Below are 57,216 nucleotides of genomic sequence, written 5' to 3'. Positions count from 1 at the left end.
GGAGACCGGCCCGGACGGTTCACCCCCGCCTGCGCGGGGACCAGGGTCGCCGACGGCATGGCTGTCACATCCAGCTCGGTTCACCCCCGCCTGCGCGGGGACCAGCTGTCCGGCCCCGATGGGCGCGTGGGGCCCGTCGGTTCACCCCCGCCTGCGCGGGGACCAGGCCCTCCCGGACGACTTTCGGGTCTCATCGCTCGGTTCACCCCCGCCTGCGCGGGGACCAGGTCGTGGTCAGTTGGAACGTGTCGGTCGCGAACGGTTCACCCCCGCCTGCGCGGGGACCAGGCTCGACCACGCGCGTGCCCACACCCTGGCGGCGGTTCACCCCCGCCTGCGCGGGGACCAGTCCGGGCATCCGGGTCTCCCGCCGTGGGGGAACGGTTCACCCCCGCCTGCGCGGGGACCAGCCGTCCGCCGTCGGGGAGGTGCAGGCCGACGGCGGTTCACCCCCGCCTGCGCGGGGACCAGGCGATCGTCACGGGCGCCGAGAGGGGCAGCGTCGGTTCACCCCCGCCTGCGCGGGGACCAGGGGTGATCCCGCATGGGCGGTTTGCACCCCGTCGGTTCACCCCCGCCTGCGCGGGGACCAGGCCAAGTTTTCCGTGCCCTGAGAGGGAAGGTTCGGTTCACCCCCGCCTGCGCGGGGACCAGTTCTTGACCGCCCAGTTCATGTCCGCGCTGATCGGTTCACCCCCGCCTGCGCGGGGACCAGCATGAAGGCCGGCATGTTGGTGACTCACGTCACGGTTCACCCCCGCCTGCGCGGGGACCAGGCCGCCCAAGCGGCCTGGGGCCACCAGTGCGGCGGTTCACCCCCGCCTGCGCGGGGACCAGCAGCGGCACCGGCCCGCCGCTGTCGGCGTGGGCGGTTCACCCCCGCCTGCGCGGGGACCAGCGGTCTGGAGTGGGCTCGCCCGCGCGGGTGCCCGGTTCACCCCCGCCTGCGCGGGGACCAGTCCAGGGCCTCCTGCTGGAGGTCGCCGTTGCCCGGTTCACCCCCGCCTGCGCGGGGACCAGCGGTAGGGGTGCCTGCCGGCGCATCCGCCCAACGGTTCACCCCCGCCTGCGCGGGGACCAGCCGCAGAGGTTGCAGGTGAAGCCCGTCGGGGGCGGTTCACCCCCGCCTGCGCGGGGACCAGGACGTGCCGCATCGCCGGACCGCGAAGGACGACGGTTCACCCCCGCCTGCGCGGGGACCAGTTTGCCACCACCGGGAGCCGGGGAAGTCGTGCCGGTTCACCCCCGCCTGCGCGGGGACCAGAGGGTGCCGTCAAGCAGGCCGGAGTTGCGGTCCGGTTCACCCCCGCCTGCGCGGGGACCAGACCGCGTGGTGGTAGCCGAGGAGGTCGAACTGCGGTTCACCCCCGCCTGCGCGGGGACCAGGATTCGCGCCGGAGACGCCGATCGAAAGGGGCAGGTTCACCCCCGCCTGCGCGGGGACCAGGGGCGTGTGCGGAAGTGCACAACCCCGTTGGGCGGTTCACCCCCGCCTGCGCGGGGACCAGAACTACGAGAAGAAGCACAGGATCCGCACCTCCGGTTCACCCCCGCCTGCGCGGGGACCAGGTCTTCCTGATTGTCTCGGCGCTCGTGGTCGCCGGTTCACCCCCGCCTGCGCGGGGACCAGCACATCAGGAAAATCCGGCTGTTCGCGGTCACCGGTTCACCCCCGCCTGCGCGGGGACCAGGGCTCCGGCGGCCTCCAGCTCGATACGGTGGGCGGTTCACCCCCGCCTGCGCGGGGACCAGTCCGGGAGGCAGAACCCGGCGTCGGAGCCGTCCGGTTCACCCCCGCCTGCGCGGGGACCAGCACGCGACACCCATCGGGGTCTGGCGCCCCTGCGGTTCACCCCCGCCTGCGCGGGGACCAGTTCGTCGGTGTCCCGGCCGCCGTCGAGCCCGACGGTTCACCCCCGCCTGCGCGGGGACCAGGCTTCCTGAGCTGCAGCGTCATCAGGGCTTTGCAACTTCTTGATACATTCCAGGTGCCACGATCCGATCCCCCTGATGACCATCGAGCGCGCCAAGACGTCCATATTTTAGACGGACCGTCTTAAGAATTCGACCGCCCTCCACCTCCGGCCAAGGCAAGGCAGGTAAGCACTGCAGCGGTTCGAGGCTGCACCACTCCAGGAACTGTCCACCTGCTGAACATCGCCGTGAGCATCCGCTGGCCTGCATAGACGGAGGCGTTTGCCTCCGGTGCTGCTGACGGGGGGGCGGCTCCTTCCAGCGGCCCGGCTCCTGCGGGCCAGGCAGTGACCGGAGCCGCCGCGGGAGGAGCGGACAGCATGATGCGAGGCGGCGGCGTCACCTCTTCAGGACGCCGCCGAGCAGTCGCGCTGCGGCTGACGATCGGGCAGCCGCGCGGGGGCCCGCAGGCGTCATCTGGCCAGGGGCCGTGCGGCGGCATCTCTGCATCTCTTCGGTGCCGCGGCTCCAGCACCGGCCGCTGTACTGCCTGCGCTTGCTCTGCCGTGTGCAGCGCCAATGTGACCGAGGCGCGTACGGAGACCGGTTGGTGGGAGGCGGGCCGCTCCCGTAGTGCCTGCAGCCCGCCTGGATGTTCCAGCCCTGAGTGCGGCACTCCCCTGCCCGTCCGGGCATGACTGGTGCGCGGTGGAGCGGTCGGCCTGGGCGGCTGCGCATGCTCCGGGCGTGCGAGCCCGGCGGCCGGTGGGGCCGTCGGCTTGGATGCCTGGCAGTCGTGCGGGGCGATTCGTTCGCGGATGCCTGCGCCGTGCGAGTTCTTCTGTTGCCACTGGCCGGCGCCGGGCAGTGCACAGAACGAGCACCCCGCTGTACCAGCGAGCACTCCGCAGCCCGGGGCGGGCCTGGTCTCACCTCGTGGAGCGGTCATTGTTCTGATTGTTCGTGTCACTTTGTGACCGCTTGCAGGAGCGAAATCGGCTGCGCGCGGGGAGCCCGGCAGGCTCGGTGCAAGGGGGGCGCACGGGGCTGGCGATTATGCATCTGTCACAGATGGCGCTGACCCGGGCAGAAGATGTAGCGTTCCGCTCATGCATCAACACCCTCACGCTTACAGGGGTGTTGAACGGCTCTCGTACGCGCGCTCACAAGGCGGGCAGGAGTCGCATCATCCTCCTCTGCGACCAAAGCAGCACATGAGGGGGCCTGACAAAAAACGGTAGCAGCCGCGAACATGCCTGTCAGGTCGGCAGGAACGCGATGCGACGCGGGGTTACCGGTGTCCTGCGCGGCACGCCACCGCATGCGGAGCTGACGCGCCCCGCTCGACTGCGAGGCGTCTGCCCCGCTCATCCGCCGTACTCAGGCCGTTGCCCCGGATGTGACCCGGTGCGGGGCGGTGGGTGACGGGATGCTGATTTCGGTTGCTGTGGTGCTGCATATCAAGCGTCTTGAAGGAATTAATCCACGCGTCGTGACGAGGAGGGGCAGAGCGATGAAGCGGGATGCGGTGAGGCGTTGCGCGCAGTGCGGCCAGGGGCTGCCACAGCAGGCGGGCCCGGGGCGGCCTGCGCGCTACTGCTCTGCCGCGTGCGGTCGCGCGTACCGGGGACGCGCCGCCACCGTCTTGGCTGCACTGCCGCAGGGCATGGGCACCGTGCCCGCGGCGCAGGCGGTGTCGGCATGGGGGGTTCGTCTCCTGCAGGCGCAGCAGGCGCACGCCCCTCTCGCGGAACAGTTCGAGCTCGTGCGGGGCCTGGAGCGGGCCTTGGAGTGCTACCGGGCGGCGGCCGTGTGGCAGGCCCGGATCTGCTCGGGCGCCACCTGGCAGGAGATTGCCGACGCGGCTCGCTGCGGCACGGCTACCGCCCGGGTCCAGTTCAGTCGCAGCGCGCTGGAGCGTCTGTTCGCGCAACGCGCCAACGACCTCGCGCTGCGTGCCGCGCAGGGCGCCACGGGCCAGCCCTCTGCGGTCCGTTCGGTGCCCGTGCCTCTCGCTGCCCGCCACGAGAGCACGCCGGTGTCCCGGCTGGCGTCGGCATTGGCACTGGTGTGCGCAGACAGCGGGCTGACCCACGGTGAGGTTGCCCGCCGGGTCGGGGCCACCCGCTCCTATGTCACCCGGGTTCTTGCCGGTTCCAGCCGCCCGACCTGGCGGGTGACGCGTCAGATCGTGCTGGTCTGCGGTGGCGACCCGGCGAACCTGCGCGCTCTGTGGGAAGCTGCTCGCGGCCTGTCTCCGGCTGCGGGCACCGATCCCCTCCAGGCGCTCAGCGCGCTCCAAGCCGCTCTGCGTGGCCTGTACCTGGCGGCGGCGCGCCCTCCCCTCGAGCACCTGCGCGCGGCGAGCGGGCAGCGGCTCACTGCTGCGGACATCGACGTTCTGCTGGGGGGCCGGGGGTTGCCCGACTGGGAGAAGGCCCGCTGCTTCATCACCACGCTGCGCGGCCGGCCTGATGACTTGCGCCCGCTGTGGGAGCGGGCCCACGAGCGGGCGCCGTCATCCGTACGCCCGCCGCGTGATCTCGGTCCGCAGGCGATGTTCCTCAGCGCGGAGGCATTCGGGTGAGGACACAGACCATCCGAGAGTCAGGGGCCGGCGGGCCCGTGCACCCCGCGCAGGCACACGAGGTGCACGCCCGGGATGCGGCGGGCCCATGCCGGCAAATGCAGGAGGCTCCCCGTCGCATGAGGAGCCTCCTCACCGAGCGCGCCCAGGTCACCGGACTCCACATCGGCCTTCTCCCATTGAACGGTGCACCTGGTTGTTCCGGACCACCACGGGACAGGTACCGAACAACGAAACAACTGCGTACAACCAAACAGCCTGGTGGGCAGGTGATGCCGGGCTGCCGCGCCCTGCAGCGCACCGTGCCAGTACGTGTTGTTCGACGCCCGCTCCCGTCCGCGCACCGCCAGTGCGTCGCCTCGGCCCCGCAGCACCGCCTCATACTCGACGGCCGGCGGGCTGCGTCACGCTGCCGGCCCCCGGTCGAAGCTCCCCGCTGACTTTTACAACGTCCAGAAACAACGCGAAAGGCCCAGGCGTGACAGACAAGGGCGAGGCGCCAGCCCCCGCCGACCGGTGGGCACTGTTCCAGCATGAGGTGGATGACCTGATCCGTCAGGCCAGCCTGGACCGCAAGCGCATAGCCGCCGGGATCGGCTGTGACCCCACCACGGTCGGCCGGTGGCTGAAGAACCAGAGCGCCCTGGAGGACTGGAGCCGGATCGGCAAGATCATCAATCTGTGTCTCCAGCACGCCCAACGCGAGCAGATCTGCCTCGACCCCGCCGATCTCGGGAACCCCGCGTGGTGGAAGCGTCATCACGACGAGCTCACCAGCCCTCTGGCTCCAGCATCGCCGCCCTGTATCACCGTTCCGAGCACCGCATCGGTGACCAGCCCTTCCGCGGCGTGGGTTCCCGTTGCGCCGGCGGTGCTGCTCATCGCCGTCACCGTGCTGCTCCTGCTTCGCGCCTGCCCGAATTCACCGAACGTCCCTCCCCCCACACCTGTGTTGAGTGCCGGTCTGCTCCCTCCAGATCTGGACGGCCGCGGCGAGCCGCACGCCGCAGACCGCAGCGGCCCCCGCGCGAGCCTCGCGCCCGCACCCCGCCCGCACCCCAGCCGGACAGCGCTGCCACTCCCCGCCCGCCCCTGCGTCGCCGCGGTGCCGCCCGCCGAGCCCGGCAGCGCCCCTCAGCGAATCGTCTGCGGCCAGCTCACCATCACGGTGGCCGACTGCCCCGCAGCTCACCCCGAGCCCAGCCACCCCGCGCTCCCCGCGCCACCGGGGCGGCGCTGCCTGCTGATGCACATCCTTTACAGCCAGTGAAGCGGCCTCGGGCAGGCGATCTGAAGGTCCCGTCGTGTCGACGGCCCTGGTTGTTCGCCGTACGCAGGCTGCACAGAGCACGCAACGCACCCGCCCCGCTGGCTGCAGCCGCTGCACGTTCCCAGGCCACGGCCCATGAGTTGTTCACAGTTCCTGCAGTCCCGCCCGTGCTCTTCCAATCGGGCCGCAACCACTCTCAAGCTGCCCCACACTGATCCACAGCTTTAACGACTCCGGGACGGGATGCATGCGTCGCAACATGCGCCCGCCGCTTTCCGGACCATCAGCGCCCAGGTCAACACCTCAACGGACAGCCGCCTTGTGCGGCACGTGCCCGTACCTACCGGATTCCTTGCACCAGCCGAACGGATCGCCATGCGTTGCTGCCCCGCCCTCGCCCACACCCGTCTCACCGCAACCCAGCCCTTGCCCGCCCAACTGCCCGCCTGGCCTGCGCCTGAGTGTCTCAGCGCCGCCATCGCCTGCGCACACAGGGACACCCCGCGGGTGGTGTCATGAGCGACGACCGGCGCCGCCCGCCAGGACGACCGACCAACCCGGTCATCCCAACAGATCCGTCAACCACCGCAGTGATCACGGAGCTGCGCCGGCTGCGCGATGAAGCCGGACTGACCGTTCGCCAGCTCGCCGAGCTCACCTCCTACTCCATCTCCAGCCTGTCCCAGGCCACCTCGGGCAGGACCCTCCCCCGCTGGGAACTCATCAAGACCTACGCCGCCAACTGCGGCGCGAGCGACGAACAGATCGCCCACCTGCACCGCCTGTGGCAGACCGCCAGCAACGCCACGGCCGCCCCGCGCCGGCGTGCGGCGGTCACTCCCGTCCAGGCCCGCATTCCCCGCCCCCGCCCGGGCAGCCACTCATCGTTCGCAGACAGCGTGGCGCCTTCACACCCCCATGCGGGGACACCGTCAGAGGCAGGACCACCCCCCGCACAGCCACCCCATGATGAAGGTGACCAGTTGGCGGCCCTTGTGAGCCACGCCTACTCCCTGGCCCAGGCACACGGCAGAGATCCCTCGGCTCCTTCCACCAACCCCTACACCACCGCCCTCAACCTGTGCACCACCGCCGACCACTTCACCGCCCTCATGCAGCACATGTGGACACACAGCGGCAAGTCCCTGCGCGATCTCGTGCGCTCCATGCGCCAGGCCCAGGTACCCGTGGCCCGGTCCACCCTCCACGCTGTCCTGCAAGGACACCGGCTGCCCAGCACCGAAGTCCTGCACGCCTTCCTGAACGCGTGCAGCTGCCCCAGCACCCACTGGGACCTGTGGCACCAGACAAACACCCGTATCAAGATTGCCCGCCTTCTCGCCCGCCAGGAGAGACCTGTGTCCCGTTTCGCCCGCCTCCGCCTCGACCCCGTCCGCAGGACGGCCCTGACCTACACCACCCTGCTCATCCTCGTCATCACCCAGCTCATCGCCCTCCTCATCCAGACCTCCCGCTAGCCGGCCAGAACACCAACCCGCCACCGCCCACCACCGGTTCACGTGCCAGGGGGTCTGTTGAAAGACCGGGACACCACTCCCCTCGTGCTGTCGCCCGCCCAGCACCAGGCCATCCTCGCCACGCTCATCCTGCCCACCCTCATAACGAACATGGCCAGACAGGACCACCCCCTCGTGGTCTACGTCTCAGGACAGCCCGGCAGCGGAAAGACCGCCCTCGCCGACATGATCCACACGGCCCTGCGGCACCGCGGAGGCGCTGTCCGGATCGGCAGCGACGCCTACAAGACCTTCCACCCCGCCTACCGACTGCTGCTCGCCGAAGACGACCGGACCGCCGGACTGAAGGTACGCCCCGACACCCGCCGCTGGAGGGACGACGTCGAACAGCACGTGCGTCAGCGGCGCCTGGACGCAGTCGTGGAAGCAGCCCTCGAGGACCCGCAAGGATTCCGGGGAGCAGCCGGCGCCTACCGCGCAGCGGGCTACAGGATCGAGGTCGCCGTGCTCGCCACGCCGGAAGCACTCAGCCAGCTCGGCATCACCCATCGCTACGCCAGCGAAGTCCACACCACGGGCGGCGGCCGCTACGTCTCACCGGACAACCACGACACCTGCAGCACCGCCCTGATCGACACTCTCGCGGTCATCGAGGCCGAATACCTGGCCGACCGCGTCACCGTCTTCCGGCGGGGCCACGAATCCCTCTACACCAACACCCTGGCCAACGGCTCCTGGCACCACCCCCCGAACGCCGCCCGGGCAGTCATCCAGGAACGGTCACGCCCCTGGAGCGCGGCGGAAACACACCACTTCCGCAACGAGGTATCGCTGACCGAACAGCAAGCCCAGCCCGGACTGATGCCGGACGAACGGCGCCACGCCGTCACCGGAGGGATCCAGCGGGCCTCCGCCCTGGCACACCCCCTGCGCCGTCTCGAGCAGCTCCCCTCACCCCGCACCGCCCCCGACTATCACCGCCTGTCGCGAAAAGAACACACACGCATCTGGGAAGAACGCATTGTCCCGCTGCTCCTCAACAGCGTCACTGCGCAGGCTCACCCCGTCGTCACATACGTCATGGCCCAGCCCGGCGCCGGCAAGACCTTCGCCGCCGACCTCGTCCAGCGCGCCACTATCACCCGCAGCCCCATCCGCCTCGCCGGCGACCGCTTTAAAATGTTCCACCCCGACTACCTGCAGCTCCTCACCGAGGACCCTCGCACGGCCGGAGCCCGCATCCGCCAGGACTACCGGGCCTGGCACGCCAACGCCGAAAGCCTCCTGCGCTCCCACCGCGCCGACATGCTCATCGAGTGCGCACCAGGCAGCGCACAGGAATTCTGGTCCAGCGCCCAAGCCGCCCAGGAAGCCGACTACCGCATCGAGATCGTGCTCCTGGCCGTACGGGAAGCCGACAGCCGCCAGGGCGCCGCCCACCGGTATGCCCAAGCACAACGCCACGGAGTGCCGGGCCGCTTCACGTCCGCCAGCGGGCACGACCGCTGCTATCACGCCATCACAGAAATCGTTCAAGCCATGGAAACCCACCCGGCGGTGAACTCCGTCATCATCATGCGGCGTGACCTCGAGTCACTGCGCCACACGGTCCGCATGGCCAACAGCTCATGGGCACAAGGATCCGCGCGCTTCGCCGCGGTTTTGACAGCCGAACGAAACCGCCCCTACACCCAGGCCGAGGCACGCCGGTTCATCCGCATCCAGCAGGTGCTGCGCACCGCCCTGCCGCAGTACCGTGTCGAAGTTGAACAGATCGCGAAACTCGCCAGCCCCCTGCTTCCCGACCAGTTCCAGCCCCGCCAGCTCGTATACGCACCAGCTCCCCTGGCCCTGCTGTCACTGCCGGCCCCCCGAGGCGCGGTGCACTAGCGGCTACCGCGTCGGCCAAGTGCGGCAAGAGGCTTCGTTTCTCAGCCGTCCGGACCGTCAGCAAAGGGCGTCTCCTTTCCTTCCAGCTCCGCAAAGCGCACCCGGTAACGGGCCGCGATCCGCTCTGCCTCCTCCGACCACGCCGTACCCAGCGCATTCAGATCCGCCAGACACGCCTGCTGAGCCGACTGCAGCGCGTCCAGCCGTGCCTGATCGGGCACTGCAGCCTTCCATTCCCGGTCAATTTCCCGGCTGTACCAGGCAAAGACCGCCAAGACCGGATCCGCCGCACCCTCCGCCTCATAGCCCGTCTCTCCTGCCGCGGGAGTCATCGGCACGGGCTCACCGGACGGGCCCTCGGCCGTCGGGTCGGACATGGCACAGACCACCTCGATTAGTCTCCGTGAGCCCGTCATTCTCCGGCCGACTGCAGCCGCCCACAAGGCCGTCCAACAGCGGATCCCCCTCCCGGGGGGACTGTCCGGGAAACGCCCACATGCCTCCCTCCCGGTGAGGCACCCTTGCGCGCCGGGCCACCACCGGGCATAGATTGGATGCCACGGATCACCCGGGGGGATGTCGTGGCGGGTCGGGATCTGCGCATGCTGTTCAGCGCCAACCACGCGCACTGGGACGCCAATGAAGCCTTCACCAACCGCCAAGCCCAGTGGCACGAACTGACCATGGCCCTGACACAGCACCTTCAGCGCATCGGCGACCCGCACTTCGACGCCGAAGACATCGAAGCCCCCCGCCGCAACATCCTCGTCTTCCACGGCGTGGGCGGTATCGGGAAAACCACCCTCTCACGCAAAATAGAAGCCTCTCTCCTCAACTCCACACAACGCCCCCCTCAATGGGGTGAGCCGCCCTGGCCCACGCTCCGTATCGTGCCCGTACGCATCAATCTCGCCCGCTCCAGCGGTACCGATTTCGAACGCGTCATCCTGACGATCAGGCTTGCCCTCGCATCCCTCGGCCGCCCCCTCCCCGCCTTCGACCTGGCTCTGCGCCGCTACTGGGAACATGCTCACCCGGGCGAGCCGCTGGAAGACTACTTACGGCGCAACAAGCTCACGACGCGATTCGGAAAAGCACTCCCCCAGCAGATACAGTCCGCGCTCAGCGATGTCGCACAAGCCCTGCTGCTGCCAGGAACAGTAGGCTCCGCCGCCGGCCAGCTCTCGGGTGCACTCGTCAAGGCACTGCGCGAACGCCGCCAGACCGTCCGCGCACTCGCCGCCTGCTCCCGCCTCGCCGACATCCTCCAGGCCGACTGCGACTGGGACGCACTGTCCTACTATCCTCACCTGCTCGCCTGGGAACTCGCCCACCTGCCGCCCAAGCAGCGCGCCCTGCCGGTCATCCTGCTCGACACCTTCGAGGAAATCGGCGACCGAACCCACCGCGAAACCGAACGCCTCATCCAACGGCTGGTATGGCTCCTGCCCAACGCCTTCTTCGTCATCACCGGACGAAACCGACTCCAATGGGCAGACGACCGCCTCCAGGGCCAACTCGACTGGACCGGCCCCACAGCATGGCCAGACCTCGCATCACCTGATCCCGTTTATGGCCCGCTGTCCAGCATCCGGGGCAACCATCAACGCCAGGTGCTGATCGGTGATTTCAGTCATGAAGACTGCCACGACTACCTCACCCACCGGCTCTCCGATAACGGACAGCCCCTCATCAGCTCAACCGTGCGACGCGTCATCGCCGACCGCTCACAGGGCCTGCCGCTCTTTCTCGATATCGCCGTCATGCGGTTCCTGGAAATCCACCGCACCGGCCGCGAACCGCAACCCTCCGACTTCACCGTCGACTTTCCCGCACTCATCACCCGCACCCTTCACGGCCTCACGCCCGACGAACGCCACGTCCTGCGCACGGTAAGCCTCCTTGACGCATTCGACATTCCACTCGCAGCAAAAGCCGCCGGCCTGCGCCACCAGGCAGCCGCCGCCCGCCTGACCGAACGGCCATTCATCCGCGAAAACACCGCCGCCCGCTGGCCCTTCCACCTGCACGCCCTCATCCGCTCCACCATCCGTCACGCAGACGACCAGAGCGACGACCGCTGGACACCCGACGACTGGAAACAGGCCGCACAGCACACATTCGACGCGCTCGGCGAGCAGTGGACCCTCGATCGGTCCCGCGACCGGTCCCTGCTCATCGCCTGCCTCCGCCAAGGGCTCTCCCTGGCCCGCGAATTCAGCCTCGCACTCGGCTGGCTCACGGAAGCTGCCTGGGCATATGTCGCCGACGCCGGGTGGGAACCCCTCACCCCCGCTGGGCCCCCGTCCACGCCGCCCGCACCAAACACGCCTACGGCCGCGGACATGCTGGCTGAAACCCTGCACGCACTGGCACGGCGCCAGCACGAACACCGCACCCACACGGTGGAACGCCTGACCGCCGTCATCAGATCCCACCGCCTGCCCGATGACCTGGAAGAGGCGGCGATCTACTACCTCGCCAAGGCCCACCGCGATCTCGGACATACCCAGGAATCCCGACGCGGCATGCAACGCATCGCCTCCGGCGGTGGCCGCCTGGCGCCTGCCGCCCGCCGCGGCCTGGCGCACCTCTCCCGCCTCGCCGGCGACTTCCCCGCCACCCTGGAAATAGCACAGAGTCTGGGATGGGAAGGACGACACCACCGAATAGCGGGCGACGTATGGTGGGCCCACGGGGACATGCAACGAGCCAGCGAAGCCTTCCAAGCCGCACGCCAGGAAGCCGAAGACCACAACGTGGCCGGCGAAGCAGCCACCTGCCAAGCCATGCGAGCCCTCGCCCTGGCCTTCCTCGACCCCAACCAGGCAGACGACGAACTCCAGCTCGCCCAACACCTCGTGGACCACCTCGACCTGCGCGCCACACAGCTCACCATCGAGATCGCCACACTCGCCCGCGACGCCGGCACCGACCAGGACATCGACGACCGCGCCCGCCTCCTACGCACCGAAATCGACAACGCCGGCCTCATCACCTCACGCGCCACTCTCGAAGTCGCACTCGCCTTCCACCACACCCTCCTCCACAACCACAACCAATACAGCGCAGCCGTAACCCGGATACAACAGCTCATACACAACGGCAACTACCAGTACTTCGCAGACATCGCCCACTTCATGAGCCAAAGCCCCGCACCCACATACAGCACCACACACTGGATCAACAGCCCGCACACCCCCCACCAACGCTGGCAACACCACATCACCACCCGACGCGCCCACCTCAACCTCACACCATGACAGCCAGCACAGCCCCAGCTCGGCAACCACCCACCACCCAACCCACTCATCGCCGCCCCCGCCTGCGCGGGGACCAGGACTCCCGCGGGCCCGGGCCGCCTTCCGTTCAGGTTCACCCCCGCCTGCGCGGGGACCAGAGCAGCATCGCCGCGATACCGCCGCCCATCCACGGTTCACCCCCGCCTGCGCGGGGACCAGGGCCTGGGGAGGTCGTGAGGCGCGCCCCGTCGCGGTTCACCCCCGCCTGCGCGGGGACCAGTCTCCGACGGTGTCCGCGCCCTTCACCCGGGCCGGTTCACCCCCGCCTGCGCGGGGACCAACTGCTCCGGGCCCGTTCCCGGGCGGCCTGCATCGGTTCACCCCCGCCTGCGCGGGGACCAGTCCGGATCGAAGAGGCGGACGATGCGGCCGGCCGGTTCACCCCCGCCTGCGCGGGGACCAGGAGCGCGGCGCGGCGATCCAACTGGGCCGCGATGGTTCACCCCCGCCTGCGCGGGGACCAGAGCTGCTCCGGGTGGACCTGGAGCTGCGGGTACGGTTCACCCCCGCCTGCGCGGGGACCAGGATGGTGTCGGCGACCCGTAGGGCTTCGCCTGCGGTTCACCCCCGCCTGCGCGGGGACCAGACCGCGGGCGAACTCGCCACGACCCTGCTGTCCGGTTCACCCCCGCCTGCGCGGGGACCAGTGCTCGGTGAGCTGCTTCGGGCCGCCGGTCCCCGGTTCACCCCCGCCTGCGCGGGGACCAGAACGCCGCGTCCAAGGCTTTGCCCCGCATCCACGGTTCACCCCCGCCTGCGCGGGGACCAGCCGCTGGCGCCGTCCAGCACCACAGAGCCGGTCGGTTCACCCCCGCCTGCGCGGGGACCAGCCAACCACGCCGGAGGTGGCGACGGACGCGTTCGGTTCACCCCCGCCTGCGCGGGGACCAGGTCAGCTCGGTCACCAGCGCGTCGAACGGCCTCGGTTCACCCCCGCCTGCGCGGGGACCAGCCCTTGGAGGCGTCGACCAGGAAGACGCTCATCGGTTCACCCCCGCCTGCGCGGGGACCAGTTAATAACGGCGCGGTACAAGGTCCAGGGCTTCGGTTCACCCCCGCCTGCGCGGGGACCAGTGCAACAGCTCGTCAGCGCTGGAGCGCCGGAGCGGTTCACCCCCGCCTGCGCGGGGACCAGGGTGAGGGGCGCGGCGGGCTCGGGCAGGGCATCGGTTCACCCCCGCCTGCGCGGGGACCAGCATGAGTGTGCAGATCTCGGCTCGGTTGAGCGCGGTTCACCCCCGCCTGCGCGGGGACCAGCGTGGGCCGCGGCGTCAGCATCTTCGCAGGGGCGGTTCACCCCCGCCTGCGCGGGGACCAGCCCACATGCGGACCGTCACCGACGCCCCCGTTCGGTTCACCCCCGCCTGCGCGGGGACCAGGGCGTCGCGGAGCCTGTCGCGTTCGGCCTCGGCGGTTCACCCCCGCCTGCGCGGGGACCAGTTGATCGCGTTCCAGATCGCTATGCCAGCCGTCGGTTCACCCCCGCCTGCGCGGGGACCAGTCCAGGGCTCCGGATACCGCAGCACCCATCACCGGTTCACCCCCGCCTGCGCGGGGACCAGGTACGCAGGGGGTCGTGCGCTGAGCTCGGCTCCGGTTCACCCCCGCCTGCGCGGGGACCAGCCGCCCGCGGCGATGACCCCGGCGCGGAGCGCCGGTTCACCCCCGCCTGCGCGGGGACCAGGTACGCAGGGGGTCGTGCGCTGAGCTCGGCTCCGGTTCACCCCCGCCTGCGCGGGGACCAGCCGCCCGCGGCGATGACCCCGGCGCGGAGCGCCGGTTCACCCCCGCCTGCGCGGGGACCAGGGCGGCCAGGAGCTGGTGGCGGGTGGCGGTCTCGGTTCACCCCCGCCTGCGCGGGGACCAGAGCGTTCGAGCACCCCAACGACGGAATGGAAACGGTTCACCCCCGCCTGCGCGGGGACCAGACTTCCTGAGCTGCTACGTTAAAGCGGCTTTGCGGTTTCTTGACCCGTCCTGCCGAGCATGACCATGGAGTCCTCGCTCCTTCTTCTGGTGTCGAGATTTCGGCATTCTAGACGCGCACCACCGGCCTCCGCGGCAGGATGCATCAGCAGACTTCATGCATCAGGCATGGCGAAGAAGGCATTCTCCGCCCGAAGGAAACCCGTCCGCGGAGACGGAGGAGCCCGGTCCCCGTTCCCTGACGAGTTCACGCAGGCGCAGGTGCTCGTCCCAACAGGGCATGCTGGAAGGGTGCGGATCCTCTTGGGGGATGGCTGAGCTGGGAAGACGCTGATCGGTGTGTGGCCGCGCCGCTGTGCTTCTACCGTGGCAGGGTGGAGGTGCGGTGCCATGGTGTCTTTGCCGGAGGAGCTTCAGGCGCGGGAGGCCGCGGCTCGGCGTCGAGTGGAGGAACTCCAGGCTGAGGCTGCGGAGTTGGCCCTCCGGCTGGAGAGGGCTCGGGAGGATCTGTCGCGGCTGGAGATCACGCGGGAGACCGTCGCGCAGGTGCTGGCGGAGCTGTCGGCCGCGGAGGCCGAAGGGAACGTTGCGGCGGGGGATACGCCGGAGGCAAAGGAATCGTCGATGCCTCATGGGGTCGGGGCGATGGTGGTGCCGCCGTGGCGGGAGGGTCTGGTCGTGGCGGTGTTGCCGGATGTGTACCGGGACATCGTCGAGGTCATCGCCGATGCGCCAGGGCCGGTCCAGGCCAAGCAGATCGTGCCGCGGATCGGCCTGCCGACGACGACCGGGAAGATCGAGACCACGCGGTCGAAGCTGAAGCGGCTGGTGGAGCGGGGATGGCTGGACGAGGACAGTCCGGGACGGTTCACCCTGGCCCGGCGGGGTCCGGGCCGGGACCGGTCCAACTCCCGGTGACCAAGGGGCTCTTCTCCGTAGATTCGTAGGTGCCAACCAAACGAATCACAAGAAGAGCCGAAGAAGAGCCCCGCATGGAACTCTACGACGCCTTACCTGAGCCTGATCCCTACCTCGCCTCCCGCAATGCCTTCGAATGCCTCATCTCGACGCTGGCCGGCGGCCCGGCGGCGGACCTGGCGCATGACGAACTCGAAGTGCAGCTCGAACGGCTGGGGCGAGAGCTGCTGCGGCAGCTGATGCAGGACCACCTCGATGAGCGTGCCAGGAAGGAGGAGGACACCCTGCGGACGCACGGACGAAAAACGGTGGTCACGGGACCGGAAGGACAGCCCAGGCCCTGGTGGGAAAGCGGCCACCATCGCCTGCTGACCTGCCTGTTCGGAACGGTGCACGTGACCCGGATCGCTCATCGCGGCCGAGGGGTTGCCAACGTGCACCCGGCGGACGCGGCATTGTCGCTGCCCGCCGGCCGACACTCCCGCGGCCTGGCCCGCCTCGCGGTCCTGGAAGCGGTGAGAGGCTCCTTCGACCAGGCCGCCGCCGCGATCGAGCGACGCTGCGGGAAGGTCTTGGGCAAGCGCCGCCTCGAAGAACTGGTGGTCGCCTCCGCCGTCGACATCACCGCCTACTACGCGGCGAAGATCCCCACCCCGTGCACCCGCGAGATGCCCCTGGTCATCCAGGTCGATGGGAAGGGAGTCGTGATGCGGCCCGAGGCGCTGCGCGAGGCCACCCGCAAGGCCGCGGCCAAGAGTGCGGCGGCCGGGCGGCGCGGGCGGCTCGCCCCCGGCGAGAAGCCCAACCGCAAACGGATGGCTACGGTGGCCTGCGTCTTCGACACCGTTCCTGCCCCGCGTCGGCCGCACGACATCATTCATCCGCCCGGCGGCCGCAGCGAAACCCGGCCGGTGCGGCCGGGCCCGAAAGCTCAGCACAAGTGGTGCACCGCCTCGGTGATCCGTCCCCCGGAGCAGGTCGTCGCCGACGCCTTCGCCCAGGCCGCCTCCCGCGACCCCCAGCATTTACGGGACTGGATCGTGCTCGTCGACGGCGCCCGCCACCAACTTGACCTGATCCACGACGAAGCCGCCCGCCGCGGCACATCCATTCACATCCTGCTCGACTTCGTTCACGTCGCCGAATACTGCTGGACGGCCGCGCACGCCTTCCACCCGCCCGGCAGTCGTGAAGCCGAAACCTGGGCCGCGGACAAACTCACCGCGGTCCTCGCTGGACACGCCGACCGCGCCGCCGCCGAGATGACCGCCCAGGCCGCATCCGAACAACTTCCCGCCGCCCGCCGCGAGCAGGTCGCCACCTGCCACCGCTACCTCACCGGACACCTCGACCAACTCCACTACGACACCGCCCTGAACAACGGCTGGCCCATCGCCACCGGCGCCATCGAAGGGGCCTGCCGCCACCTGATCGCCGACCGCCTCGACATCACCGGCGCCCGCTGGGGACTCGACGGCGCCGAAGCCATCCTCCAACTCCGCGCATTGATTACGAACGGCGACTTCGAGGACTACTGGACCTTCCACGCCACCCGCGAACACCGACGCCTCTACCCCAGCCCCGGCCAACAGAACTACAGCCTCACTGCCTGATCCCGACCCATCACTTCAAAGGATCCGCACCCAACGCCGGTTCACCCCCGCCTGCGCGGGGACCAGCGTGCTGTCCTGTCGGACAGCCTGTGGGGCCGCGGTTCACCCCCGCCTGCGCGGGGACCAGGCCTCAGCCGCACGACGAAAACAGGCACACCTCGGTTCACCCCCGCCTGCGCGGGGACCAGCGCGACTATGCGCAGCGCCGCCGCCTGTTTCTCGGTTCACCCCCGCCTGCGCGGGGACCAGGCCTGGCAGCGCAGTTACGCAGCCGCAGTCGGCGGTTCACCCCCGCCTGCGCGGGGACCAGAACCAGGCCGGACTCGACCGTGCGACCGAGGTCGGTTCACCCCCGCCTGCGCGGGGACCAGTTGACCATGCCGGGCCCGGCGTAGATCAGCTCCGGTTCACCCCCGCCTGCGCGGGGACCAGACTTCCTGAGCTGCTACGTTAAAGCGGCTTTGCGGTTTCTTGACCCGTCCTGCTGAGCATGACCATGGAGTCCTCGCTCCCTCTTCTGGTGTCGAGATTTCGGCATTCTAGACGCGCACCACCGGCCTCCGCGGCAGGATGCATCAGCAGACTTCATGCGTCAGGCATGGCGAAGAAGGCATTCTCCGCCCGAAGGAAACCCGTCCACGGACACGGAGGAGCCCGGTCCCCGTTCCCTCACGAGTTCACGCAGGCGCAGGTGCTCGTCCCAACAGGGCATGCTGGAATCCGCGAACCGGGTACGAGTCTGGCCGGTGCCCGCAGGCGGGTGGGGCAATTCGCCGACACGTCAGCCACCGTCAGTCAACGAGATGAGGGGCTGCGTCCGTCCCAGCTGCCGAATGCCACGCTGCCACGGACTTCGCGGCCGGCGGTCGGTGCAGGTCCGGTGCTTATCGGCGGGGGGCCACGTCGCGGGCTGCGCAGGCGAGGAGTTCACCGATGGCAGCCTCACCAGAGTGCGGGGGCCGTTGACGCCATTGCGTGAGCGTCTCCTGCACGGTGTCCACGACGGCGTGTACGTGTTGCGTCAGGTCGTCGTCGAGTGCGGTGATGTGCCCGTCGGTGGTGCGGCCGGTGATCACGAGGGTGCCGGCCAGCGGGTACAGGGCCAGGCCCCGCCAGGCACTCGCCAGCGCCCAGCCGGCCCAGTTGCGTGCAAGGCCCATGGCGCGGCCGCTGCCGTGCAGGTGCAGTACCGCCCGGCGGTGGTACACCGCCTGGTCAACGGCGTCGGGGGACCCGACCTGCATCCGGATCAGGGACAACGCGCCCGTCTGCGGCAGGTCGAGCTCGGTGAGGGTGGTGCCGGGGTGCGCAGGGCGCGCATGGTTCCTCCTGCGTCCGGGCGTGGCTTTACGGCGTGTCCGGGGTGGGGTGGTGGGTGAGGGTGTGCCAGCGGCGTTCGAAGTCCTCGCGCTGCCCGGCGACGAGCTCAGGGGTGACTGGCTTGCCGTACTGGGCGGTGATGCCGAGCCGGCCGCATGCGCGCGCCACCTCTGCGGGCGCGGGCGTGCCGGTGTGTGCCCGGTGCTGGGCCCAGAGGGTGTAGATGCGCCAGCGCACGAAGTGGCGGCGCAGGTTGGCCGGGCTGACGGGCCTGCCGCCGCGCCCCAGCAGTCCCTGCGCGGCCAGGTGGGCCGACAGCTGCCCGTCGCTGGGCTCAGCGCCGTGTTCCTCCTGGTAGTCCCTCCAGGCAAGGTAGTAGCGGTCAGAGGCAGTCAGGCCGTCTCTCCCATGCCCGCCCGGGGGCGAAGGCGGTCTTTCGAGGCGGGCGTTGACCCGCCGTCCACGCTGCCTGGCCGCGCCCCGGGCACCAGCCCCCACAGCCGCCGGCAGTGCAGGATCCGCCGGCCGTGACGGTTCGCCGGTGTCTCCTTCGCGCACCTCGGCCGCGTGACCGGCCGACGCCGCACTGCGTCTGCCGGCATGCGTCGAGGCGCGTCCGGCGATGCGCGCTGCGTCTGCCCCGGTGTCTGCGGCGTGGCCGGCTGCATCGGGTGAGGAGGGGTGTTCCTCCTTGTGCTCATCGCCGTCGCAGACATCGGCGTGATGGCCTGCGACGCAGTCGCCCAGAGGCTGTGGGCCGAAGACCGCCTGGGGATGTGGTGGGGAGCGGTGCTGGTCGGCTTGGAGCAGGGGTTGCAGTTGCTGGGCGGACAGCGGTTCGTCGGGACCTGTGACGCGTGCGGGGGTGCAGCGCGGCCGGACAGCTTCTGGTGCGGCCGACAGGTTGGCCGGAAACCCGGCAGGGAACGGTGCGTCGGCATCGGTCGACCGCCCGCCCACCGCCCGGACTTGGCCGGGCGGCACAGGTATCGGGGCGGGCTGGGCCGCCGGCGGTGACGCTCGGTTCTGCCCGGCGCCCTCCGCCCCGGCATTGGCGCGGCTTTCGTTCACCCAGGACACCGCCTCACCCGCGCCTGCGGCCTGGGTGTCGGGGAGGAGGAGTGGCTCCTTGATGCCGGCTGCGGCGAGTCCGGCCGGGCCGGTGTCGGCGAGCGGGACGCCGAACTTGGCCAGGCGCAGTGGCATCAGCGACTCGACGGGTGCCTTGCGGCGCCAGGCTCGGCCGTAGCGGGCCTGGAGGCGCGCCTGGTAGACGAGGCGGTCCTGTTCGAGCTTGATGACCTGTTCGTAGGAGCGCAGTTCCCACAGCTTCATGCGGCGCCAGAGCTTGAAGGTGGGCACCGGGCAGAGCAGCCAGCGGGCGTAGCGGACGCCCTCCATGTGCTTGTCGGCGGTGATGTCGGCGATGCGGCCCACCGCGTGGCGGGCGGCCTCGACGGCGACGACGAACAGGACGGGGATGACGGCGTGCATGCCGACGCCGAGCGCATCGGGCCAGGCGGCCGCACTGTTGAAGGCGATGGTGGCGGCCGTCAGCAGCCAGGCCGTCTGGCGCAGCAGCGGGAACGGGATCCGGATCCAGGTCAGCAGCAGGTCGAGCGCGAGGAGCACACAGATGCCCGCGTCGATGCCGACCGGGAAGACCAGGGAAAAAGTCCCGAATCCTTGTCTCTCGGCGAGGGCCCGCACCGCCGCGTAAGAACCCGCGAACCCGATCCCGGCAATGATCACCGCGCCCGCGACCACCACCGTGGTCACGACCCGATGTACGCGGCCGAACACCACCGCCCGCCGCTCCTCCCCCGCCGCCACTCCCTATACCCCTCCCCCACCACCATCCACATCGTGAACTCCATTCACACTCCCACAGCACGCAGCGCCATGGACAGGACAGACCAGTCGCATTTGCGCCAAGGTGAAATCCCATGAGCGGTTCCGCCCGGCGCATCCCACGACGTGGTGGCGGCGAGTGCCCTCAGCGGCGGCCGGTTGGCCAGCCCACTGATCAACGGCCCGTCACACGTGATGATTCGGCGACTCGCAACGCGTCGGCAACTGCTTGTACAGCCTCCACCGTCAGCTCCTGCGCCGAGAATCGGGCACCGGGATCCCCCGCACCGCCTCGACCGTCCCCTCGCGGAGCTCCGCCAGAGGCGGCGCACGACGCCATGGCCGCATCGCAGATCCGGCACGCGTCCCGGTGAACTGGCCTTTCATGAAATCGCGGCCAGAACCAAAGCCCGGGTCCTCACCACCCCGCCCGTCCGTTACTCCGGTCTCCCCCCGCCCCCGGTCGGGAAGTCGAGTGGGAAGCGTCTGGTGAACCGTCCACGGCTGGCTTCCTGTTGCCGTGGGTCCCGATGACCGAGCACAGCGCCCATCTCGCCTTCCCCGCCCGGATGCTGGACGTGTGGCGCCCCCAGACGATGACCCTGCTGGCCCTGGCTGGAGTGGCGATCGCCGCACTGGGGGCCGTGATACCGGCGCGTGCGGCAGCACGGCAGACCATTGCCCAGGTCCTGCATACCGAATGACGGCGGCGCAGCATCGCAGGGGACTCATGGCAGGGGGCTCACATGCTGGGCGGGCAAGGCACGTATCAAGCAGCCGACGGACCCGTCCGGGTACCCATTCGCGGCCACCGCCTCACACAGCGCAAGCGCCATCCACGACCGATCGGCATCCACAGGCACGGCCGGTCCCCCAGTTGTCCGCGGACAACCCCGCTTGTCCGGCCCCCGCCCCTGGCCGACCTGCACGCACCGCATCGAGGCCGCGCGGTCAACTCCCTTCCCCGGCAATGTCAGACCACGCAACACCAGCGAGGAGCAGCCCTCCCACAGCGCCACCGAGGCCATGGCCAGCCCCTCGCCTCGACGAGACCAGACAAAGACCGCAAAGAGTTCCACAGCATCCCGAATCAACCCACAACGAAAGGCAGGGACAACAATGAAACCCATCAGACGACTCACCGGCACGCTCAGCGCCGGCGTCACCCTGCTCGCGCTCGCATTCACCGCCGCCCCTGCACACGCGGACTCCGCCACTCCGGCAACACCCGGCTCCGCCCCGGTACGCATTGCGTCCCCCGGCAAGACCACACTCCTTCCCCGCGCTCCTCAGCACCTCACGCCCGCCTCCACCACCTACGGCCCCTACCTGGTCAAGAACGTCGTGACCGGCAAGTGCATCGACATCCCGGGCTACGGCCCTGGCACCGTGAACGGCCCGGTCAACGAGTACACCTGTGACGGCTCTTCCCGCGACAACCAGCTGTTCTACTGGGACTACCTCGGAGACAGCTCCAACGGCTACAGGCTCTACAACCTGCGCAACGTCAAGGACAATCTGTGCCTCGACGTGCCGAACTACGGCAGTGTGAGCGCCGGCACCAAGGTCAGCGAGTTCTACTGCAACCAGACGACCGGCGACAACCAGATCTACGGTCAGGTGCCCCGTTCCGACGGGAGCTTCTGGCTCGTCAACCTCGCCAGCGGACTGTGCCTGGACGTGGACGGCGTGCGCACCGGCGGCAACGACGCCCGGCTCACCCTCTACTACTGCAGCGACAACGACGACCACCACTGGACCATCCCGTAAGCAGACCGGTACGGCTCGTGGTGCGGAGCCCACCCGCCGCACCACGAGCATCCGCAGCAGCGGCGAAACCCCACCCGAGGACACGTCCGTCACGGGTGGGGAGAACGCTCCCACAGATGCCGTGACGGCTGCACTGACCGGCCGGTGCTGCGGGCGGGCCCAGGGCCGCGCCCGCTGGCGTGAGGGCTCACAGAGGGGTGCCGTACAGGGCCCGGCGGTCGCCGGTCATCGCGTAGCGGCGGGCGGCGAGAGCGTGTTCGAGGAGTTCGCCGATCGGCTCGCACACCGGCTCCAAACCTCGGCGGCGTCGATGTCGCCGAGGTAGGCGGCGCGACTTCCAGCATCAGCTCCCCCACCGCACGGGCATCGGCGGCGATCTGGTCGACGGCGTGGTCCAGCGCGGCCATATCCGGATCAAACGGCGGGCCACTGCCCGGGAGCGGTGGCGGCATCGGGGCGGAGGTCCGCCACGCCACTGCCACCAGCGAGCAGGGCCCGCTGGGACAGGGCGCAGTCGAGCGCGGCCAGGCCGCTCTGCCAGCCCGGCAACAGCCCCTGTTCCGACATCAGCCGGATGCGCAGCCGGGCCCGCCTACGCTGTCAGGGCCCCCGCCGCCAGTTCCCTGATCACAGCCGTGGGCACATCCTGTCCGACCAGCACTTCCACGATACGCACACTCGCCTCCGCCCCAAGCTCCTTCTCCCTGTCCCTGGCTACGGACAACAAGTACGACACACCGGACGAGCTGAGCAGTGGGCCGTGGAGCACCGTGAGCGCATCCATCGCTCTTGCCGGGCGTCTGGCAGAGGTTGCCGATCTGCAGGAGCGCGCCGACCGGTCCGCGCACACGCGGGAGACGGGCGGACGCACGGTGTGGGCGGCCAGGCAGGCGGGCCTGGAACCGCCCGCGCCGGCCCGCGCCGCGTGGCCGGCGCAACTGGCCGAGGCACTCATGGCCGAAGAAGCCCACCGCAACGCCCCGCCGGAACGGAGCTGGGAGGAGTCCATGGCCGAGGCCCAGCAGAACACCAGCACCCCGCCGGATCTCCGGGCCCGCCAGGGGGCAGTCCAGCTCACGCCGCCGGAGCAGCTGGCCACGTGTGCCACACGCTCTTCGGGATGATCGGCTACGCGCTGCTCCCGGACCACATCGACTTGAGCGACCACCCGGAGCTGGTGGCCGACATCCGCGATTATCTTGGGTGCCCAGCAGCCGTGAGGCACCTGAGAATTGACCTCCGGCCCGGCGCGTGCCCGGTGGATATCTGATGGTTCGTCAGGCACGTGAGGTACGTCAGTGGCGGGTGGTCCCGGCGCCTTGGACCATGTCGGCGGCAAGGTCTGGGTGCTCCCGGTTCCAGTGCCGAGGTGTGGCCTTCCCGCCGGCCCGGGCTGCTGGTGTGGGTGCGGCTGTGGTCAGGCCCGGGTGGTGAGTCGTGCGAGTGCCGTGTCGTACCGTGCCTGGATCTCGGGGTCCGGTGCTGCGCGCAGGAGGGCGGCGAGGGCGCGGACCGTGCCGTCGTCGTAGCCGGCGGCCTCCGCCTCACGGGCGGCGAGGTCGAGTTGGGTGGTGCCGTCGGTGTGGTGGCCGAGGCCGAGGAGTGCTTCGCCCTTGATGATGAGCAGCAGGATGTGGGGGATGTCGGTGGTGCCGGACCCGTAGCCGGAGTTCAGGGCCTGGTTGGCGGTGGTGAGGGCTTGGTGCCAGTGGCCGGCGTCGGCCTGGTGGCGGGCGAGGTGCTGGGTGGCGAGGCGTTCGATCCTGCGGTCGCCGCTCTGGCGGGCCAGGCCGGCGGCGCGTTCGCAGCTGGTGGCAGCCTGGTCGAGGTCGCCGAGGGCGGCTTGGGCCATGGCGAGGACGATCAGGGCGTTGGCCTCGGCGAACGAATCGCCTGCGCGGGCGGCGAGCGCGTGGGCGGCCTCCAGGTGGACGAGGGCCTCGGGGGTGCGGTCCTCTTCGGTGAGGACCCAGCCGAGCATGTTGAGGACCCGGGCCTCGCCGTGCTCGTCGGCACCGGCCCGGGTGGCGGCGAGGGCGGTCTCCAGCAGCGGCGCCCAGCCGTCGCGCACGCGCCAGACGATGAGTGGCCACATGGTCATGGCGAGGCGCCAGGTCCGCTCGTGCAGGCGGGCGGCGCTGGCGGCAGCGACGGCCTGGGTGAGGTTGTCGCGTTCGGCGGTGAACCAGGCCACAGCGGCGCCCCGGTCGCCGAACTCCCTTACCGCGAGGGGCGCAAGGAAGCCGGTGGGGAGGGGGAAGCAGTCCTCCGAGCCGGGTTCGGCCGCCGCGACGGCGGCGGTGGCGGTGGTGATGTAGTGGTCGAGGACCCGCGTGAGGGTGTCGGGGTGGGCGTCCAGGCCGCGGGCATAGAGCCGCACGAGGTCGTGCATCTGCCACCGGCCCGGCGCCGTCTCGGTGAGCAGGTGCGCGGCGGTGAGGTGCTCCAGGGCGGTGTCGGCGCTGACGGGGTCGGTGGCGGCCAGGGCGGCGGCCGCGTACCGGTCGACGTGGCTGCCGGGGTGACGGCCAAGGGCGGCGAACAAGTGGCGGACCGGCTCGGCAAGCTGGCGCAGGGTGAGGTGCAGTGCGGCGCGCACCCCGGTGTCCTCCAGGTCCAAAAGGCCCAGCCGCCGTGTCTCGTCGGACAGTTCGTCGGCCATCACGGCCAGCGACCAGCCGGGCCGTCCCGCCAGGCGGGCGGCTGCCACGCGCAGCGCGAGGGGCAGGCCGCCGCACAGCCCGGCCAGGCGCAGGGCTGCGGCCGGCTCGGCGTCGATGCGGTCGGTGCCGAGGATGCGGGCCAGGAGCGCGGTGGCGTCCTGGGGGGTGAGGACGTCGACGGCCAGTGGGCGGGCGGTGTCGGTGACGATCAGGGCGGCCAGGCGGTGGCGGCTGGTGACGACGGTGACGCAGCGGTCGCCGCCCGGCAGGAGCGGGCGGACCTGTTCGGCATCGCGCGCGTTGTCGAGAACGACCAGCAGCTGGCGGTCGGCGGCCAGCGAGCGGAACAGGGCGGACGCGGCGTTTTCCGACTCCGGTATCCGTTCGCTCGGCACGCCCAGGGCCGTCAGGAACTCACGCAGTACGTCAAGGGCGGCCGGCTCGCCCATGTCGCTGAAGCCGCGCAGGTCGGCGTAGAGGCGCCCGTCGGTGAGCCCGGCCGGGTCGTGGCGGGCCCAGTGCAGCACCAGGGCGGTCTTGCCGACCCCGGCGGGCCCCACCACCAGGCAGACGGGGGCCTCGCCCGCGCTGGCCCGGGTCAGCGCGGCCAGCTCCCCGGCCCGGCCGTGAAAGCCCCGCGGCGCGCGCGGCAGCAGATCCGGCGCGCTCGCGGGCGGGCTCGCGGTCACGGTGGCCTCCGGTGCGGCGGCGGGCAGCTCGGCGGTGGGCGTCGTGCGGGCGGGGCGGGGCCGGCCCAGGCTGGCGGCCTCCTCCAGCTCCCGGAAGCCGGCCGCATCCAGGCCCAGGGCCTTGGCCAGGGCCTGGACGGTGCGGCGCTGCGGGCCCCGGGAGCGGCCCTGCTCCAGATACGACAGGGTACGCACGCTCACGCCTGCCGCATGCGCCAGGTCCTCCTGGCTCAGCCCCGCCCGACGCCGCAGCCCGTGCAGCAGCACGCCGAAGGAGACGGCGGCCGGTGCGGACGACGTGATGCTGAAGGAACCGGCCGGTGTGGACGAGGCCATGCTGATGATCTTCCCCTGGTTCGACGTGGCCCCGCCGAACGCCGAACCCCACCCGCAAAAGTATGCGGCACACAGTTTTGCGGGGGAAATTGCCTGGCTGGCGCCCGCCCGCCCGGGTTGGATCGAGGTCTGAGGAAGAAGACCCCCGGCAGCTGCCGCGGGAGCCCCACCCCTTGGCCGAACCCCCGCCCTGACCGGGCGCGGCCGGGCAGGGCTGTCGTCTTCTCGCCTCGCTGACCGTCCCCCGCCCACAACCTGCCCCGACGCTGCGGCAGGCGTGCGACGGGGTGTCCTCGCCGTGCGCCCCACATCCGCACGGCAATGCTTCAGGGAGATTCACCCGATGCACCTGCATCCGATACCCACCATGCGCCGAACCGGAAAGCAGCTCACGGTCCTGCTGCTCGCCCTCGTGTCCGCCTGCAGCGTGCTCTTCGGGGCCGCCGCACCCAAGGCCCACGCCGAGACCACCCAGCGGTTCACCACCATCGACTGGCACCTGTACCACTACGAGGCGCCAGACAGAAGCCGAGGGGCGCTTGACAGCTTTAACGACTACAACGCCATGGTGAACGCGCTGCGCAACGCCGCCGGCCACCAGATGGACGGTGTCAGCAACAGCCCGGGGTACATGGACACCACGGCACGCCGCAACACCAACCGGGTCATCCGGGTCCTGGTCTGGACCCACGAGGCGGACGGCAACCGCGCGCACCTCGCGCTGTACTTCAACGTCGACAACCTCTACTTCCTGGGCTTCTCCGCCCGCGGCCAGCACTACCGCATCGTCCCCCGCGCCAACCAGGCCGCGGCCGCGTACACCAACCACCTGCCGGAGGAGCTGCGCCTCGGCCTCGACCCCAACAATGTCCCGCCGACCGCCCCCGCGTTCAACGAGATCACCGGCGACGGCAGCTACGCGCAGATGTCGGCCTCGCCCGAGTGGCGGGGGGCCCAGACCTACGACCGGACGACGATGTACGAGCAGGTGCAGAACCTCACCAACGCCACGCCGGGCAACCGCAACTCCACCACGGTGAACCGGGCGATGGCCTACATCATCGGCGCCACCGCCGAGGCCGCCCGCTTCGGCTGGATCCAGAACCGCGTCGCCCAGACCCTCTACGCCGGTGGCGACCCGCAGGACAATATGGCGGCCAACATCGGCGCCTTCGGCACCGACCTCGAACTCAACTGGAGTGACCTGTCCCGCATGGCGCACAACACCGCGGCCCACCGCGCCGACCGGGGTGTGAACATCGACGGGCGCTTCTACGGCAACGTGGACGACATCGGGATCCCCGACCCACGCCGTCCCTACCTGACCCCCTTCCTCGCCCTGTACAACAGCGGACGCTGACCCCCCGCTCCGCTCTTCAGCCGGGCCCGGTCCACCACGGACCGGGCCCGGCCTGTCACACCCGCCCCCACGCCCGCAAGCAAGCAGGCGCCTCGCGCCCCAGCAAGCCGCGTGCGGCCAGCTGACACCCGAGGAGAAGGCCAGGCAGAAAGGGAAGAACGAGCCCCGTATCCGTCTCGTAGGGCCGATGGGAAAGCTGACCGGCGACCTCGGCAAGCCGCTCGGCGGTAAGAGGGTGCAGAGGAGCGCATGACGGAACGTCAGTCACGGTTGCGGGCGGTGTAATGGCGGGCCTCGCGTCGGGCCCTGCACTCCTGACCGAGGAGTACGAGCGCGTACGGCAGGCACGAGGCGAGCACGACGATACGGGTGAGCAAGCGGTGGGCGGGGCGTGCGGTCATGCCGGTTTCTCCTGATGTACTGGATGTCCGCCGAGGGTGCGGATGTGTCCTGATGCGAGGGCGCCCCGATTGCCGGGGCACGCCACAGGGCCGGCGGATACCGTTGATCGTTCCCCAGGTCGTCCGGCGAGCGGATCGACCGAAGGTCTGAACCGCTCGCCTTCACCCGGATCGACCGAAAGGCCGAGGCGAAGGCGGGCCTGCCCCCGTACGGTGTCCATCATGATCCACTTCTTGGCGCGCCGCACACCGGCGCTCCGTGCGCTGTCGCGCCGGGCGGCCGTGGCAGCCGGAACCGCTGTACTTCTGGCGGCGACCGTCGCGGAGGGCCTGGACACCGGATTCTGGCCCACCAGCGCGGCGACCGTCTTCACCGGCCTCCTGGCCAGCGCGGCGCTGGTGGTGCCCGAGCGGTATCTGGGGCGTACGGGCACAGCCGCAGCGCTCGCCTCGGGTGCGCTGTCGGCGCTCACCAGCCAGCTCCCCGAGCGCCCCGAACACCTACCGGGCCTGGTGGAGATGGGCGCACTGCTCCTGCTCATACCGCGTGCGGTGCGCCACCTCGGCGCCGCCCGCGCGCTCCTGCTCTGTGCCGCCGCCTGGCCGGCCGCGGGCATGGTCTTCCTGCGCCTGCCCACCTACGACTACACCCGCATCCGCGCCTACGGTGTCCCGTTCATCGTGCTCGCCGGGGCGCTGATGGCGGGTCTCGGCCTCTATCTGCGCCTTCTGGATGCCGCCCGTGAACGCGACCGGGACCACCACTTGCAGGCCCAGCGCCTGGAGTACGCACGCGAACTGCACGACTTCGTCGGCCATCACATCACCGCGGTCACCGCCCAGACCAAGGCCCTGCGCTTCCTCGCCGCGACCGGGCAGCCCCCGAGCGCCCGGCAGCTGGACGATTCGCTGGCCCGGATCGAGTCGGCGGGCGCGGAGGCGCTGGGCGCCATGCGCGCCATGGTGGACGTGATGCGCCGCCACCAGGAGCCGCCGGTTCGCGTGGCGCACGGGTTGGACGACCTGCGTGAACTGGTGGCCGCGGCGGCCGGGGCCGGTCCCGCCGTCGCGCTGACGGTGGATCCGACCCTCGCCGTCGACCCGCCGCCCGACCATGTGGCGGCCGTAGTCCACCGCGTCGTCCAGGAGGGCCTGACCAACGTGCGCAAACACGCGGGCGGCGCGGCGAAGGTGACTGTGGACGTGCGCCGCGACCGCGGCGAAGCCCCTGGCCTGGCCGTCTACGTCACCGACGACGCACCGGCGGCCCGGCGCCCGCAGCCCGTCCGCCACCGCCCCGTCGGCATAGCCGGGCTCACCGAACGCGTCGAGGCCCTGGGCGGCACACTGCGCTCCGGCCCGCGCCCCGGCTTCGGGTGGCAACTCCACGCCGAGATACCACTGGAAGCACGGTAGGGCGGAGCCGCGCGGGCTGCCACGAGCGGTGGAACCTGCCGCGCCGACGCGGGCGGCGAAAGGCTGCCCGGCAAATTTCCGGCCTCACCACTGCCCACGCCTCCACGGCGCACGGCCGCCCCAGGGAAGAAGTGCACAGCCACGGGAAGTAGGGGCCGTAGCCTGCATCCATGGATCAGATACCCCCAGGCCACCGCCCACTGCGACCGGTACGCGTCCTCCTTGCCGACGACCAGGCCACACTGCGCGCTGCCTACCGGATGATCCTGGACTCGCAGCCCGACATCGAGGTCGTGGGCGAGGCGGCGGACGGTACGTCAGCCCTGGCTGAGGCACGTCGGCTTCGCCCGGACGTCTGCGTGCTCGACATCCGTATGCCCGGCACGGACGGCTTGGAGGTGACCCGACTCCTCGCCGGGCCGGACGTGCCCGACCCCCTGAAGGTGGTCATCGCCACCACCTTCGACCTCGATGAGTATGTCTCCCGGGCCCTGGCGCACGGCGCCTGCGGCTTCCTGCTCAAGGACTGCTCGCCCGCCCTGCTCGTCGAAGCCGTCCGTGCGGCGGCCGCCGGTGATGCGCTGATCTCGCCCTCCATAACCGTACGCCTGCTCCGGGAACTGGCTGCCCCTCCCAGCACCCTGCCCCCCGGTCCCACCGGCGGCGACCGCCCGGAGGGTCCCCTCACACCACGTGAGCAGGACGTGGTGGCCATGGTCGCTCGCGGGCACACCAATGAGGAGGTGGCCGCCGCGATGTACGTCACCCTGTCGACGGTCAAGACGCACCTCGGCAACATCCAGCGCAAACTGGGCGCCCGCAACCGGGTGGAGATAGCGGCCTGGGCCTGGCGCAATGACCTCGGCGACACGGCAGGGGCGGGGCAGCGAGGGTGACTGCGCTGCACATGAGGTCGCCAGCGCGTCACACCTGTCCTCGCGCTCTCGTGCTCCCAGCGAAGGCGAATCAGGCCGACACGCATCGGCCGTAAGGCCGAGCTGCCGCTGGCGCAAGCACTCAGCCGAAAGAAGGAAGCCGCAAGGGCTCGAAGTCCGCCAAGATGGAATCAGCGGCCTCAAGGCACCGCTCCGGTTGGCAACTTGATACAGAGTTCCCCTGTGGACTCAACTCGCCATGTTCGCAACGGGTCCCCAAGGCGGGGCTGCTCATGTCCGCCCTCTGCATCTGGTCCGCAACCCGGTGAGCAGGACCACGTGGGCCAACCAGGCGAGCAGGCAAGGCCGTTTCTACCGAGGTCAGGTTGTGTCCCTGCCCCGCACGGCAGCGGACGCTGAGGATCTCATCCAGGAGAAATATGTGGTACTGGTCAACCCTCTTCCAATGAGTTGAGGTCGTGGGCTTCGTATCTGACTGTGCAGTGAAAGGAGGTGTCCCATGGCGTGGTGGAACTATGTGGTTTGCATCCTCAGTTGACGTCAACCTCATGAAATGTGGCCTTGATGGATATTTTCCTGGGAACGGAGACTGCCCCCTTCAAGGAAGGGTGATCCTCCTCCGTCCTTACCTCGTGCAAGGGGATTTGGGCTGCGGCACGAGACGCCATAGCTCCTGGCGGATGGGTTCGCCTTCAAGAGCATCCGCCTCCGTCAGGAGCCTGCCGGTATCCCCTGATGGAGCAGAGCAGCAGTAGGGGCAGGGCCGCCCCGGCCGCTGCCACTTCCCCCTGGAGTGATCATGTCTCGGATGTCTCCGTTGCGTTGCCTTGGCTCCCTCGCCGTAGCCGCGTCGTTCCTGGCCGCCTCCGCCCCGGCCGCGTAGTCGGCGGCCGGTCCGGCGGCGGCCGTGACCGCCGTGCAGGCCCATGGAACGGGCAGTGTCACGGTCTCGGGCCGTCTTTCGCCCGGCGCCACCTCGACGAGGTCGGCCCGCCGACCGGCGGGGACGGGAAGATCACCGTCTCCGCCGACTACCTGCCCGAGATCGACGGAAGGCCCGTCCAGCTGCGAAAGCGCCTGCACCCGTCCGCGACCGCTACCCCGCTGCCCGCACGAGCTCCAAGCCTGTTTCCACGGGCTCGGCCCACCCTGGGCCAAATCCGGGACGTGACGGCAGAATTCGCCCTGTGAGTGGAGTCTTTCCGGATCCTTGCCGCATGCCGCCGACACCTTAACCGGGGGGCACCGTCAGCAGGCGGTGCCCGGCATCTGTTACGGCTGTGTCCGCGGCATGTGCCTCAGCTGTCCGTCCCTGTCGGCAGGGTCGCGTGTGTGGCTCTGGCGTCGATGCGGGCAGGAGCATCCGGTGTGTGTACAGCCGCGTTGCGCCACGCGACCGGTGACATGCCGTAGGCGGCCTTGAAGGACCGGCTGAAGTGCGCGGCGCTGGCAAAGCCCCAGTGGTGGGCGATGGCCGCGATGGTCCTGCCTCGGGTCTGGCCGGCACGCAGGGTACGGCGGCACTGCTCCAGGCGGCGCTGCTGGATCCAGCGGCTGACGGTGAGTCCCTCCTGCTCGAAGAGTTTGTGCAGGGAGCGTACGGACATGTGGTGGTGGCGGGCGATGACTTCGGGGGTCAGCTCCCGGTCGGTGAGGTGTTCGCTGATGTGGGCCTGGATCCTCAGCAGAGTCATCCGGGCGGCGTTCGGTGTCTCTTGGAGGTCGAAGCCGAGGTGTTCCTCCACGAGCGTCTGGATCAGATCGACGGCGTGGCGGGCGACGGACTCGCCGGTCTGCGGCTGGTAGGTGCCGGCCGTGTCGACGAGGTGGGACAGGAAGGGCGTCACGAGCCGGCCGAGCGGTGAGCGGTCGCCGAGCGGTGTCGCGGTGAGCCGCTGGAGGTCTGATTCGCTCAGGCCCAGGGCGCGGCGGGGCAGAGCCAGCGACTTGGTCCGGAACCGCTCGGGGACGGTCAGCTGGACGGGGCGGGACATGTCGTAGACGAAGAGCTGGCCCGCGCTCAGACATGTGTCCCGGGCGTCCTGCTCGACGCGGACCGCCCCGTGGCTCAGGACTTTGACGACCACGTACTCATCGTTGTTGCTGCCGGCGATCAGACGCCGGGTCCGCTGGGCCCGATGGGGTTCGCCTTCCACGGTGACGGCCTGGAGCGAGCCGACCAAGGAGGTCCGGACCAAGCCGTACTCGACCTCGTAGGGGACCTTCATGTCCACGGACCCGAACGTGTTGGAGAGTGCTTCACGCCAGTAGGCGCGCCTGTGCGAGGCGGGCAGCCCCTGGGTTGTGTAGTGCGCTGCCGCACCCCCGAGGTCCCTCTCCGGTATCTCCAAGGACACGATCCCACCCCTTTTGACCTGGATGTTTGAACCACAGCATGCCATCGGACAGGTAAACGGCAAACCCGTCAGTAACCCACCGGGGCCTCAACGAGCAGGAGTTGGGCAGAGCACCCCGGAGACGGGCATCTCACGGCAGGCAAGGCGGTGGCGGACCCAGCCGGGACGGCTGCGCCACAGCGTTGGCGGGCCGCCAGCCATCGCCGTCCGCCGCCTGCGACTTGCGGGCCGCGCATCCCCTCCAGCCCTGTCCCCGCGCAAGGGAAGGCGCCCCCGTGCGAACGCCGAGCCAGCGCTGTGCCGAGCGATGTCGCCTTCGGCCGGATGCGGGGCCGTCATCTCTGCGCGCGCAGGCAAGCAGCCCGGAGGCATGGAACACGCCCTCAACTACTACCGCATGATCGACCGGATCCACCAGCTCAGCTACGGCGACGTGACTGGCGAGCAGGGCGTTACCCAGACCACCCTCGAACAGGACCGGATCATCCAGGTACGCATCCGCGACACCGGCGGCAACGACCTGGTATCGATCTGCCTGTGGGCCGACAACCTCTACGTCGCCGGCTTCTACGCCCCCCGCGGCACCTCTGACATCAGGCATTTCGAGTTCGCCGACAACCGGCGGGGCTTCGCCGAGGCCCAGGGCGTCGAGCACGTCCGGTCCCTCGTCCGCAACGGCAACTACGACGCCCTGCCGGGCGGCAGCACCCGGGAGAACCTCGTCCTCTCCCCGGCGAGCGTCTACAACGCCGCCTACACCCTCGGACACGCGAACGGCTACACCGACCAGGTGGGCCGCTCCCTGGTCGTCATGATCCAGGTCCTCTCCGAAGCGGCCCGCTTCGGCCGGATCCTCGAACGCGTCTACGACAACATCTACAACCACCGTGAGAACGCCCTGGGCTGGGAGTACCGGTGGCTGGAGGCAGCAGAACCCCAGGGACGTGCTGATCAGGCTCAACCAGATCATGCGAGGCTGGGCCAACTACTTCAAGCACGCGGTCTGCAAAGCCGCCCTGAGCTCCCTGGCCAGCTTCACGTGGCACCGGGTGATCAGCTGGTGGATGGCGCTGCACCGACCACAACGGACGGTGGCACAAGCTCTCGGCGGACGGGATCGAACTGTTCGACCTCCAGGCGGTGGCGGTCACCCGCTACCGCTACAGAGGCAACACGATCCCCAACCCCTGGACACACCTCAACCACGCCTGAACGGCAGAGACCGTGGAGAGCCCGGTACTCGGAGACGGGTACGCCGGGTTCGGCGAGCGGCACGGATAAACGGACTGGTGGCAACACCGGCACCGCCCTCCGTGCCGACTCAACAGGCACCTTTTCGGGCCCCGGCCGCGTGCTGGTGTGCACGGACAACACTGGAGTCCACCGACACCAGCCACTCGATGTCGCCTGCCGCGTCCGCTCGCGCCTGCGCGGCCCGGAGCATCCGCTCGAACGTTCCGTCCGCCGCCCACCTGCGGAAACGGGTGTGGAGGCCGGCCCACGACCCGTACCGGTCGGGCACATCCCGCCAGGCGACCCCTGTCCGGAACTTCCACACGATCCCGCTCAGAATCGTCCGGTCATCCAGCCGCGGCCGTCCCAGCACAGGCCGAGGCAGCAACGGCTGCACGAGCTCCCACTCAGCGTCCGACAGTTCATGGCGACGTATCACCCGCCCATGATCCACAACCCAAGATCACTTTGACGACAGACCCCAGGGGCCGGCATGTCTGCGCCGAAGGACGCGCCAATCGCCGTGATCGGTATCGGGTGCCGGTTCGCTGGGGGAATCGATTCACCCGCAGTGCTGTGGCAGGTCCTGAGAGACGGCCGGAACGTGGTGGACGAGGTCCCGGCACACCGGTGGGACATCGACGCCGTCTACGAGCCGGAGCCGGGCATCGCCGGCAGGACAGCATCCCGGTGGGGCGCTTTCCTGGTTGATGTGAGCGGTTTCGAGCCGGGCCAGGACGCGCCGGCGCCTCCGTCACGTCGGGACACGGACGGGGCCCGGCCGACACGTGTCGGCCGGGCCCCGTCCGTACTCCGCTGTTACCCGGTGGGCCGCGCGCCCAGCAGCGCCGACGCCGCCTGAAGCGGTGTCAGCGTGCGCGCGGGCATCGCCTCGGGGGCGACACGGCACGCGAAGCCCAGGAGGGTCATCGCGCGGACGACCTCTCGGGCACTGAAGTCGCGGCGGTCTTGGCGCGTGATGACCTCGCCGACCTGCATGACGGGGTAACGGCGGTGGCCGATCGTCACGGACGCGCCGTCAACCGGCTGGGGCCTGACGCCGTCCATCGTGTCCTCCACCCCGCTCTTGGAAAGGTCGAACGGAAAGCGGGCGATGACACAGCGCATGGAACCTCCGGGGAGGAAAGACGGGGAGGGGAAGTGGGAGGAGTGGGGCTCGTGCGGGCTCTGCCCTGCCTCCCGGCTCATGCCGCTGCCCCCGCGCCCGGCCGCCGCGGCCCCGTGCCGCGTACCGCTCGGTCCCGGCCCGTACCTCGGCGCCCGCGCGGCGGCGGTGTCGCGCCGCGCCGCGGGCGCTCCGCGGCCGGCACCGCGATCGTGACCGGGGTGCCCGACGGGGACTGCGCGCCGGTGATCCGGGTCAGCTCCCGGTCCCCGGAGCGCACTTGCGTGGTCCGGGGGACGATCCCGGCCGTCGCCATCAGGCGGCTCATGCCGCGGCGCTGGTTGGGTGTCACCAGGGTGACGACGCTGCCGGAGGCACCGGCGCGGGCGGTGCGGCCGCCGCGGTGGAGGTAGTCCTTGTGGTCGGCGGGCGGGTCGACATTGACGACCAGGTCGAGGTCGTCGACGTGGATGCCGCGCGCCGCGACGTTGGTGGCCACCAGGACCGTCACCTGGCCCGTCCTGAAGCGGGACAGGGTCCGGGTGCGCTGCGGCTGGGACTTGCCGCCGTGCAGGGCGGCCGCCCGTACGCCGTTGCTGAGCAGGTGCTCGGTGAGCCGGTCGACGGCGTGCTTGGTGTCCAGGAACATCAGCACCCGGCCGTCCCGGGCGGCGATCTCGGTGGTCGTCCGGTGCTTGTCGGAGCCGTGGACGTGGAGCACGTGGTGCTCCATCGTGGTGACCGCGCCTGCCGACGGGTCGACGGAGTGGACGACCGGGTCGGCGAGGTAGCGCCGGACCAGCAGATCCACGTTGCGGTCCAGGGTGGCCGAGAACAGCATCCGCTGGCCCTCGGGGCGCACCTGGTCCAGGAGCGCGGTCACCTGGGGCAGGAAGCCCATGTCGGCCATCTGGTCGGCTTCGTCCAGGACGGTGATCGCGACGTGGTCGAGCCGGCAGTCGCCGCGCTGGATGAGGTCTTCCAGACGGCCGGGGGTCGCCACGACGACCTCGGCACCCGAGCGCAACACGCCCGCCTGCTTGCCGAGCGGCATTCCGCCGACCACGGCGGTGAGGCGCAGCCTGAGCGAGCGGGCGTACGGGGTGAGCGCGTCGGTGACCTGCTGCGCGAGCTCACGGGTCGGCACGAGCACGAGCGCCAGCGGCTGGCGGGGCTCGGCGCGCTGTCCCGCCGTACGGGCCAGAACGGCGAGGCCGAAGGCGAGGGTCTTGCCCGAGCCGGTGCGGCCCCGGCCCAGCACGTCGCGGCCCACCAGGGAGTTCGGCAGGGTGGCTGCCTGGATCGGGAAGGGCACGGTGATGCCCTGTGCGCTCAGCGCCGCCAGGAGCGGGCGGGGCAGGGGCAGGTCGGTGAAGGTCTCGACGGCCGGGAGTGCGGGGGTGGGCGTCTGCGGTGGCGTGAATTCGCCCTGCGCGGCGGAAGGGCGGCGGCCGCCCCCGGAACGGGAGCCGGAACGAGATCCGGATCCGGATGAACGGGCGCCTGTGCGTGAATGCGACTGCATGCCCGTACGTGTGCGGTTCAAGAGGAACCTTTCTTGATGCTGCTTGCGGCGGCACGCATCAAGGAATTCCCGGGGAAAAAGGGAGGCACGGGGAATCGCAAGAACGAGCCCATCTGATGTGTGGGATGCGAGGCGATACGGTCCGGGGCGCGGCCCCGAAACAAAACGAGCTGGGGCCCGCACCCCAAGGTGCGGGCCCCAGCTGCGACGCACGCGCCCACCGCCTCCGCGGCGGGACGCGTCATGCGTCAGATCAGGCGAGAACGATGTTCTCGGCCGTCGGGCCCTTCTGGCCCTGCGCGACATCGAAGGTCACCTTCTGACCTTCCTGGAGCTCGCGGAAACCCTGGGCGGCGATGTTCGAGTAGTGGGCGAACACATCCGGGCCGCCGCCCTCCTGCTCGATGAAGCCGAAGCCCTTTTCCGCGTTGAACCACTTGACGGTACCGGCAGCCATGTCAATCTCCTTCGGGGCATTTCCCGGAACCCGCACCGTGCGGATCCCGCGTCACTGCGATGATTGCCCCACCCGGAGAAACGACCGGAACACACAAAAGCGCTCCCACCCACCCTGGCTACAGAGCGACGGTGAGGGCACTTGAAGTTTTTGGGAACCACAACTGCAACTGAGATTGACAGTAGCACGGAATACCGGAAACCGCACTGGTCAATAATCCGTCACCGCTCACCGCACAAGAAATCCTGAGCGCGCACGTCAAAATCTCTTGCGGTCGGAACAGATTTTGATCGTGAAATCCGGTCTCGCGCCGAGGCCGTTTTCGCGGGCTCCGTGGGCAGCGGCCCACTGCCCCGGCCCGACGGCGAGCGGCAGCCGCGGTGCGTCCGAGGTCCTGCCACACGGCACCCGGACCGCCGGCAGCGACGCACCGCACCCGGCTCAGGCGCTGCCGCCGACGGTGATCTCCGCACAGCGGGTGGCCACAGCGCCGAGCGTGCCCTGCGTGCGCAGCAGCCCGCGCTGGACGCGAGCCCCGTTGCCGTGCTCCAGCAGGCGGGCGATGCCCTCCCGGACTCGATGCTCGTCCCCGTGGTCTACCAGGGCTTCGCACACGTGGCTGCAGAGCGCCTCGACAGCCCCTTCCGGCGACGTCTCGCGCATCGTCCGGGGATCGATGAGCGGCCCGTCCAGCCCCGAGCGCCCGGCGCGCCAAGCCGCCAGCCGCAGCAGGCCCGTACCGACCCTGGCCGGAGGCCGTCCGTCCCGCCAGGCGCGGGCGGCGGTCTCGACCAGGCCGCGGACCAGGGCCGCCAGCAGGACCGGGGTCGACGCCTCCAGGCAGACGTCCGCGACCCTGACTTCCACCGTCGGGTAGGCGGCGGACAGGCGGGCGTCGAAGTACATCATCCCCTCGTCGCGCAGCACACCGGTGCCGAGCATCGCGCGCACCTGCTCGTGATACCGATCGGCGGACCCGAAGACGTCCGTGGGCCCGGCAGAGGGCAACCGGTTCCACACCCGGCTGCGGTAGCTCTCGTATCCACTGTCCTCCCCCTGCCAGAACGGCGAGTTCGCGCTCATCGCCGTCAGCACCGGCAGCCACGGGCGGATCCGGTCCAGGACCGCGACGCCCTCCTCGTCCGACTCGACCGACACATGGACGTGGCAGCCGCAGGTCAGTTGCTCCTGCGCGGTCAGGCCGAACTGCTCGCCGACCCACTGGTACCGCCTGCCCGTGCTCAACGAGGGCCGCACCGGCAGCGGGGAGGTACCGAGGGCCGCGACCAGCGCCCCGGCGGACGCAGCGTGCCGCGCCGCCTGCGCTCGCCAGCGGGTGATCTCCTCCAGGAGCTCGCCCGCCTCCGTCACCGGTTTGGTGGCGAACTCCACCTGCTCCTTCTGCAGCTCGTTCTCGAAGGCGTGCCCCCACGGCCCGCCACCCTCCGCCAGCTGCCCGGCCGCCCCGTCCGCGGCCGCCAGCACGGCCCCCGACAGTGCCAGCGGCTCACCGCTGCCGGCATCGACCAGCAACAGCTCCTCTTCCACGCCCATGCTCCGCATGCAGTCGCCCATCCTCCGCTGTCCGCATCACCTCTCACGCCGCTGCCCCGACCCCGCCCTGCGGGCGCTGACCAGGACGGGCGGCATCCGGCGGGCCGGCGCGCGGCAGGCGCACCGTCGGCCTCCGCGATACCCGCCGCCGTCGGGCCGCTCACCGGGATGAGCGGCGGCGGGCGAGACGGCGGGTGCCCGGGACGGTTACTCAGGACGGCAGCGCTCGCGCGCGCACCGGCCGGGCCGGTTCCTGGCCACCGCTGCTGGCCAGCACACGGACCTCGCCCCGGTCGCTGATCTCAGCCCTGACGATGCCGGTGTCGTCGGCGTACACGGGGTGCCCGCCCGGCCCCTTCTGCCCGGTCACGGACACCACCACGATGTCCTGCCCCGGCTCGGGACCGCCCTCGAAGACCAGCTCGTACCTCTGGGTCCGCATCGTCTTCCATCCGTCCTCGGAATACCGGGCAAGCCACTGCGCACGGATCGGACAGCGCTCACGCCCATGCTCGGCCGCACGCCCGCCGCGCGCATCTTGCACGGCGCCCGGACGGTGGGGGCCCGGTGGTCAGCGCCGTGCCAGTTGGCGCTCGCCCGACATACCGGGCTGGTAGACGAGGCCGTAGTACTGGAAGATCTCCGGTTCCTGCCCGGCGGGCAGCACGTCGTCCGTCCCGATGGGAGGGGCCTTGCGCACCAGGGCCCTGGGATAAGGCACCTTCACATAGCCCGGGCCCACGATGGCTTCGGCCACCAGGACGAACAGCAGCCGGTTCCGGGTGGGAAGACCGCACCGTACGGTGGCCATGGCGGGTCTGTCGGTCGCGGTGTCCACGTAGATCCCCTCCAAGACCCCGATCTTGTGGTCCTCCTCGTCCACGACTGCCTGATTGCGCCATTCGCGCAGGGGCGCGGACTCGATCATGGTGCTCTCCATACCTTTCTTCGTGGGTTGATCGCGGTCATTCGTAGGATCGGGACGCCCAGGGGTGCCGGGTGTGGCTGTCATCGTGTTGCCGCGTGTGTGGCTTGAAGGGATTGGCCGCCCGGCGCCCCGCGACGACTCGGCTGCTGATTGGGATGCGCGAACTGAATCGCTTGTATGGACGTGACAGCGAGGTCGTCTGCTGGGACAGCACGGAAGAGCGACGAAGGAGGGGCCGGTGCCCGAACTGTGGGCCGGGACAGACGCGGGCAAGGCCGAGCACCACTGCACGGTCATCGACGCCGAGGGCCGGATACAGCTCTCGCAGCGGGTGCCCAACAACGAGGACGAGTTGCTGCAACTGCTGGGCAACGTCCTTGACTTGGCGGACGACATCCCCGTCACGTGGGCGGTCGACCTCAACGCCGGTGGCGCCGCGCTGTGGATCGCCCTGCTGGTCAACCACGGGCAGCGGCTGTTCTACATCCCCGGCCGAACCGTTCATCACGCCTCCGGCGCCTACCGGGGCAGCGGCAAGACGGACGCGAAGGACGCCTTCGTCATCGCTGACCAGGCTCGGATGCGCCGCGACCTGCAACCGCTGCAGGAGACCAGTGAAATCGCAGTCGACCTGAAGATCCTCACGGCCCGCCGCATGGACCTGTCTGCGGACCGCACGAGAGCGATCAACCGGCTGAGGGCCCAGATGCTGGAGTACTTCCCCGCCTTGGAGCGGGCCTTCGACTACAGCGCGTCCAAGACCGCGCTCGTTCTGCTCACCAAGTACCAGACGCCGGCCGCCCTGCGTCGCGTCGGCAGGGCCCGGCTGGCGACCTGGCTGAAGAACCATGGCGTCCGCACCCTCGCTCTCGCCAAGAGCGCCGCGGACGCGGCAGTGACCGCGGGCGAGGCCCAGCACACGGTGGTGCCCGGGGAGAGAACCGCCGCCAAGATGGTCCACACCCTCACTCGGGAGGTGATGGCCCTCGACCAGGAGATCGCGGAACTGGAAGCCCTGATCGAGGGCCGGTTTCGCGAGCATCCCGATGCCGAGGTGATTACTTCCATGCCCGGCATCGGCGACATGCTGGGTGCGGAGTTCATCGCCGCCACCGGCGGCGACATGAGCGCCTTCGGCACACCGGACCGGCTCGCTGGCGTCGCCGGACTCGCCCCCGTTCCCCGCGATTCGGGCAAGGTCAGCGGCAACCTGCGCAGACCCCGCCGCTACAGCCGCCGCCTCCTGCGGATGTTCTACCTCTCCGCGCAGGTCGCCTCGGTGCACTGCCCTGAGTCGAAACGCTTCTACCACCGCAAACGCGCCGAGGGGAAGTCCCACAAGCAGGCTGTTCTCGCTCTGGCCAGGCGCCGCCTGAACGTGCTCTGGGCCCTGATACGCGACCACCGCGTCTTCGCGACCACCGCAGCCCAACCCGCGGCCATGGCGGCATGATCCAGTCACGAAGCGTCATCCCCGGGACTTGACAGCATAATTGGGAATCCCTTCCTCTTCGGGCGGAGCGCGTCGACGACAAGCGGAAGGGGCATCACAGGGTCCCCACCCACTTCTCAGACGCGCCGGTTGTCGAGCCGTCCGGGCAGGGGCCAGTGCACATCGGTCGCCCAGCCCAGCCGCTCGAAAAGGCGGATGGTGAAGGCAGTCAGATCGATCTGGCCCCGGTCGACGCCGTGCCGGGCACAGGTGGGGTCGGCGTGGTGCAGGTTGTGCCAGCTCTCCCCGAAGGAGAGCACGGCGAGCGGCCACAGGTTGGTCGCCCGGTCATGGCGGCGGGTGCGGAAGGGGCGCGCGCCGATCATGTGGCACAGCGAGTTGACGCTCCACGTCACGTGCTGGAGCAGGGCCACGCGCACCAGACCGGCCCACAGCAGGGCGGTCAGCGCGGCATGCGGGCTGCCTCCGAGGGCCCAGCCCGCCGCGCACGGCAGTGCCAGGCTCAGGACGCACAGCCCCGGGAAGACCCGTGCCAGCACCCGCATGTGACGGTCGGCCAGCAGATCCGGAGCGTACCGCTCGGCTGCGGGTGATTCGCCGCTGAACAGCCAGCCCACATGCGCGTGGACCAGGCCCCGCAACTGCCCGCGCAGCGTGGTCCCGTAGCGGAACGGTGAGTGCGGGTCACCGGGTTGGTCGGTGAAGGCGTGGTGACGGCGGTGCAGGGCGACCCAGGCGATCACATCACCCTGGAAGCTCATCGAGCCAGCCACGGCGAGTGCGACGCCGAGCGCGGGGCGGGCGGTGTAGCTGCGATGGGTCAGCAGCCGGTGGAAGCCGGCCGTGACCCCGAGTCCGGTCACGACATAGCAAAGCAGGGCGAGCAGTACGTCGAGGGGGCCGATGAGGCTGCCCCACAGCAGCCAACCGCCCAGAACCAGGGCCAGGAACGGGAAGGCCACGATCAGCCCGGTCACCGCCAGGTGGATCCGCTCGGCGGAGGACCGCCGAGGGGGCTCGCTGAGAGGGAAGGGCGTCTTGCCGTCGTACACAAGCGGTCGGCCGGTCACGTCCGGCGGTGCGGTGGTGCGTGTGCTACTGGGCACCCGGGGCTCCTTGGGATGGTGGCGAGGAAAGAGCTGCCGGGGTCTTGGGCCGCGCTGCGGGACCGCCCCGAGAACGGGGCGTGCGACGGGCGGCCGGGAGCGCGAGGACCACTGACCGGGCAGGTGTCCCCGCAGCCTGCGCAAGCCTCCGCGCAGCCCGGTTCGCCTTCGGCGCCGCGTCGTCGAGTTCCCCGCGGCCGACCGGGCAAACATGGCAACGCCCAGCCCGTTCGGCAGGCCGCTCGCCCGCCCACCGCCGCCCTCAGCGCCCCCAGTCCGACGCGATGAGCCTCCCGCTGCTCTACGATGCTGTTGATGGCCTCGGGACGTCGGGACCGGAGGGCGGATGCCGAATCAGGGCCGGGAATCCAGGGCGGACCCGGGCGCCACACGCCGGCGGGCCTTGCGGCTGGCCGGCCTGTCGGCGGCTTCCGACACCGGGATGGACCGGTTCGCCCGGCTGGTCTCGCGCTTGCTCCACGTGCCGGTGGCCCTCGTCTCGCTGATCGAGGACGACCGCTGGATCCTCCCCGGGCAAGTCGGACTGGGAGAGCCCTGGGCAACGAGCCGGGCGCTGCCGCTGTCGCATGCGCCAGGCCCGTACACGGCGGCCGCGGGCCAGGCCCTGGCCGTGCCGGACGCCCGCGCCGACAAGCGGCTTCTCGGCGGCCCGGCCCTCGCGGATCTCGGAATCGTCGCGTACGCGTCCATGCCCCTGACCGACCTTGACGGGCTCGTCCTGGGCATGCTGTGCGCCATCGACCACCGGCCGCGGAGCTGGAGTGCCAGCGAACTGCCCGACCTGGAGGACCTGGCAGCGGCCTGCTCCGCGGAGCTGCGCCTGCGCATACTGTCGGCACAGAGCCGGTCCACGCAGATGGTGCTGGAGACCGCGCGGGCCGCCGCCGAACACGCCAGGAGCGACGCCCAGCGTCTGGAGAGGGAAGCCCAGACCGGCCTCGACCACGCCGAGCTGCTGCTGAGAGCGTCGGAGGAACTGGCCCAGACGTCCGGACTGGACGACCTACGACGACGGCTGCGGGACCTCTTCGTCGGCGCCGGGAAGCCCTCGTACGTCGGCTTGCTCGTCGCCGGCGAAGACACACTCCACCGGATCCCCGATCCGGACATCGAGCACGCGGTGGAACGCGAAACCCTCGCCCTGCCGATGACCGAGGCGTTCCCGAGCGCTCGCGCCATGCGGGAGCGGCGGGCGGTCTTCGTGCCCGACCGCGAGGCGCTCGTGGCCGAATACAGCCCCGAGGCGGTCGCTTCCTTCGACCGGATGGGCTTCACCACGACGTTCTGCCTGCCGCTGTGGGGCAGCCGCGCCCTGCTGGGCGTCGTCGCGGTCTGCTGGTCCAAGCGGCACGAAGTGGGCGTCACCGAGCGCGCCACGCTCACCGCCGCCTCCGGTTACATCGCACAGGCCGTGGAACGCGCCCTGTACCTCGACGAACGTGTCTCCGTGGCCCGCCAGCTGCAGGAAGCCATGCTCACCGATCTCCCCCTGGCCGACCACATCGAGATCAGCGCCCTGTACCAGCCGGCCGCAGTCGGTGACATGATCGGCGGGGACTGGTACGACGCCTACCACCTGCCGCCCGCTTCATCCGGTGAGCCAGCAGCACTCATGGTCACCGTCGGGGACATCACCGGCCACGACATGCACGCCGCGACGATCATGGGCCAGGTCCGCAGCATGCTGCGCCAGGCCACCCTCGACCACCCGCCGTACAGCCCCGCCACCGCTTTGACCGCCCTCGACGCGGCGTGCTCGGTCCTGCCCATCAACGCCAGCGGCACCCTGGTGCACGCGCGCCTCGACCGCACGCACGGCGGTCCCGACTGGACACTGACCTGGTCCAACGCCGGCCACCCGCCACCACTGCTCCGTACCGCCGACGGCCGCGTGACCGCCTTGGTGGAGCACGACATCCTCTTCCACCACGGCATGGGGCCGGTCCAGCGCACCGAGCACCAGCGCGTCCTTCCCGCGGGCTCGACGCTGCTGCTCTACACCGACGGGCTCATCGAGACCCGCGGCCGCGACATCGACGCATCCCTCGCACAACTCGCCGCCCTGCTCGCCCGGCACAGCGACCTCCCACTGGCCGAACTGCTGCGACGGCTCAGCGGCACCCCGGCGGATCCGGCGCGCGAAGACGACGTCGTCGTACTGGCCCTGCGCCTTCCCTCACCGCGCCACCGCACCCAGCCGCGCTGACAGCGGCGTTGCCTCACGGACGAACCCGCCTCGCCTCCCGCCGGCTCGAAGCCGACTCGGCTGGAGTGTGGCCGCAGACCAGCGGGCAGTGCCGGACACGGCTGTCGCGCGCGAACGGGGGCACTCCGGAAGAGCGGGCAGGCCGGAGAGACGGAGGACAGGCATGATCACCTCAGCCGATATCCGCGAGTGGCGCAATCACGACGTGGTCGACCCGAAGGGCCACAAGATCGGAGTACTGGAAGCGGTCTACGTGGACACGAGCACCGACGAGCCGGCCATGGCCACGGTCCTGACCGGTCTGCCGACCCGCCGCCGTCTGGTCTTCGTCCCGCTCGGCGAGGCGGTCCTCGGACCGCACTACGTCAAGGTCGCCCATCCCAAGGGGCTCGTACGGCAGTGCCCGTCCATCGGCACGGACGACGTACTGCCCGCCGAGCGGGAGGAGGGAATCTTCCAGCACTACGGCATGGAGTACCGGCAGGGCGCCGAGGGCGAGCGCCAGCTCGCGCGCCGCTGACCGCACTTCCCCGACACGAAAGAGGCGCCCGCGTCATGGCGATCTTCCTGTTCCTCATCCTCACGGCCATCGTCCTGGGACTGATCGGCGCGGTCGCGGACGGTCTGGGCTACCTGCTGGTCATCGGCGTCGTCGTCCTGGTGGCCGACGTCGCCTTCTTCGGCACACGCCTGTCCCGGCGTTCACACCGACGCCCCGTGCGCTGACCGGCACCGAGACGATCCCCCGGCCTTCCGCCCCAGAGGGCGTCGGAAGGAGGCTCACCGCTGTCTCTCGCAGCCTCGACACGCGGGCTATGCTGCTGTACGTACGCCCGAGCCCCCGGCGGCACATGTCGGTTGACCACAATGCCCCGCCGGAGCGAACTCCAGTCCTGTCGGCAGGCGCATTCCCAGAGGACTGATCCCACCATGCCGGGCCTGGACCCGGGCCCGCCATCAAAACCGGTCATCTGCCTCCGCCCGCACCGAAACCCGTACCGCGACATGCAGGGCGACGCACCCGCTCCAACGCCTCGTACCTCATTGCGCAGCGGGCCACCCGAACGAGGCGCCATGTCCCTCCCCCAGCTGAACGTCTACCGTCACGACCGGAACACCCGAGCCCTCATCACTCTCGCCGGTGAGATCGACCTGGCCACCGTGCCACTGCTCCAGGAGACACTGGCGCGGTGTCTGCGCGACGGCATCCGTACCGTCGACATCGACCTCACCCCCGTCACCTTCTGCGACTGCAGCGGCCTCAACACCTTCCTCGACGCGGCTGAACTGACGACGACGGCGGGAGGATCCCTGCGGCTGCACTACCCTTCCTCCGCCCTCCACCGGCTGCTCGAACTCACCGGCAGCACCTTCCTGGTGCATTCCGTCCCCCGAACGGTGCCCGATCAGCCGGTTCCGGTCGCGACCGCGGGCGTCACCCGATGACAGGCCGACCCAGGCGGGAGCGGCGCCACAGGCCCCCCGGTTCGGCCGGGTCACCCATGGAGGGGGTGCGGCTGCGACGGCTGAACCGCCGTCAGGCAGAAGACCTCCGGCAACACCTGGCGGACCTGTACCTGGAGTCCTGTCTCGCCATGACGGATCCCGCCGATCCATCGGCCGAGGGCCGCGCCGATCGAGACGACTTCTTACGGCGCCTGGCCGCCAGCGCGCGCCAGCCCGGGTTCGTCCTCCTCACCGCCGAGACGACGGTACTGGCCGGGTGCGCCTTCGGCTATCCCGTCCGACCGGACGCGAACTGGTGGCTCGGCTTCGAGGGACCGCTGGCGGACAGGATCACCCGGCTCACCGCAGCCGGGCGCATCCTTGCTGTCACACACGTCATGGCGCATCCGCACGCCCAGGATCACGGCCTCCCCCAGCGGTTGCAGGAGCAGTTGCTCGCGGCCCGCCAGTCCTTGCTCGGCGTGACGCTGGTGAGCAGTACGGACCGCACGACCCATGCCGCCTTCCACTCCTGGGGCTGGGAGGACATCGGCGCTCTTTGGCGGCCGCCGAGCCGGACGGAGAAGCGGGTCCTGGTCATTCCGCCCGACGGCGGCTCCGGAACACCTCGTTCGCCACGTCGGCGTTCTGCCGCAGTTCACCGCTGGGCTTCCGCTGAGGGGGCCTGACCCCGGATGCTGGACACAGGGTTATGCGGCTTGTGCCAGCGTAGTTGATGTTCGGTCGGGTGCGTGTTCGTATGTGATGGACTGCGGTGCCCGAGGCGGCTGTGTCGGCGGACGGTGTTGTAGCGGTGCAGCCAGCGGAAGTGCTCGAGGCGGGCTTCGTGTTCGCTTGACCAGCTCTCCCGGCCCTGGAGGGTCTCGCGTTTCATGGTCGCGTTCCAGCATTCTGCGGCGGCGTTGTCCGCGCTGGACCCGACGGCGCCCATGGACTGCCGGACGCCGGCCCGGCGGCAGGCGTCGGCGAAGGCCCGGGAGCTGTACTGACCGTGGTCGGTGTGCAGGATCGCTCCGGCGAGGCTGCCGCGGGTCCGCTCGGCCGCGGCCAGGGCGTCGACGACCAGATCGGCGCGCATGTGGTCCGCGATCGCCCAGCCCGTGAGCCGTCTCGAACACAGGTCAATGACGGTCGCCAGGTAGCAGAACTCCCCGCCACCGACCGGCAGACAGGTGATGTCGCCGACGTACTTGGCGTTCACTTCGGTGGCGGTGAAGTCGCGGCCGATCAGGTCCGGGGCCTTCGCTGCGGCCGGGTCCGCGACGGTGGTCCGGTGCTTCCTGCGCAGCCGGAACCCGGCGATGCCAGCGGTCTTCATCAGCCGGGCGACTTTCTTGTGGTTCACCGGCTCGCCGCCGCTCTCGCGGAGCTCGGCGGTGACTCTGGGGACGCCGTAGGTTCCGTCGGAGTCGGCATGGACGGCCGCGATCATCGCGGTCAGCTTCTCGTCGGCCGCCTGCCGGGTGGCCCTGGCGGGCGCGGTGGCCTGCCAGTAGTAGAGGCTCGAGCGGGAGATCCCGAGGACCTGGCACAAACGCTTCACGCCGAAGTCGGCGCGCAGGTCGGCGACGCACTGGAAACGGTCCACCAGCGCGTCGCCCCGGCGAAATACTTCGCCGCCTTCTGCAGGATCTCGCGCTCCTCCTCCAGCTCACGCACCCGCCTGCGCAAGGCGACAACCTCCGCCTCCAACCCCTCGGCCTCCGCCGGCACGGCGGGACGCGGCACGGTGTGACCGCCCGTGCGACGGCCTTCGGCCGCGCGTATCCAGTTCCGCAGCGTCTCGGTGTTCACACCCAGGTCCGCGGCGACCGGCTCGATCGTCGCCCCGGGCCGTGACCGGTACAACGCGACCGCGTCCGCCTTGAACTCGGCCGGGTCGTGCTTCATCACCATCAGTACAGGACTCCAGTCCTCAGATCCTCAAGATCCAAGTGTCTCTGGTGTCCAACATCCGGGGTCAGGCTCCGGGCCGCCATCACCCTCATGACAAGGCGCTTGACACGCTCCGCCTCAAGCATCGGCGATGAACCGTTCCGGGTTCGGTAGAGATCTCAGATGTTGGGTGTGACCTGGGGTTTCGTGGTGTTCAGGTAGTGGTTCGCTTCGTACTCGACGGGCGGGATGGGATCATTCAGCTCGGGTGCGTACACGGTAAATCCTATATTTCGTGATACATGAACGAGTAGGTCGCGGAGGCTGGTACCTGCGATCCGGGAAGTTGCCCTGTTCCCGTCGACGAGCGTGCCGCAATAGTGTGGAGGCAGCTTGTCTGATGCAAGGGGCCTGGTGGGGGGAGAGGTTGTGCCGGAGAACGTCTTGTCGGTACGGATCGCCAGTGGTGACAGCGATAACGATGTGTTGCGGTCGTTCGCGCGGTGGCTCGAGGAGGAGCCGGAGATCCGCCGTCACGCGGTGATCACCTGGCCGGCCGCCGTACCCGGTGCGGGTGATATGGGCGGCGCGCTCGAGGTGGCGCAGCTCGTGCTCGACTCCGGCTTCCAGCTGGCAACCCTCGCCCTGGCCTACATCACTTGGCGTTCCACCCGGTCGGACGCGCCAGCGGTAACAGTGTCCCGGGGCGGAGTACGCATCACCCTGGACAGCAGTGATGCCGAGCTTGTCGCCCGCTTGGTGCGGGAGCTGGAGGAAGCCAGACCAGAACAGTGAGCATGCTTCCCGACCCGAACACCTCTCGCGCCATGCTGATCGGCACCTCGCGATACACCGATCCCGGCCTGACAAGCCTGCCGGCCGTCGCGGAGAACCTCACGGCCCTGGCCCGGCTGCTGCGCGACCCCGGCATCTGGGGACTGCCGAAGACGCACTGCACCGTGATATCGAACCCCGCCACTGCCGCAGAGGTCATCGACCCGATCATCGAAGCCGCCCAGCAGGCCACCGACACCCTGCTCCTCTACTACGCCGGACACGGACTCATTGCCCGTCGCGACGCCGAACTCCACCTCGCCCTCACCGGCTCCCGGCCTAACGCCGCCCACACCGCCCTCCCTTACGCGACAATCCGCGACGAACTCCTAAACACCCGCGCGCGGCGCCAGGTCGTCATTCTCGACTGCTGCTACAGCGGTCGCGCACTGGGCCGCATGGCCTCGGCCGATGCGGCCACCGTCCTGGCCGACGAAGCCGCCATCGAAGGCACGTACCTGATCGCCGCCGCCGCCGAGACCAGGACCGCTCTTTCCGTCCCCGGTGAACCCCACACCGCCTTCACCGCCGAACTCCTGACCACCCTCCGCTGCGGAATCCCCGGCCAAGGCCCTCATCTCGACCTCGACACGCTCTACCGCCACGTCGAAACCACCCTGCGCGCCAAACAGCGCCCGCTCCCCCAGCGCCGCATCCGCAACACTGCTGACCGACTCGCCTTCCACAACCGCGCCCACGTCCCGACACCACCAGCTCCCACCCCGACTGCTTCAGAGCCGGCTCCACCAGCCGAGCCAATCGGTCCGCACCCAGGCGTCACGCGCGACACCCACCCCGGGATCCGGCGGCGAGCGTTCATCGCGGGCGCCGTCGTGCTCGCCAGCGCGGGCACGGCCACCGGGGCTGCGCTGTGGCCCCGGGGAAAGAACGAGGATTCGGTCCGCACCCGAAGACTCACCGACATCGACATTGGGGACGTGGCGTTCAGTCCGGACGGTCGGACGCTCGTCACCATCGGACTACTGGGATCGCAGGTATGGGACGCGGCCACCGGCAAGATGGTCGCCGAGGACTCCAGTGGGCAGAGCGAACTGTCGTTCCTGGCGTTCAGCCCCGACGGCAAGACCTTCGTAACCAGCGGCGGGGACGTCCTGCTACGAGACGCGGCCACCGCAGTCCCCGTCTCCACCTTCCTCTCAGTCCCGGACCACGACATGGTGCCCTTGGCCTTCAGCCCCGACGGCAAGATGCTGGCATGCGGCAGAGCGGACACGGGAGCCGTCGACGACAGTGGTGACGCAGAGGACAGGAAGAACAGTTTCCGACTGCTGGACACATCCACCGGCCGCGTCCGCGCGGCCTCGTCGGAACACGACCTGCGGGCCGTAGCCTTCAGCCCGGATGGCAAGACGGTCGCATGCACCGGCGCCGGGTGCTGGCTGTGGGATGTTGCCGGTCGTCGCTTCAGCCACGAGGTCGGCCTAGGCAACGGCTCGCACGCGGTGCTGTTCACTCCGGACGGACGACTCGTCACCACAGGTGAGTACGGCATACGGCTGTGGGACGCTACCTCGCTGCGTATCAAGGCGTCCCTCCCCGCAGAAACAACTTACGCCGTGGCGCTCAACAGGGACGGCAGGACGATCGCCACCGCCGGACCGTACGGCGTTCAACTGTGGGACCTGACCACCCGCCGCCGCACTGCCACACTGACTGACAACACGACGCAGTCCGTGGCATGGAGCCCCGACGGCAAAACCCTTGCCGGCGCCACCTCCCAGCACAGCGTCAAGAACACACGTTTTGGCACGCCGTACGACAGCGGATGCCTGCTGTGGCAAATCCCCGCACGATTCCTGCCCACCTCCTCCGGAAAACCCCCGACCCACCCAAAGGGGTAACGGCCACGCAAGATCACCGCCGTTTGCGGCTGGTGACAAGGTTCTTACCGGCACCCCAACTAGCGCGTTCAGCCCCTCGCCCGCGGCCAGGACACCAGCCGCCAGCCCGGCGTGGCAGAGGGACCTTGACCCCGGATTTTGAACACGTCTATGCGGCTTGGGTCAGGGTAGTTGCTGCTGGCTGGAGGTCGTTCTCGTAGTCGATCGGGGACCGCTGGCCGAGGCGGGAGTGCCGGCGGCCAGTGTTGTATCGGGTCAGCCAGCGGAACGCGTCGAGCCTGGCCCCGCGCTCACTCGACCAAGCCTTCCGGCCCTTGAGCGTCTCCCCCTCGAAGGCGGCGTTGAAGCTTTCCGCAGCCGCGTTGTCGGCACTGGATCCGATCGCGCCCATGCTCTGTCGGACCCCTGCTGACCTGCAGACTTCAGTGAAGGCCCTGCTCGTGTATTGGGCCCCGTGGTGCCTACAGGGTGGCGGTCCACCGGCCCCGGGAGAGGGTGGTCTCGCCGTCCGGGGTGATGGTGACCTTCGAGCCGTACACGGGCAGTTCGCCCCAGGTGTTGAGGCGGTCGCGGATGTCCTCCAGCGCGTCCCACAGTCGGCGGGGACCGCCCTGGTGCACGGTCGGTGACTGGCGAGGGCCCTCGGCGTGGGCTCGGGCCCAGGAGCCGTCCAGGTGCACCATCTTGATCGTGCGCCCGCCGCCGTCCCCTCGCTGGCTGTGGTGCTCGATGCCGGGCATCGAGAGGTCCAGCATCGACCACACCGCCCAGGAGTCCGGCACGTACAGCAGCGGGTAGCGGCTGGTGGACACCGACTCGCCCACGCCGTCGGCCGCTTCCCACACCTGGGATCCAGGGGCGGTGTCGTCGTAGTCCAGGCCGTGGCGGGCGGCCATGAACGAGGCCCCGTTGGGGGCGATGAATCCCCGCGCGCCGCCGTCCGGCGTCTTGTCGGCGACGAGGATCAGCCTGGTGCCGGCGATGGTGGTGACCAGCCGCCCGCCAGGGCGCAGTGCGTGCAGCCAGGAGACGGGGATGGGCCGTACCGCCACGGTGGACACGATGCGGTCGAACTGGCCGGGAAGGTCCTGGGTCAGGTCGCAGGTGGCGGTGTGCGGGTGCAGGCCGGTCGTGCTCAGCCGGTCGGTTGCGGCCTCGACGAGGTAGTCGTCGATGTCGACGCTTGTCACCAGCTGGTCGCCGAGGCGGTGGCAGGCCAGGGCGGTCCCGTATCCGGTGCCGGTCGTCACGAGCGTGGCGCAGCCGTCGGCGAGGACGGCGTACCGGTACATGGTCACGATCAGGGTCGGCAGGGTTGAGGAGGACGTCGGGCGTGTGCCGGGCGGGGCGGCCTGGCCGGGCTCGGCGTGGTCGGCGTGCAGGGGCCCGATGCGGGTCACCAGTGTGTCGTCGGCGTAGGCGGCTTTGTGCCACGTGTCGGTGTCTGTGGTTCCGTCGCGGACCGTCCGGCCTCGGGGGCCCCTTTCCCACCAGCGTGGCACGAGGAGGTGGCGTGGGGTGGAGGCGATCGGTTTCCACCATCGCGACTCCGGCCGCACCACGGCGTCGGCCAGACGGCGCGCATGCCCTTCCCAGTCCGCATCCATGCTGTTGCGCTCCTCGTGCTCTGGTGTCCTGGGTGGGTGTCATTCGTCGTCCGCGGGGCCACAGGGGCCGGGGTTGTCCGGGCCGCATGCGGAGTCGTCGTTCGGTGCGCAGTCCGGTGGGCAGGGATCCGCGCTCGTATGGCGCGGGACGCTTGCGGCGATCTGTGTCCAGCGGTCGCTGGCCAGGACCGATGCCAGGCTCGCGCTCTTGACGCTGCCCGCGGTCAAGAACCGCCCGATCTCGCACACGGACACGTCTCCGTCCGGGAGGATCGCCGCCTTCTTGTCGCCGCACCGCCCGCACAGGGCCGAGGTGGAGGGCAGCACGGCGCGCACGGTCGCGGCGTTGCCGACGGCACGGACGGCGTCGACGTGGATCTGATGGACGCCGAGGGCCTGCATCTCGGCGCGGGCCTGTTCCACACGTTGGCCACCGCCCAGGTCGACGATGGCGACCTTGACCGGTATGCCACGGCGTACGGCTTCAACGAGGTTGGCGCGGGTCGCCGTGTGGGAGCCGCGGAGCCCGGTGATCATGTCGTGCTCGTCGGGGTCGTCGCTGTGGTAGGAGGTTGCGAGGCTGAGGCGGGGGTGCTCGAAGAGCCGCCAGTGCGCCTGGCGTATCCGAACGAGGTTGGAGTAGACGCGCACCCGCAGGCCGACCTGGAGCGCGTGCTCGACGAGCGCGGTGAAGTCCGGATGCTGGGTGGGCTCCCCGCCGATCAGCTGAACCGTCGTCGTGCCGAGCGCGACGGCCTCGTCGATGAGCCGGTGCCAGTCCTGCCCGGTCATGCTCCCGTGGCCGCGTGTCGGCCCGGCCTGGGCATAGCAGTGCGAGGGACAGGTGAGCTGGCATCGGGTGGTGATCTCCAGCGACAGGAACCGCAGGGTGGTGGGGGCCTCCGGAGCGATCGTCATGACACGAGGGTAGGCGCCGCCGCCCCCAACCCGACTGGTTTTGGCGCTACTTGGCTGGCGCCCCCGCATGAGCGTTGTCCTGCTCCGGCCGCGCTCGCGGCTGCCCCTCCTGCCCGCCGTCGTCCATCGCCTCGCGGCTGTCCCTTGCGTGCACGGGGATCTGCGCCCCTGCCGGGTCTGCGGGCTTCGGTATGCCGCCGAACCCGACGAGCGAGCCCGTCTCTTCCTGGCCCCGCACCACTGACACCGACGGCGGCGGTGGCTTCAGCCTCCGGGCTGGTCTTCGGGGCGGGCGGCAAGGTCTCTAGGGGGCTCGCTCTGGCCGCTGGGCCTTGGCTGGGCAGTTGCCGCAGGGAGGATCTCGTCGATCAGCCGCAGGTGGTCTGCGCTGAGGTGACCTGCGGTCTGCTTGATGCGGGTCCTGCACCACCACGGGCCGATCATCGCCCGCTCCCCGTCCGCCTCGATCCACTCCCGGGCACCCGGCGTGCGGCCATGGCGTTCCACGAAGGCCCGCAGCAGCGCGGCGCTCTGCTCGAAGCCGCGCCGCCTGCGCGGGCCGCTTTCCGTGCCCGGGGTGAGCGGGGTGCGGGTGGGGGTCAGGCCAAGGCTGGTGAGCAGGGTGCGCTGGCCCTGCTGGAGGCGGTCCCAGGCGGTGTACTGGCGGTGCAGCCAACCGCCGGCCTTCGCCTTGTCGATGACCAGGTCGCGGGTGACGGTGGCCGGGTCGTGGCCGGTTTCCAGGTGGTGGCGCAGGAGGTGGTACTTGCGGTGCCAGTCGGGGCCGTACGGGAGCAGCCAGTCGGGATCGAGCGCGGCGAGGCGGGCTTCGCGGTCGGGGGCCAGGCTGCCTTTGCGGGCCAGGCGCGCTGGTCGACGAGGAACTGCCCGCCCGGCAGGTCGGCGGGGATCGCGAGGTGGCCGTGCTCGGCGTGGATCAGGCCGCCGGCGGGAGTCCCGCCCGCAGCTCCTCGATGACGTCTGCGGGCACGTCTGCGCCCGGTGCCGCCTCAACGACGCGCACCACGGCCTTGCCGGCCTCCAGCTGCAGCATGCGGTGCTCGGCCGCCGTCGCCGAGTACGACACAGCGGACGAGCGGACTCTCTTCCCTGGTTGTCGCGCCACACCACTTTGAAGTTCCGCATCTGTACCCCCGAGGGGTCATTACCGGCCACCACCACAGTGGCTCGAACGCGTACTCCCATTCTGGCGGGCGGGTCTGACATTGATACTCGTAGCGGGTTCCGGTGGTCGTGGCTCTGGGTCTGACTGACGTCCTGCTGGGCTGTCCTGCGACTGTTCTGACCGGCTGCCGGGACCCGCTCTCCACGGCTCCGGCCAGGTGGAACATGACCTGACAGGAGCTTGGCCAGAGGCCCCCTCAATGTCGTGTCTGGCCCACCCTGCCGACGTCACCGCAGACCCGGACCGTTGCAGCCCGCCTTCCGCCGCGGCGCCGGGGCAGCGGGCCTCCGCCCTCTTTCACGCCTTACCGGGAAGGTCATGTGCCAGTGCACAGCTGTCGTGCTGGAGGTGCAGCCGGTACAGGTCGTGCAGTGCAGCGCTGGGGAAGGGATGCTGAACCCATCTCGCTCGATAGCCTTCCTCACCGTGGGTCCGCAGCACGGCCCCCGCAGCCTCCGCGACCACGTGAGCGAGAAGCCTCCTCGGCTGCGTGGAGCTCCACACGAGCGCGGCTTCGCGATCAGGCGCATCGAAGCTCGCAGACATGTCGGGGAAGTGACGGACCGCTATGTGAACATCCGCGCCCCTGCCCCGCAGCACCCACCTCACCTCAGCGGGTTCAAGATCGAAAGAGAAGCGCTCGACGCACCCAGGCCCATACAGACCCGCCACACTGTGCAGCAGATCGGCAAGGGCATCGGTGCAGTAGCTCACCACGTCCCTCCGCTGCGATGAGCCGTCCCTGATCAGGCAGGTCGCCCAGCCACTGCCGCTCAGTACCCAGCTGAACCACAACCCATCAGCCATCCGCCCCCCTTTGTTGATCGTCTCCACGACGGTACAGCGCACGAGCAGGCAGACCCCCTCCCGGCCCAGCCGGGGTATCACCGGCGCGGGCCGTCTCGACCGCACCAGGTGAGACCTCTGCCGCCCCCGTCGCCACCTTGCCCAGCTCGTCCCATGCAGGGTGCTCTGCGACCAGACCAGTCTCATCGGACGAACTCCCGCCGCAGGCCGAGGATTGCGCAGCCGGCTCGCACGCGCAGCAGTGGGCACGATCCAGGCCGGAAGGCCGCACCCGTACTGTGGTGATCATGGTGATCAGCCCAGGCGTGTACGAGGTTTCCGGCGCGGACATTGCCGAGATACTCGACGAAGCCGCCCGTCAGGGCGTGCCCGTCTTCATTCTCTCCACCGCGGGGCGTACCGGCCGGGAAGCGTTCTTCAGCGCGGTGCGGGCGGCGCTTCCCCTGGATCCGCCGCTCCAGGCCGTGCGCCTGGTGTGGGAGGCCCTCGCGGATTCACTCCGGGGCGGGCTCGATGCCCTCAACACGCCCCGCGTGGTCATCCTCTGGCCCGACGCCCGCCCGGTCGCGGGCGCCGAGGGGGACTTCGTGATCGCCCTGGACATCCTCCGCGAGACGGTCGCCACCCTCGCCGACGCCCAGTACACCAACGGACGGCCCACCCACGTCTGCGTCCACATCGCACCCGCCCCCCACCACCACAGGCAGCACCCCCGGGCCATAGCAGCCGACTCGACGGCGTCGCCGGGCTCCACGAGGAGCGCAGAGGTGGCCGAGTGGTCCCCGGCGACGGCAGCATCGGCATAGCGGGCGCCGCCGGGGAACCAGCCCAGTCTCCCACCCCCAGCACTACCGCCCCGCGCCTCCAGGGCGCCGGGACGCCGGGACGCCGGGTTCCGCAGGAGAGGACCGCGCCCGGCACAGGCCATCGCGCCACGCAGCAGCTCTCCCCGCTCGCTACCAGATCACCACCCCGCCGCCCACCTCCATCGCGCGGCGGGCGGCGTGGCCGATGTGGGCCAGGTTCGAGGCCACCTGGTGCGTCTGCTCCTCCACCGTGCGGCCGGCATCCATGCCCGCGACGACCTGCGGCACCCGGGACGCGAGCAGCACACACTCGTCGAGGAAGGCCGTCACCTCGTCCGGCCCGACATGAAGGTCAGTCTCGGCCAGGCGGGGTAAGAAGCGGGCACCGAGGGAACGGACCACGGGCGAGCCCCACACACTCGTACGCCACCGCTCGAACCCAGCCGTCTCCGACACCCCCTCGGGTGCATCCAGGAAGTCCCGGCTGCCGTCGGCCGCCTCCACGAACACGTGCACCGACAAGCTCATAGCGGCAACTCCACCATGGGCCCGGCCGCCAACTCCAGCCATTTGCCCGGTCACCGCCCCGCACCGCCGACTGCCCAGCAAGCGTCAGGCCGTACAGATGGTGGTGCCCAGGACGGGGCCTCCCAGGTCGCGGCCCCACCCAGGTCGCACAGGCAGTGCCACCCCGCCCACCCTGCGAAACCACCCACTGATCACGACTCAAAGCGACGCCCGGGGCGGTCTCTTCCGGCTCTTGCATGACGTCCGGCACGACACGGAATCCTGCGACCCCGCCGAGCTGGCCGTCGCACCGGCCCCAACACCCCTGTCCACAACGGGAGATCCGAGCATCACCACCCAGTACTGTATGGCCATGACTCACCCTGCACCCATGACCATGCCCACCCGTTTCGACGGAACCAAGGACCGTGTCGCAGTGGTCGTTCCGGGTGTCGGTTACTCGCCTGCCCGGCCGCTCCTGCACTTCGCCCGCAGCGTCCTGCTCCAGCACGGCTGGACGGTCCAGGAGCTGTGGTGGCAGATCCCCGACCAGTTCGCGCAGTTCACCGTGGATGAGCGGATCGCCTGGGTGGAGCGGCAGGTCACCGAGGCCGTCGAAGCCGAGGACGGGGCCTGCCGCCTCGTCGTCGGCAAGTCCCTGGCCTCCCTCGCCTGCGGCATCACAGCCGACCGCGACATCCCCGCAGCCTGGCTCACCCCGGTCCTGACCCTTGACCACGTTGCCACGGCTCTGCGGCGAGCCACGCAGGCGACCCTCCTCATCGGCGGAAGCGCCGACACACTCTGGGACACCCACCTCGCCGCGTCCCTGCACCACGACGTCCTGGAAATACCCGCGGCAGACCACAGCCTGGAACTCACCGGCGATACCGCAGGATCGGTTGACGTCCTGCGCCATGTCGTCTCCCGGCTCGACCACTTCATCGCCTCACTCACCCACTGACAGCAGACCGACAACGAATGTTGCCCAGTGCCGAACTCCCCCGCCCCGGGGACGGACCCGACCGGGCCGGGGGTCTGGGGTCTGTCGTCAAAGTGATCTTGGGTTGTGGATCATGGGCGGGTGATACGTCGCCATGAACTGTCGGACGCTGAGTGGGAGCTCGTGCAGCCGTTGCTGCCTCGGCCTGTGCTGGGACGGCCGCGGCTGGATGACCGGACGATTCTGAGCGGGATCGTGTGGAAGTTCCGGACAGGGGTCGCCTGGCGGGATGTGCCCGACCGGTACGGGTCGTGGGCCGGCCTCCACACCCGTTTCCGCAGGTGGGCGGCGGACGGAACGTTCGAGCGGATGCTCCGGGCCGCGCAGGCGCGAGCGGACGCGGCAGGCGACATCGAGTGGCTGGTGTCGGTGGACTCCAGTGTTGTCCGTGCACACCAGCACGCGGCCGGGGCCCGAAAAGGTGCCTCTATGGTTTTCGTCAAGCCGTAGCGGGTGTGGGTGGTTGGTAGAAGGTGCCGTCGCGGAGCATCGCGAAGAGGACGTCGATGCGGCGGCGGGCGAGTGCGATGAGGGCCGGGATGTGGTGTTTTCCCTCGCGGCGTTTGCGGTCGTAGTAGGCGCGTGACTCGGGCTGGGAGAGCGAGGCGAACGCGGCGAGGTAGAAGGCCCGTTTGAGTTGTTTGTTGCCTCGCCGGGAAGGATGTTCGCCGCGGATGGACGTGCCGGAGTTCCGGGTGACGGGTGCGAGGCCGGCGTAGGCGGCGAGGTGGTAGAAGGCTGTGGCGAAGCCGCTGGCGTCTCCGACGTCGATGAGGAT

The 57,216-nt window shown here is 70.1% G+C and carries 49 protein-coding genes, 3 pseudogenes and 3 CRISPR repeat arrays (2 of these 55 running past the window's edge); of the genes and pseudogenes, 29 read left to right on the top strand and 23 right to left on the bottom strand.

From position 1 onward, the window contains the following. Positions 1-1,935: direct repeats of the CRISPR family, unit length 29 nt; unit sequence CGGTTCACCCCCGCCTGCGCGGGGACCAG; it reaches 474 nt to the left of the window's first position. 1,408 nt (positions 1,936-3,343) lie between these two features. The 4 genes from AB5J87_RS37160 (at position 3,344) to AB5J87_RS37145 (ending at position 9,139) form a co-directional block, all read left to right on the top strand. Beyond that, complete coding sequence (locus AB5J87_RS37160) at positions 3,344-4,501, top strand: helix-turn-helix domain-containing protein (RefSeq protein ID WP_369383171.1); 1,158 nt, start codon at positions 3,344-3,346, stop codon at positions 4,499-4,501. 478 nt (positions 4,502-4,979) lie between these two features. Continuing rightward, positions 4,980-5,771: a hypothetical protein gene (locus tag AB5J87_RS37155; protein ID WP_369383170.1), complete on the top strand. Its 792-nt coding sequence runs from the start codon at positions 4,980-4,982 to the stop codon at positions 5,769-5,771. 590 nt (positions 5,772-6,361) lie between these two features. Next, the gene (locus tag AB5J87_RS37150) at positions 6,362-7,249 is read left to right on the top strand and encodes a helix-turn-helix domain-containing protein (RefSeq protein ID WP_369383169.1); all 888 of its coding nucleotides are present in this window, start codon (positions 6,362-6,364) and stop codon (positions 7,247-7,249) included. Between the two features lie 57 nt (positions 7,250-7,306). Beyond that, positions 7,307-9,139 carry a zeta toxin family protein gene (locus tag AB5J87_RS37145; RefSeq protein ID WP_369383168.1) on the top strand — a complete coding sequence of 611 codons (1,833 nt, stop codon included), beginning with the start codon at positions 7,307-7,309 and terminating at the stop codon, positions 9,137-9,139. A gap of 41 nt (positions 9,140-9,180) precedes the next feature. On the opposite strand, the gene AB5J87_RS37140 is transcribed toward AB5J87_RS37145, so the two are convergent. Then, the gene (locus tag AB5J87_RS37140; protein ID WP_369383167.1) at positions 9,181-9,516 is read right to left on the bottom strand and encodes a hypothetical protein; all 336 of its coding nucleotides are present in this window, start codon (positions 9,514-9,516) and stop codon (positions 9,181-9,183) included. Between the two features lie 225 nt (positions 9,517-9,741). Here AB5J87_RS37140 and AB5J87_RS37135 point away from each other — a divergent pair, with 225 nt between their 5' ends. From AB5J87_RS37135 to AB5J87_RS37125, 3 genes are all read left to right on the top strand, one after another. Continuing rightward, positions 9,742-12,402, top strand: a complete 2,661-nt coding sequence (locus tag AB5J87_RS37135; protein ID WP_369383166.1) for an ATP/GTP-binding protein — start codon at positions 9,742-9,744, stop codon at positions 12,400-12,402. Positions 12,403-12,450: 48 nt separating this feature from the next. Continuing rightward, positions 12,451-14,369: direct repeats of the CRISPR family, unit length 29 nt; unit sequence CGGTTCACCCCCGCCTGCGCGGGGACCAG. A 388-nt stretch (positions 14,370-14,757) separates the two neighbouring features. After that, the gene (locus AB5J87_RS37130; protein ID WP_369383165.1) at positions 14,758-15,285 is read left to right on the top strand and encodes a hypothetical protein; all 528 of its coding nucleotides are present in this window, start codon (positions 14,758-14,760) and stop codon (positions 15,283-15,285) included. A 74-nt stretch (positions 15,286-15,359) separates the two neighbouring features. Next, positions 15,360-16,898: an ISKra4 family transposase gene (locus AB5J87_RS37125; RefSeq protein WP_369383164.1), complete on the top strand. Its 1,539-nt coding sequence runs from the start codon at positions 15,360-15,362 to the stop codon at positions 16,896-16,898. A gap of 37 nt (positions 16,899-16,935) precedes the next feature. Further along, positions 16,936-17,330: direct repeats of the CRISPR family, unit length 29 nt; unit sequence CGGTTCACCCCCGCCTGCGCGGGGACCAG. Between the two features lie 452 nt (positions 17,331-17,782). On the opposite strand, the gene AB5J87_RS37120 is transcribed toward AB5J87_RS37125, so the two are convergent. Beyond that, entirely contained in the window at positions 17,783-18,142 is a 360-nt protein-coding gene (locus AB5J87_RS37120) for a hypothetical protein (protein WP_369383163.1), read from the bottom strand. Between the two features lie 103 nt (positions 18,143-18,245). Continuing rightward, on the bottom strand, positions 18,246-20,024 hold the full coding sequence (locus AB5J87_RS37115; protein WP_369383162.1) for a DUF2637 domain-containing protein: 1,779 nt from the start codon (positions 20,022-20,024) through the stop codon (positions 18,246-18,248). Between the two features lie 575 nt (positions 20,025-20,599). On the opposite strand from AB5J87_RS37115, the gene AB5J87_RS37110 reads away from it, so the two are divergent. Continuing rightward, on the top strand, positions 20,600-20,773 hold the full coding sequence (locus AB5J87_RS37110; RefSeq protein ID WP_369383161.1) for a hypothetical protein: 174 nt from the start codon (positions 20,600-20,602) through the stop codon (positions 20,771-20,773). 415 nt (positions 20,774-21,188) lie between these two features. Beyond that, positions 21,189-21,839, top strand: coding sequence for an RICIN domain-containing protein (locus AB5J87_RS37105; protein WP_369383160.1), 651 nt, complete (start codon positions 21,189-21,191; stop codon positions 21,837-21,839). Between the two features lie 414 nt (positions 21,840-22,253). Here the strand turns inward: AB5J87_RS37105 and AB5J87_RS37100 are convergent, their stop codons facing one another. Continuing rightward, positions 22,254-22,406, bottom strand: coding sequence for a hypothetical protein (locus tag AB5J87_RS37100; protein WP_369383159.1), 153 nt, complete (start codon positions 22,404-22,406; stop codon positions 22,254-22,256). 203 nt (positions 22,407-22,609) lie between these two features. Between AB5J87_RS37100 and AB5J87_RS37095 the strand changes: the two genes are divergently transcribed. Continuing rightward, positions 22,610-22,963, top strand: coding sequence for a hypothetical protein (locus AB5J87_RS37095; RefSeq protein WP_369383158.1), 354 nt, complete (start codon positions 22,610-22,612; stop codon positions 22,961-22,963). Further along, entirely contained in the window at positions 22,960-23,109 is a 150-nt protein-coding gene (locus tag AB5J87_RS37090) for a hypothetical protein (RefSeq protein WP_369383157.1), read from the top strand. The genes AB5J87_RS37095 and AB5J87_RS37090 overlap by 4 nt, the downstream gene beginning before the upstream one ends. A 147-nt stretch (positions 23,110-23,256) precedes the next feature. Here the strand turns inward: AB5J87_RS37090 and AB5J87_RS37085 are convergent, their stop codons facing one another. After that, on the bottom strand, positions 23,257-25,527 hold the full coding sequence (locus AB5J87_RS37085; protein ID WP_369383156.1) for a helix-turn-helix domain-containing protein: 2,271 nt from the start codon (positions 25,525-25,527) through the stop codon (positions 23,257-23,259). Here AB5J87_RS37085 and AB5J87_RS37080 point away from each other — a divergent pair. After that, the gene (locus tag AB5J87_RS37080) at positions 25,514-25,660 is read left to right on the top strand and encodes a hypothetical protein (protein ID WP_369383155.1); all 147 of its coding nucleotides are present in this window, start codon (positions 25,514-25,516) and stop codon (positions 25,658-25,660) included. The genes AB5J87_RS37085 and AB5J87_RS37080 overlap by 14 nt on opposite strands. 234 nt (positions 25,661-25,894) lie before the next feature. Continuing rightward, positions 25,895-26,887 (top strand): ribosome-inactivating family protein, encoded by a 993-nt coding sequence (locus AB5J87_RS37075; RefSeq protein ID WP_369383154.1) that lies wholly within the window; start codon positions 25,895-25,897, stop codon positions 26,885-26,887. Between the two features lie 260 nt (positions 26,888-27,147). Here the strand turns inward: AB5J87_RS37075 and AB5J87_RS37070 are convergent, their stop codons facing one another. Next, positions 27,148-27,288 carry a hypothetical protein gene (locus AB5J87_RS37070; protein ID WP_369383153.1) on the bottom strand — a complete coding sequence of 47 codons (141 nt, stop codon included), beginning with the start codon at positions 27,286-27,288 and terminating at the stop codon, positions 27,148-27,150. Between the two features lie 222 nt (positions 27,289-27,510). Here AB5J87_RS37070 and AB5J87_RS37065 point away from each other — a divergent pair, with 222 nt between their 5' ends. Together AB5J87_RS37065 and AB5J87_RS37060 are read left to right on the top strand one after the other, a co-directional pair. Further along, on the top strand, positions 27,511-28,704 hold the full coding sequence (locus AB5J87_RS37065) for a sensor histidine kinase (protein WP_369383152.1): 1,194 nt from the start codon (positions 27,511-27,513) through the stop codon (positions 28,702-28,704). A 170-nt stretch (positions 28,705-28,874) separates the two neighbouring features. Then, a complete protein-coding gene (locus AB5J87_RS37060; RefSeq protein WP_369383151.1) occupies positions 28,875-29,600 on the top strand; it encodes a response regulator in 726 nt (241 codons plus the stop codon). A 1,298-nt stretch (positions 29,601-30,898) separates the two neighbouring features. On the opposite strand, the gene AB5J87_RS37055 is transcribed toward AB5J87_RS37060, so the two are convergent. Beyond that, positions 30,899-31,957: a helix-turn-helix domain-containing protein gene (locus AB5J87_RS37055; RefSeq protein ID WP_369383150.1), complete on the bottom strand. Its 1,059-nt coding sequence runs from the start codon at positions 31,955-31,957 to the stop codon at positions 30,899-30,901. Positions 31,958-31,979: 22 nt separating this feature from the next. Here AB5J87_RS37055 and AB5J87_RS37050 point away from each other — a divergent pair. Together AB5J87_RS37050 and AB5J87_RS37045 are read left to right on the top strand one after the other, a co-directional pair. Continuing rightward, positions 31,980-32,837, top strand: a pseudogene (locus AB5J87_RS37050) (ribosome-inactivating family protein); the annotation flags it as partial. An 88-nt stretch (positions 32,838-32,925) separates the two neighbouring features. Continuing rightward, positions 32,926-32,985 (top strand): annotated as a pseudogene (locus tag AB5J87_RS37045) (group II intron maturase-specific domain-containing protein); the annotation flags it as partial. A 293-nt stretch (positions 32,986-33,278) separates the two neighbouring features. Here AB5J87_RS37045 and AB5J87_RS37040 read toward each other — a convergent pair. After that, positions 33,279-33,563: a transposase gene (locus AB5J87_RS37040; protein WP_369383765.1), complete on the bottom strand. Its 285-nt coding sequence runs from the start codon at positions 33,561-33,563 to the stop codon at positions 33,279-33,281. 120 nt (positions 33,564-33,683) lie between these two features. On the opposite strand from AB5J87_RS37040, the gene AB5J87_RS37035 reads away from it, so the two are divergent. Further along, the gene (locus AB5J87_RS37035) at positions 33,684-34,052 is read left to right on the top strand and encodes a beta-ketoacyl synthase N-terminal-like domain-containing protein (protein WP_369383149.1); all 369 of its coding nucleotides are present in this window, start codon (positions 33,684-33,686) and stop codon (positions 34,050-34,052) included. Here the strand turns inward: AB5J87_RS37035 and AB5J87_RS37030 are convergent. From AB5J87_RS37030 to AB5J87_RS37005, 6 genes are all read right to left on the bottom strand, one after another. Beyond that, a complete protein-coding gene (locus tag AB5J87_RS37030) occupies positions 34,010-34,318 on the bottom strand; it encodes an SCO5918 family protein (protein ID WP_369383148.1) in 309 nt (102 codons plus the stop codon). The two genes, AB5J87_RS37035 and AB5J87_RS37030, sit on opposite strands and share 43 nt — an antisense overlap. Before the next feature lie 77 nt (positions 34,319-34,395). Then, positions 34,396-35,841, bottom strand: coding sequence for a DEAD/DEAH box helicase (locus AB5J87_RS37025; RefSeq protein WP_369383147.1), 1,446 nt, complete (start codon positions 35,839-35,841; stop codon positions 34,396-34,398). A gap of 253 nt (positions 35,842-36,094) precedes the next feature. Next, positions 36,095-36,298 carry a cold-shock protein gene (locus AB5J87_RS37020; protein ID WP_369383146.1) on the bottom strand — a complete coding sequence of 68 codons (204 nt, stop codon included), beginning with the start codon at positions 36,296-36,298 and terminating at the stop codon, positions 36,095-36,097. A gap of 441 nt (positions 36,299-36,739) precedes the next feature. After that, entirely contained in the window at positions 36,740-37,861 is a 1,122-nt protein-coding gene (locus tag AB5J87_RS37015) for a glutamate--cysteine ligase (RefSeq protein WP_369383145.1), read from the bottom strand. A 202-nt stretch (positions 37,862-38,063) separates the two neighbouring features. Further along, a complete protein-coding gene (locus AB5J87_RS37010; protein ID WP_369383144.1) occupies positions 38,064-38,294 on the bottom strand; it encodes a DUF6296 family protein in 231 nt (76 codons plus the stop codon). 129 nt (positions 38,295-38,423) lie between these two features. Beyond that, positions 38,424-38,780 (bottom strand): PRC-barrel domain-containing protein, encoded by a 357-nt coding sequence (locus AB5J87_RS37005; RefSeq protein ID WP_369383764.1) that lies wholly within the window; start codon positions 38,778-38,780, stop codon positions 38,424-38,426. A 238-nt stretch (positions 38,781-39,018) separates the two neighbouring features. Here AB5J87_RS37005 and AB5J87_RS37000 point away from each other — a divergent pair, with 238 nt between their 5' ends. Further along, a complete protein-coding gene (locus AB5J87_RS37000; RefSeq protein ID WP_369383143.1) occupies positions 39,019-40,233 on the top strand; it encodes an IS110 family transposase in 1,215 nt (404 codons plus the stop codon). 116 nt (positions 40,234-40,349) lie between these two features. Here the strand turns inward: AB5J87_RS37000 and AB5J87_RS36995 are convergent, their stop codons facing one another. Then, positions 40,350-41,339, bottom strand: a complete 990-nt coding sequence (locus AB5J87_RS36995) for an acyl-CoA desaturase (protein WP_369383142.1) — start codon at positions 41,337-41,339, stop codon at positions 40,350-40,352. Between the two features lie 346 nt (positions 41,340-41,685). Here AB5J87_RS36995 and AB5J87_RS36990 point away from each other — a divergent pair, with 346 nt between their 5' ends. From AB5J87_RS36990 to AB5J87_RS36970, 5 genes are all read left to right on the top strand, one after another. Next, entirely contained in the window at positions 41,686-43,566 is a 1,881-nt protein-coding gene (locus tag AB5J87_RS36990; protein WP_369383141.1) for a SpoIIE family protein phosphatase, read from the top strand. A 163-nt stretch (positions 43,567-43,729) separates the two neighbouring features. Beyond that, the gene (locus tag AB5J87_RS36985; RefSeq protein ID WP_369383140.1) at positions 43,730-44,086 is read left to right on the top strand and encodes a PRC-barrel domain-containing protein; all 357 of its coding nucleotides are present in this window, start codon (positions 43,730-43,732) and stop codon (positions 44,084-44,086) included. 35 nt (positions 44,087-44,121) lie between these two features. Then, positions 44,122-44,292 (top strand): hypothetical protein, encoded by a 171-nt coding sequence (locus tag AB5J87_RS36980; protein ID WP_369383139.1) that lies wholly within the window; start codon positions 44,122-44,124, stop codon positions 44,290-44,292. Between the two features lie 348 nt (positions 44,293-44,640). Continuing rightward, positions 44,641-45,012 carry an STAS domain-containing protein gene (locus tag AB5J87_RS36975; protein WP_369383138.1) on the top strand — a complete coding sequence of 124 codons (372 nt, stop codon included), beginning with the start codon at positions 44,641-44,643 and terminating at the stop codon, positions 45,010-45,012. Positions 45,013-45,077: 65 nt separating this feature from the next. Then, positions 45,078-45,701 (top strand): hypothetical protein, encoded by a 624-nt coding sequence (locus tag AB5J87_RS36970; protein ID WP_369383137.1) that lies wholly within the window; start codon positions 45,078-45,080, stop codon positions 45,699-45,701. Between the two features lie 89 nt (positions 45,702-45,790). Here the strand turns inward: AB5J87_RS36970 and AB5J87_RS36965 are convergent. Then, positions 45,791-46,929 (bottom strand): annotated as a pseudogene (locus AB5J87_RS36965) (IS3 family transposase); the annotation flags it as partial. Positions 46,930-47,337: 408 nt separating this feature from the next. On the opposite strand from AB5J87_RS36965, the gene AB5J87_RS36960 reads away from it, so the two are divergent. Together AB5J87_RS36960 and AB5J87_RS36955 are read left to right on the top strand one after the other, a co-directional pair. Then, a complete protein-coding gene (locus tag AB5J87_RS36960) occupies positions 47,338-47,703 on the top strand; it encodes a hypothetical protein (protein ID WP_369383136.1) in 366 nt (121 codons plus the stop codon). 32 nt (positions 47,704-47,735) lie between these two features. After that, positions 47,736-49,604, top strand: coding sequence for a caspase family protein (locus AB5J87_RS36955; protein WP_369383135.1), 1,869 nt, complete (start codon positions 47,736-47,738; stop codon positions 49,602-49,604). A 148-nt stretch (positions 49,605-49,752) separates the two neighbouring features. On the opposite strand, the gene AB5J87_RS36950 is transcribed toward AB5J87_RS36955, so the two are convergent. The 5 genes from AB5J87_RS36950 to AB5J87_RS36930 all read right to left on the bottom strand — a co-directional run bounded on the left by AB5J87_RS36950 (position 49,753) and on the right by AB5J87_RS36930 (position 54,149). Next, a complete protein-coding gene (locus tag AB5J87_RS36950; protein WP_369383134.1) occupies positions 49,753-49,995 on the bottom strand; it encodes an integrase core domain-containing protein in 243 nt (80 codons plus the stop codon). A 70-nt stretch (positions 49,996-50,065) separates the two neighbouring features. Beyond that, entirely contained in the window at positions 50,066-51,211 is a 1,146-nt protein-coding gene (locus AB5J87_RS36945) for a protein-L-isoaspartate(D-aspartate) O-methyltransferase (RefSeq protein WP_369383133.1), read from the bottom strand. A 39-nt stretch (positions 51,212-51,250) separates the two neighbouring features. After that, positions 51,251-52,129, bottom strand: coding sequence for a radical SAM protein (locus tag AB5J87_RS36940; RefSeq protein ID WP_369383132.1), 879 nt, complete (start codon positions 52,127-52,129; stop codon positions 51,251-51,253). A 264-nt stretch (positions 52,130-52,393) separates the two neighbouring features. Next, on the bottom strand, positions 52,394-53,143 hold the full coding sequence (locus tag AB5J87_RS36935) for a type III restriction endonuclease subunit R (protein ID WP_369383131.1): 750 nt from the start codon (positions 53,141-53,143) through the stop codon (positions 52,394-52,396). Positions 53,144-53,612: 469 nt separating this feature from the next. Next, on the bottom strand, positions 53,613-54,149 hold the full coding sequence (locus tag AB5J87_RS36930) for a hypothetical protein (RefSeq protein WP_369383130.1): 537 nt from the start codon (positions 54,147-54,149) through the stop codon (positions 53,613-53,615). Between the two features lie 260 nt (positions 54,150-54,409). Between AB5J87_RS36930 and AB5J87_RS36925 the strand changes: the two genes are divergently transcribed. Next, positions 54,410-54,928 carry a hypothetical protein gene (locus AB5J87_RS36925; RefSeq protein WP_369383129.1) on the top strand — a complete coding sequence of 173 codons (519 nt, stop codon included), beginning with the start codon at positions 54,410-54,412 and terminating at the stop codon, positions 54,926-54,928. Positions 54,929-55,078: 150 nt separating this feature from the next. Here AB5J87_RS36925 and AB5J87_RS36920 read toward each other — a convergent pair whose 3' ends face one another. Then, a complete protein-coding gene (locus AB5J87_RS36920) occupies positions 55,079-55,456 on the bottom strand; it encodes a hypothetical protein (RefSeq protein WP_369383128.1) in 378 nt (125 codons plus the stop codon). Positions 55,457-55,826: 370 nt separating this feature from the next. Between AB5J87_RS36920 and AB5J87_RS36915 the strand changes: the two genes are divergently transcribed. Both AB5J87_RS36915 and AB5J87_RS36910 read left to right on the top strand, forming a co-directional pair. Beyond that, the gene (locus tag AB5J87_RS36915) at positions 55,827-56,399 is read left to right on the top strand and encodes an alpha/beta hydrolase (protein ID WP_369383127.1); all 573 of its coding nucleotides are present in this window, start codon (positions 55,827-55,829) and stop codon (positions 56,397-56,399) included. Positions 56,400-56,504: 105 nt separating this feature from the next. Next, positions 56,505-56,888 (top strand): IS5 family transposase, encoded by a 384-nt coding sequence (locus AB5J87_RS36910; protein WP_369383126.1) that lies wholly within the window; start codon positions 56,505-56,507, stop codon positions 56,886-56,888. On the opposite strand, the gene AB5J87_RS36905 is transcribed toward AB5J87_RS36910, so the two are convergent. Further along, positions 56,878-57,216 carry the 3' portion of an IS110 family transposase gene (locus AB5J87_RS36905; RefSeq protein WP_369383125.1) on the bottom strand. The gene runs 867 nt beyond the window's last position, so 339 of the gene's 1,206 nt are visible here — the last part of the coding sequence; its start codon lies beyond the right edge, outside the window; its stop codon occupies positions 56,878-56,880. The two genes, AB5J87_RS36910 and AB5J87_RS36905, sit on opposite strands and share 11 nt — an antisense overlap.

The sequence above is a fragment of the Streptomyces sp. cg36 genome (assembly GCF_041080675.1).
In the GTDB taxonomy this organism is placed as follows: domain Bacteria; phylum Actinomycetota; class Actinomycetes; order Streptomycetales; family Streptomycetaceae; genus Streptomyces.
This window is presented reverse-complemented; position numbering and strand designations above follow the sequence as displayed.

Bases quoted from the DNA above. Each gene is read 5' to 3' on its own strand.
- AB5J87_RS37160 (WP_369383171.1), top strand. From the start codon at position 3,344: ATGCTGATTTCGGTTGCTGTGGTGCTGCATATCAAGCGTCTTGAAGGA.
- AB5J87_RS37015 (WP_369383145.1), bottom strand. From the start codon at position 37,861: ATGCGGAGCATGGGCGTGGAAGAGGAGCTGTTGCTGGTCGATGCCGGC.
- AB5J87_RS37090 (WP_369383157.1), top strand. From the start codon at position 22,960: ATGATCGGCTACGCGCTGCTCCCGGACCACATCGACTTGAGCGACCAC.
- AB5J87_RS36920 (WP_369383128.1), bottom strand. From the start codon at position 55,456: ATGAGCTTGTCGGTGCACGTGTTCGTGGAGGCGGCCGACGGCAGCCGG.
- AB5J87_RS37030 (WP_369383148.1), bottom strand. From the start codon at position 34,318: ATGCGCTGTGTCATCGCCCGCTTTCCGTTCGACCTTTCCAAGAGCGGG.
- AB5J87_RS37035 (WP_369383149.1), top strand. From the start codon at position 33,684: ATGTCTGCGCCGAAGGACGCGCCAATCGCCGTGATCGGTATCGGGTGC.
- AB5J87_RS37130 (WP_369383165.1), top strand. From the start codon at position 14,758: ATGGTGTCTTTGCCGGAGGAGCTTCAGGCGCGGGAGGCCGCGGCTCGG.
- AB5J87_RS37110 (WP_369383161.1), top strand. From the start codon at position 20,600: ATGACCGAGCACAGCGCCCATCTCGCCTTCCCCGCCCGGATGCTGGAC.
- AB5J87_RS36990 (WP_369383141.1), top strand. From the start codon at position 41,686: ATGCCGAATCAGGGCCGGGAATCCAGGGCGGACCCGGGCGCCACACGC.
- AB5J87_RS37020 (WP_369383146.1), bottom strand. From the start codon at position 36,298: ATGGCTGCCGGTACCGTCAAGTGGTTCAACGCGGAAAAGGGCTTCGGC.
- AB5J87_RS37010 (WP_369383144.1), bottom strand. From the start codon at position 38,294: ATGCGGACCCAGAGGTACGAGCTGGTCTTCGAGGGCGGTCCCGAGCCG.
- AB5J87_RS36925 (WP_369383129.1), top strand. From the start codon at position 54,410: ATGGTGATCAGCCCAGGCGTGTACGAGGTTTCCGGCGCGGACATTGCC.
- AB5J87_RS36950 (WP_369383134.1), bottom strand. From the start codon at position 49,995: ATGGGCGCGATCGGATCCAGTGCCGACAACGCGGCTGCGGAAAGCTTC.
- AB5J87_RS37140 (WP_369383167.1), bottom strand. From the start codon at position 9,516: ATGTCCGACCCGACGGCCGAGGGCCCGTCCGGTGAGCCCGTGCCGATG.
- AB5J87_RS37085 (WP_369383156.1), bottom strand. From the start codon at position 25,527: ATGGCCTCGTCCACACCGGCCGGTTCCTTCAGCATCACGTCGTCCGCA.
- AB5J87_RS37120 (WP_369383163.1), bottom strand. From the start codon at position 18,142: ATGCAGGTCGGGTCCCCCGACGCCGTTGACCAGGCGGTGTACCACCGC.
- AB5J87_RS37125 (WP_369383164.1), top strand. From the start codon at position 15,360: ATGGAACTCTACGACGCCTTACCTGAGCCTGATCCCTACCTCGCCTCC.
- AB5J87_RS36980 (WP_369383139.1), top strand. From the start codon at position 44,122: ATGGCGATCTTCCTGTTCCTCATCCTCACGGCCATCGTCCTGGGACTG.
- AB5J87_RS37135 (WP_369383166.1), top strand. From the start codon at position 9,742: ATGCTGTTCAGCGCCAACCACGCGCACTGGGACGCCAATGAAGCCTTC.
- AB5J87_RS37070 (WP_369383153.1), bottom strand. From the start codon at position 27,288: ATGACCGCACGCCCCGCCCACCGCTTGCTCACCCGTATCGTCGTGCTC.
- AB5J87_RS37005 (WP_369383764.1), bottom strand. From the start codon at position 38,780: ATGATCGAGTCCGCGCCCCTGCGCGAATGGCGCAATCAGGCAGTCGTG.
- AB5J87_RS36945 (WP_369383133.1), bottom strand. From the start codon at position 51,211: ATGGATGCGGACTGGGAAGGGCATGCGCGCCGTCTGGCCGACGCCGTG.
- AB5J87_RS37105 (WP_369383160.1), top strand. From the start codon at position 21,189: ATGAAACCCATCAGACGACTCACCGGCACGCTCAGCGCCGGCGTCACC.
- AB5J87_RS37075 (WP_369383154.1), top strand. From the start codon at position 25,895: ATGCGCCGAACCGGAAAGCAGCTCACGGTCCTGCTGCTCGCCCTCGTG.
- AB5J87_RS36915 (WP_369383127.1), top strand. From the start codon at position 55,827: ATGACCATGCCCACCCGTTTCGACGGAACCAAGGACCGTGTCGCAGTG.
- AB5J87_RS36955 (WP_369383135.1), top strand. From the start codon at position 47,736: ATGCTGATCGGCACCTCGCGATACACCGATCCCGGCCTGACAAGCCTG.
- AB5J87_RS37065 (WP_369383152.1), top strand. From the start codon at position 27,511: ATGATCCACTTCTTGGCGCGCCGCACACCGGCGCTCCGTGCGCTGTCG.
- AB5J87_RS37100 (WP_369383159.1), bottom strand. From the start codon at position 22,406: ATGTCGGAACAGGGGCTGTTGCCGGGCTGGCAGAGCGGCCTGGCCGCG.
- AB5J87_RS36985 (WP_369383140.1), top strand. From the start codon at position 43,730: ATGATCACCTCAGCCGATATCCGCGAGTGGCGCAATCACGACGTGGTC.
- AB5J87_RS36975 (WP_369383138.1), top strand. From the start codon at position 44,641: ATGTCCCTCCCCCAGCTGAACGTCTACCGTCACGACCGGAACACCCGA.
- AB5J87_RS36940 (WP_369383132.1), bottom strand. From the start codon at position 52,129: ATGACGATCGCTCCGGAGGCCCCCACCACCCTGCGGTTCCTGTCGCTG.
- AB5J87_RS37060 (WP_369383151.1), top strand. From the start codon at position 28,875: ATGGATCAGATACCCCCAGGCCACCGCCCACTGCGACCGGTACGCGTC.
- AB5J87_RS37025 (WP_369383147.1), bottom strand. From the start codon at position 35,841: ATGCAGTCGCATTCACGCACAGGCGCCCGTTCATCCGGATCCGGATCT.